Annotated in this window: 49 protein-coding genes and 1 pseudogene (1 of these 50 only partly in view); 18 read left to right on the plus strand and 32 right to left on the minus strand. The window is 59.3% G+C overall.

All coding sequences use genetic code 11. The features are described 5' to 3' along the window. Window positions 1-869 carry the 5' portion of a LysR family transcriptional regulator gene (locus tag BR41_RS13495; protein WP_035057524.1) on the minus strand. 55 nt of this gene lie to the left of the window's left edge, so the window shows 869 of its 924 coding nt (coding positions 1-869); its start codon is at window positions 867-869; its stop codon lies beyond the left edge, outside the window. A 121-nt stretch (window positions 870-990) separates the two neighbouring features. On the opposite strand from BR41_RS13495, the gene BR41_RS13500 reads away from it, so the two are divergent. Further along, the gene (locus BR41_RS13500) at window positions 991-1,767 is read left to right on the plus strand and encodes a sulfite exporter TauE/SafE family protein (RefSeq protein ID WP_035057527.1); all 777 of its coding nucleotides are present in this window, start codon (window positions 991-993) and stop codon (window positions 1,765-1,767) included. A 79-nt stretch (window positions 1,768-1,846) separates the two neighbouring features. On the opposite strand, the gene BR41_RS13505 is transcribed toward BR41_RS13500, so the two are convergent. From BR41_RS13505 to BR41_RS13560, 12 genes are all read right to left on the minus strand, one after another. Then, a complete protein-coding gene (locus BR41_RS13505) occupies window positions 1,847-2,140 on the minus strand; it encodes a hypothetical protein (RefSeq protein ID WP_051710924.1) in 294 nt (97 codons plus the stop codon). A gap of 2 nt (window positions 2,141-2,142) precedes the next feature. Next, complete coding sequence (locus BR41_RS13510) at window positions 2,143-2,469, minus strand: YbjQ family protein (RefSeq protein WP_035057530.1); 327 nt, start codon at window positions 2,467-2,469, stop codon at window positions 2,143-2,145. A 272-nt stretch (window positions 2,470-2,741) separates the two neighbouring features. Beyond that, window positions 2,742-4,052: a hemolysin family protein gene (locus BR41_RS13515; protein WP_035057532.1), complete on the minus strand. Its 1,311-nt coding sequence runs from the start codon at window positions 4,050-4,052 to the stop codon at window positions 2,742-2,744. A gap of 90 nt (window positions 4,053-4,142) precedes the next feature. Beyond that, window positions 4,143-4,439: a chorismate mutase gene (locus BR41_RS13520; protein ID WP_035057535.1), complete on the minus strand. Its 297-nt coding sequence runs from the start codon at window positions 4,437-4,439 to the stop codon at window positions 4,143-4,145. 69 nt (window positions 4,440-4,508) lie between these two features. Then, window positions 4,509-5,684, minus strand: coding sequence for an acyl-CoA dehydrogenase family protein (locus tag BR41_RS13525; RefSeq protein WP_035057536.1), 1,176 nt, complete (start codon window positions 5,682-5,684; stop codon window positions 4,509-4,511). Between the two features lie 67 nt (window positions 5,685-5,751). Next, the gene (gene tauC / locus BR41_RS13530; protein ID WP_035057538.1) at window positions 5,752-6,606 is read right to left on the minus strand and encodes a taurine ABC transporter permease TauC; all 855 of its coding nucleotides are present in this window, start codon (window positions 6,604-6,606) and stop codon (window positions 5,752-5,754) included. Between the two features lie 203 nt (window positions 6,607-6,809). Then, window positions 6,810-7,610, minus strand: coding sequence for a taurine ABC transporter ATP-binding subunit (gene tauB / locus BR41_RS13535; protein WP_035057541.1), 801 nt, complete (start codon window positions 7,608-7,610; stop codon window positions 6,810-6,812). Between the two features lie 226 nt (window positions 7,611-7,836). Further along, window positions 7,837-8,826, minus strand: a complete 990-nt coding sequence (gene tauA, locus BR41_RS13540; protein ID WP_035057543.1) for a taurine ABC transporter substrate-binding protein — start codon at window positions 8,824-8,826, stop codon at window positions 7,837-7,839. A gap of 141 nt (window positions 8,827-8,967) precedes the next feature. Next, window positions 8,968-9,939: a gluconeogenesis factor YvcK family protein gene (locus tag BR41_RS13545; RefSeq protein ID WP_035057717.1), complete on the minus strand. Its 972-nt coding sequence runs from the start codon at window positions 9,937-9,939 to the stop codon at window positions 8,968-8,970. An 89-nt stretch (window positions 9,940-10,028) separates the two neighbouring features. Next, on the minus strand, window positions 10,029-11,156 hold the full coding sequence (locus BR41_RS13550; RefSeq protein ID WP_035057546.1) for a VIT1/CCC1 transporter family protein: 1,128 nt from the start codon (window positions 11,154-11,156) through the stop codon (window positions 10,029-10,031). A 124-nt stretch (window positions 11,157-11,280) separates the two neighbouring features. Next, on the minus strand, window positions 11,281-12,429 hold the full coding sequence (locus BR41_RS13555; protein ID WP_035057548.1) for a methionine aminotransferase: 1,149 nt from the start codon (window positions 12,427-12,429) through the stop codon (window positions 11,281-11,283). A 113-nt stretch (window positions 12,430-12,542) separates the two neighbouring features. After that, window positions 12,543-12,866 carry a DUF2325 domain-containing protein gene (locus BR41_RS13560; RefSeq protein ID WP_035057551.1) on the minus strand — a complete coding sequence of 108 codons (324 nt, stop codon included), beginning with the start codon at window positions 12,864-12,866 and terminating at the stop codon, window positions 12,543-12,545. Window positions 12,867-13,156: 290 nt separating this feature from the next. Here BR41_RS13560 and BR41_RS13565 point away from each other — a divergent pair, with 290 nt between their 5' ends. After that, complete coding sequence (locus BR41_RS13565; RefSeq protein WP_156970693.1) at window positions 13,157-14,887, plus strand: MORN repeat-containing protein; 1,731 nt, start codon at window positions 13,157-13,159, stop codon at window positions 14,885-14,887. A 141-nt stretch (window positions 14,888-15,028) separates the two neighbouring features. Here BR41_RS13565 and BR41_RS13570 read toward each other — a convergent pair whose 3' ends face one another. Continuing rightward, window positions 15,029-16,270 (minus strand): MFS transporter, encoded by a 1,242-nt coding sequence (locus BR41_RS13570; protein WP_035057556.1) that lies wholly within the window; start codon window positions 16,268-16,270, stop codon window positions 15,029-15,031. Between the two features lie 285 nt (window positions 16,271-16,555). Between BR41_RS13570 and BR41_RS13575 the strand changes: the two genes are divergently transcribed. Further along, entirely contained in the window at window positions 16,556-18,424 is a 1,869-nt protein-coding gene (locus BR41_RS13575; protein ID WP_035057559.1) for a HAMP domain-containing methyl-accepting chemotaxis protein, read from the plus strand. Between the two features lie 19 nt (window positions 18,425-18,443). Here the strand turns inward: BR41_RS13575 and BR41_RS13580 are convergent, their stop codons facing one another. The 6 genes from BR41_RS13580 to BR41_RS13600 all read right to left on the minus strand — a co-directional run bounded on the left by BR41_RS13580 (window position 18,444) and on the right by BR41_RS13600 (window position 23,239). After that, window positions 18,444-19,508: a glycosyltransferase family 9 protein gene (locus tag BR41_RS13580; RefSeq protein WP_156970694.1), complete on the minus strand. Its 1,065-nt coding sequence runs from the start codon at window positions 19,506-19,508 to the stop codon at window positions 18,444-18,446. Next, window positions 19,508-20,212, minus strand: a complete 705-nt coding sequence (locus BR41_RS13585) for a TIGR02117 family protein (protein WP_211251748.1) — start codon at window positions 20,210-20,212, stop codon at window positions 19,508-19,510. Before BR41_RS13585 ends, BR41_RS13580 begins: the two co-directional genes overlap by 1 nt. 164 nt (window positions 20,213-20,376) lie before the next feature. Further along, the gene (locus tag BR41_RS13590; RefSeq protein WP_308417274.1) at window positions 20,377-20,589 is read right to left on the minus strand and encodes a CopG family antitoxin; all 213 of its coding nucleotides are present in this window, start codon (window positions 20,587-20,589) and stop codon (window positions 20,377-20,379) included. A 9-nt stretch (window positions 20,590-20,598) separates the two neighbouring features. After that, on the minus strand, window positions 20,599-20,835 hold the full coding sequence (locus BR41_RS25230) for a BrnT family toxin (protein WP_308417275.1): 237 nt from the start codon (window positions 20,833-20,835) through the stop codon (window positions 20,599-20,601). A 133-nt stretch (window positions 20,836-20,968) separates the two neighbouring features. Then, entirely contained in the window at window positions 20,969-22,018 is a 1,050-nt protein-coding gene (locus BR41_RS13595) for an NADP(H)-dependent aldo-keto reductase (RefSeq protein ID WP_035057566.1), read from the minus strand. Between the two features lie 99 nt (window positions 22,019-22,117). Continuing rightward, window positions 22,118-23,239 carry a sigma-54 interaction domain-containing protein gene (locus BR41_RS13600; protein WP_051710926.1) on the minus strand — a complete coding sequence of 374 codons (1,122 nt, stop codon included), beginning with the start codon at window positions 23,237-23,239 and terminating at the stop codon, window positions 22,118-22,120. A 303-nt stretch (window positions 23,240-23,542) separates the two neighbouring features. Between BR41_RS13600 and BR41_RS13605 the strand changes: the two genes are divergently transcribed. The 14 genes from BR41_RS13605 to BR41_RS13670 all read left to right on the plus strand — a co-directional run bounded on the left by BR41_RS13605 (window position 23,543) and on the right by BR41_RS13670 (window position 37,756). Next, window positions 23,543-23,887 (plus strand): PadR family transcriptional regulator, encoded by a 345-nt coding sequence (locus BR41_RS13605; RefSeq protein WP_035057567.1) that lies wholly within the window; start codon window positions 23,543-23,545, stop codon window positions 23,885-23,887. Then, a complete protein-coding gene (locus BR41_RS23010; protein WP_051710929.1) occupies window positions 23,887-24,732 on the plus strand; it encodes a DUF1700 domain-containing protein in 846 nt (281 codons plus the stop codon). Before BR41_RS13605 ends, BR41_RS23010 begins: the two co-directional genes overlap by 1 nt. A gap of 174 nt (window positions 24,733-24,906) precedes the next feature. Beyond that, the gene (locus tag BR41_RS13615; protein WP_035057568.1) at window positions 24,907-26,751 is read left to right on the plus strand and encodes a sensor domain-containing diguanylate cyclase; all 1,845 of its coding nucleotides are present in this window, start codon (window positions 24,907-24,909) and stop codon (window positions 26,749-26,751) included. Between the two features lie 20 nt (window positions 26,752-26,771). Further along, window positions 26,772-27,311, plus strand: a complete 540-nt coding sequence (locus tag BR41_RS13620) for a phage holin family protein (protein ID WP_156970695.1) — start codon at window positions 26,772-26,774, stop codon at window positions 27,309-27,311. Between the two features lie 113 nt (window positions 27,312-27,424). Then, entirely contained in the window at window positions 27,425-28,162 is a 738-nt protein-coding gene (locus BR41_RS13625) for a dienelactone hydrolase family protein (RefSeq protein WP_035057571.1), read from the plus strand. 147 nt (window positions 28,163-28,309) lie between these two features. Then, window positions 28,310-28,720, plus strand: a complete 411-nt coding sequence (locus BR41_RS13630) for a DUF3995 domain-containing protein (protein WP_035057574.1) — start codon at window positions 28,310-28,312, stop codon at window positions 28,718-28,720. A gap of 51 nt (window positions 28,721-28,771) precedes the next feature. Further along, window positions 28,772-29,215: a cytochrome c oxidase assembly factor Coa1 family protein gene (locus BR41_RS13635; RefSeq protein ID WP_051710931.1), complete on the plus strand. Its 444-nt coding sequence runs from the start codon at window positions 28,772-28,774 to the stop codon at window positions 29,213-29,215. 44 nt (window positions 29,216-29,259) lie between these two features. Next, window positions 29,260-29,697, plus strand: coding sequence for a hypothetical protein (locus BR41_RS13640; RefSeq protein ID WP_035057576.1), 438 nt, complete (start codon window positions 29,260-29,262; stop codon window positions 29,695-29,697). Window positions 29,698-29,916: 219 nt separating this feature from the next. After that, window positions 29,917-31,272 (plus strand): LLM class flavin-dependent oxidoreductase, encoded by a 1,356-nt coding sequence (locus tag BR41_RS13645; protein WP_035057579.1) that lies wholly within the window; start codon window positions 29,917-29,919, stop codon window positions 31,270-31,272. Window positions 31,273-31,529: 257 nt separating this feature from the next. Then, window positions 31,530-32,573 carry an aliphatic sulfonate ABC transporter substrate-binding protein gene (locus tag BR41_RS13650; RefSeq protein WP_051710933.1) on the plus strand — a complete coding sequence of 348 codons (1,044 nt, stop codon included), beginning with the start codon at window positions 31,530-31,532 and terminating at the stop codon, window positions 32,571-32,573. Window positions 32,574-32,973: 400 nt separating this feature from the next. Continuing rightward, window positions 32,974-34,827 (plus strand): ABC transporter ATP-binding protein, encoded by a 1,854-nt coding sequence (locus BR41_RS13655; protein WP_035057584.1) that lies wholly within the window; start codon window positions 32,974-32,976, stop codon window positions 34,825-34,827. Between the two features lie 78 nt (window positions 34,828-34,905). Then, a complete protein-coding gene (locus BR41_RS13660) occupies window positions 34,906-35,289 on the plus strand; it encodes a VOC family protein (protein ID WP_035057587.1) in 384 nt (127 codons plus the stop codon). Between the two features lie 490 nt (window positions 35,290-35,779). Next, a complete protein-coding gene (locus tag BR41_RS13665; protein ID WP_035057590.1) occupies window positions 35,780-36,841 on the plus strand; it encodes a hypothetical protein in 1,062 nt (353 codons plus the stop codon). A gap of 48 nt (window positions 36,842-36,889) precedes the next feature. Continuing rightward, complete coding sequence (locus tag BR41_RS13670; protein WP_035057593.1) at window positions 36,890-37,756, plus strand: hypothetical protein; 867 nt, start codon at window positions 36,890-36,892, stop codon at window positions 37,754-37,756. Between the two features lie 70 nt (window positions 37,757-37,826). Here the strand turns inward: BR41_RS13670 and BR41_RS13675 are convergent, their stop codons facing one another. The 11 genes from BR41_RS13675 to BR41_RS13730 form a co-directional block, all read right to left on the minus strand. Next, complete coding sequence (locus BR41_RS13675) at window positions 37,827-38,294, minus strand: NUDIX domain-containing protein (RefSeq protein WP_051710935.1); 468 nt, start codon at window positions 38,292-38,294, stop codon at window positions 37,827-37,829. Between the two features lie 159 nt (window positions 38,295-38,453). Further along, window positions 38,454-40,052 carry a carbohydrate-binding protein gene (locus BR41_RS24920; protein WP_156970697.1) on the minus strand — a complete coding sequence of 533 codons (1,599 nt, stop codon included), beginning with the start codon at window positions 40,050-40,052 and terminating at the stop codon, window positions 38,454-38,456. 804 nt (window positions 40,053-40,856) lie between these two features. Continuing rightward, the gene (locus BR41_RS13685) at window positions 40,857-42,935 is read right to left on the minus strand and encodes a glycosyl hydrolase family 18 protein (RefSeq protein WP_035057596.1); all 2,079 of its coding nucleotides are present in this window, start codon (window positions 42,933-42,935) and stop codon (window positions 40,857-40,859) included. 1,011 nt (window positions 42,936-43,946) lie between these two features. After that, complete coding sequence (locus tag BR41_RS13690; protein WP_035057598.1) at window positions 43,947-44,768, minus strand: ABC transporter ATP-binding protein; 822 nt, start codon at window positions 44,766-44,768, stop codon at window positions 43,947-43,949. A 188-nt stretch (window positions 44,769-44,956) separates the two neighbouring features. Further along, entirely contained in the window at window positions 44,957-45,808 is an 852-nt protein-coding gene (locus BR41_RS13695) for an ABC transporter permease (RefSeq protein WP_084187165.1), read from the minus strand. Window positions 45,809-46,083: 275 nt separating this feature from the next. Continuing rightward, window positions 46,084-46,935, minus strand: a complete 852-nt coding sequence (locus BR41_RS13705) for an ABC transporter permease (protein ID WP_035057602.1) — start codon at window positions 46,933-46,935, stop codon at window positions 46,084-46,086. A 13-nt stretch (window positions 46,936-46,948) separates the two neighbouring features. Then, a complete protein-coding gene (locus BR41_RS13710) occupies window positions 46,949-48,040 on the minus strand; it encodes an ABC transporter substrate-binding protein (protein ID WP_035057604.1) in 1,092 nt (363 codons plus the stop codon). Window positions 48,041-48,141: 101 nt separating this feature from the next. Beyond that, window positions 48,142-48,924, minus strand: coding sequence for an ABC transporter permease (locus BR41_RS13715; RefSeq protein ID WP_035057607.1), 783 nt, complete (start codon window positions 48,922-48,924; stop codon window positions 48,142-48,144). Between the two features lie 174 nt (window positions 48,925-49,098). After that, window positions 49,099-49,971 carry an ABC transporter permease gene (locus BR41_RS13720; protein ID WP_084187167.1) on the minus strand — a complete coding sequence of 291 codons (873 nt, stop codon included), beginning with the start codon at window positions 49,969-49,971 and terminating at the stop codon, window positions 49,099-49,101. A gap of 3 nt (window positions 49,972-49,974) precedes the next feature. Then, window positions 49,975-51,051 (minus strand): ABC transporter substrate-binding protein, encoded by a 1,077-nt coding sequence (locus tag BR41_RS13725; protein ID WP_035057610.1) that lies wholly within the window; start codon window positions 51,049-51,051, stop codon window positions 49,975-49,977. Window positions 51,052-51,187: 136 nt separating this feature from the next. Beyond that, window positions 51,188-52,606 (minus strand): porin family protein, encoded by a 1,419-nt coding sequence (locus tag BR41_RS13730; protein ID WP_035057613.1) that lies wholly within the window; start codon window positions 52,604-52,606, stop codon window positions 51,188-51,190. Window positions 52,607-52,913: 307 nt separating this feature from the next. Between BR41_RS13730 and BR41_RS13735 the strand changes: the two genes are divergently transcribed. Then, a complete protein-coding gene (locus BR41_RS13735; RefSeq protein ID WP_035057616.1) occupies window positions 52,914-53,156 on the plus strand; it encodes a hypothetical protein in 243 nt (80 codons plus the stop codon). A gap of 2 nt (window positions 53,157-53,158) precedes the next feature. Here the strand turns inward: BR41_RS13735 and BR41_RS23655 are convergent. After that, window positions 53,159-53,299 (minus strand): annotated as a pseudogene (locus BR41_RS23655) (integrase core domain-containing protein); the annotation flags it as partial. Window positions 53,300-53,392: the final 93 nt, after the last annotated feature.

Here is a 53,392-nt window from a genome sequence, read left to right on the forward strand (position 1 = left end):
GCCAGAAAATCCAGAAACACCCGCACCTTGGCCGACAGATGATGGCGCTGCGGATAAATGGCATGGATATCAGCCGATATCCCCGCCCACGGTTCCAGCAAGCGGCATAGCTGGCCCGAACGCAAATACGGCGCGATATCCCACTCCGAGCGCAGCAGGATGCCGTGCCCGGCCAGCGCCCAATCAACGGCCACCTCGCCATGATTGGTCGTGAGCGGGCCGCGCACTTTCACCGTCACCTGCTGCTTGCCATCCGATAGCTGCCAATTGTTGAAGGCGCGTTCGTTTTCGCGGATGACGATGCAATGGTGCGCCGGCAAGTCGCTCAATTCGGCTGGCGTGCCGTGCTCCGCCAGATAGGCCGGCGCCGCGCAGAGAAAGCGGCGATTGGTGGCGATCTTGCGGGCCAGCACGCGGGCATCGGGCGGGGCGCCGAACTGGATGCCGACATCCATCGAATGCGCGGTCAGGTCCAGCGGCCGATCGGTCAGTTGCAGCAGCACTTCCACCTCTGGATACAGCCGGATGAAGTCCGACACGATGGGCGAGAGATGACGCCGGCCAAAGCCAAAGGTGGCATTGATGCGCAGCAGACCGCGTGGCGTTTCCCGGCTGGCGGCCAGTGATCGCTCCAGCTGATCGATATCGCGCAGGATGCGCTCGCCCTCTTCCAGATAGCGCTCGCCTTCCGGGGTGAGGCTCAGGCGGCGCGTCGTGCGATTGAGCAGCCGCACGCCTAGCCGTTGTTCCAGCCCCGCCAGACGACGGCTGACGGCCGGTGGCGTTATACCCAGCTCCTGTGCAGCGGCGGCCATACTGGGGTGCCGTGCCAGCAAGGCGAAAAAACTCAGATCCGGTGCTTCGGTCATGTGCCCTTCAATTCATGCGCCAATTCATGCGCTCAAGTAACGAATCAATTGAATTTCAAGCCATTGTAGCCAATCGATAGATGGATATGATGATCGAATCGCAATTGCCTGTGCCGTCCCCATGCCCGCCTCCACCGATCTGCTCATCACCTTGCCGCTGGGCGCGGCCCTTGGCTTCTTTGGCGGGGTGTTCGGCATTGGTGGCGGCATCATCGCCATTCCGCTGTTGGTACTCGCCTTCGGCATGCCACAACCGCTGGCCCAAGGCACAGCGCTGGTGTTGATGGTGCCGAATCTGCTGGTGGGCTGGTGGCGCTACAACCAGCGACACCCTGCCCCATTGCGGCCGGCCATTGCGCTGGGCGTACTGGCGACGCTCACGACCTGGGTCGCCTCTCACTTCGCCACCCGGCTCACACCGACCACCTTGCGCATCGTGTTCAGCGTGTTCCTGCTCTTGCTGGCGGTGCATCTGCTGACCCGGCATCGGCGCAATGCGGCGCAGGTAGACGCAGCGCGGGTCAACGCGCGGCTGATTCCGTTGGTGGGCATTGTCGGAGGCAGCAGCATGGGGCTGCTCGGAATTGGCGGCGGGCTGCTGGCGACCCCCATCCTGACCAGCTGGTTTGGCCTGCGCCAGACCACGGCGCAAAGCCTGGCGCTGGCCTTGGTGGCCCCCAGCTCGGTGATCGCCTTGATCACCTATGCCAGCGCACAACGGGTGGATTGGGGGATGGGTCTGCCGATGGCGGTGAGCGGGCTATTCACCGTCTCGGCCGGGGTCGCCCTGGCGCATCGCCTGCCGGAACGACGCATGCAGGCCGCATTTGCGTGGATGTTGCTGGTAACAGCGCTGTGGTTGTTGCTGGAGCCGTATTTGCTCCGTAGGTTGGGCTGAGCCTGCGAAGCCCAACAAACAGCCCTGACAAGGACACAGCCAATGTTGGGCATCATTTCATTCAACCCAACCTACGCACTTAGCGGTCGTGTGACTTCACCGGCACATAACGCCGCTCGCCCGTCTTGGGATTGAACAGCACCTGCATCAACTGGCCGGATTCCGGGTCTTCAAAGCGCTCTGCCGTTTCCTGCCATTCGCCCGGCCCCGGCTGATGCTTTTGCCGGTAGCGCCAGCGCTCGAACAACACGGCGGCGGAGAGGATCGCGCCCCAGATCAGCATCGGCAAGGCGTGACGGGATTCGACCACGCAGAGATAGGCACCGGCCACCGTCAGCAACAAGGCAAAGCAGAGTAACGCGATCCGCAGCATGATCAGCCCGGCAGCTTTTCAAGAATCACCGCGGTGCCATAGGCGACGATCTCACTCATCGTCTGGCCCATTTCCGCCGAATCGAACCGCATCATCACCACCGCATTCGCACCCATCTGGTGGGCGTTTTTTACCATGCGATCAACGGCATGGCGGCGGGCTTCTTCCAGCAATTGCGTGTATTCGGTGATCTCGCCGCCGACGATGGAGCGCAGGCCCGCCATGATGTTGCCGGCCAAGCCCCGGCTGCGCACGACCACGCCAAAGACCTGCCCTTTTACTTCGGTAACGCGATGACCCATGACGTGTTCGGTGGTGACGACGAGCATTGCTTTTCTCTCCGGGTGATTGGCCGTTGTCTGGCCGTTATGAAGATAGCATGAGCCGCGTACAAAACATTGTAGGAGCGAGCTTGCTCGCGATGGCTCAGATTCAAACATTGCCATCGCGAGCAAGCTCGCTCCTACATCACTGAGACCTCGGAATGGTCAGCGACGCTAGAAAACCCAGCGAAGCGGTGCTGGCAAGGCGTGCGAGCGCAGACAGTACGAAAGTACGGCAAGCGAAGCACAACGCCGCCAGCAGGGTTTTATGGCGTCGCTTAGAGGCGAACGCCACCCAGCTTCGGATAGATCCGCACCAGCACAATCCGCGGCCCGGTCATTTTCTTCACCACCGCATCGAACTGGGTGAACTCGATCCGTTGCCCTTCGCGCGGCAGATCGCCCAGCTTCCACAGGATCAGGCCGCCGACGCTGTCAGCGACATCCTGTTCGATATCGATACCCAACGCCCGCTCCAGTGTGAACACGGCCAGGCTGCCTTTGCCCATCAACGAGCCATCGTCGAGGCGAATCCAGTCGTTTTGTGTCTGGCGGTATTCGTCGCGGATTTCGCCGACTAGCGCGGCCAGCAGGTTATCCAGTGTGACGAAACCGACCGGCTGACCATCCGCATGCGTCACCACTGCGAAATGCGGCGCGCCGCCACGGAAGCGACGGAACAACGCCATTGCCGACAGCTCAGGCGAAATCGTCACCACCGGCCGGGCCAGCGCAGCGAGTGACTCCGGCAAGCCAGCGCGCTGCATGGCAAAGAACACATCCTTGAGGTGGATCACGCCGACCACCGCGCCCTCGGCATTCAGCAAGGGATAACGGCTGTAACGCTGCTGCACCATGCGCTCGATATTCGCCTCCAGCGTGTCGGCCAGTGACAGCGCCACCACTTCGCCGAACGGGCGCATCAGATCGGCCACATCCAGCTCACGGAAATCCAGCGCATGCGCCAGTACCCGCCATTCGTCGCTACTGAAATCGTCACTGGAGCGTGATGTGCGCAGGATCAGCTTGAGCTCGTCGGACGAATATTCGCTGTCGTGCGCGTGGCCGCCATCCAGCCTGAGCAAGCGCAGCACCTGATTGGCGCTGTGGTTCAGCAACCAGATGCCCGGATACATCAGCCAGTAAAAGCCATACAGCGGCGCGGCAGTCCACAGGCCGATCTGCTCGGGCTTGCGAATCGCCATCGACTTGGGCGCCAGCTCGCCGACAACGATATGCAGATAGGAAATGGTGAAGAAAGCGAAGATGAACGAGATGCCGTGCACCAGCTCGGCCTTGTGGATGCCGGCCAGATTCAGCAGCGGTTCCAGCAGGCTGGCAAAGGCCGGCTCGCCAATCCAGCCCAGGCCGAGCGATGCCAGGGTGATGCCTAGCTGGCAGGCGGATAGATATGCATCCAGATTGCCGTGCACCTTGGCCAGTAGCCGCCCGCGCCAGCCGTAGCGCTTGACGATGGCCTTGACGCGCGTGGCGCGGAGCTTGACGAGGCCGAACTCGGCCGCCACGAAAAATCCATTCAGCAGCACCAGCAACAGTGCCGCGACGATCAACAAAATATTACTACCCATGATGTGCGCCGGACGGCGCTAGACCCTTGGTAACGAGAAGGCCTCTCATTGTGCCGGAGGATCGGTGCGTCGTCGCGCTGGCGAATCCAGTCAAATTGCCACGTTGGCGATCTGGCGGTGCTCCGCCACTACCTCGTCGACGATCACGCGCAGCACGCGCTCGGCCACTTGCGGCGGTACGGCATTCAGCTCGGCCAGTGCGGTAATGCGCTGGGTTTGCGCCGCTTCCCGGGCGGGATCGCTGGGCGGCAACTGATGGGTTTTCTTGAGCTGGCCCACTTCACGCGTCAGCGCAAAACGGCGGGCCAACAGCGCAACCAACTCCGCATCGAGCGCATCGATACGCTCGCGCAGTTGGGTCAATTGGTCGGTGGCGGATTGAGTCATGACAAGCCTTGATTGCAGCGAAAATCAAATTGTAGCCCGGACAATAGACTCAGCACGCTCTGAACATCGTCATGAATAGAACGACGGCTTCGGCACTTCACCCGTCACCAGCCAGCGCCCCAGATCGCGTTTCTTGTAATCGACCGGATCGTGCAGCGTATGCGTACGCAGGTTGCGCCAGTAGCGATCAAAGCCAAACCGCGCCGCCGTGGCCCGTGCACCGGTCTGTTCGAAGATGTCGTTCACGATGGCGAGCCCGGCGCGGCTGGCGATGATTTTTGCCTCTGCCACCGCCACGGCAATCTCACCGCGCTGTTCGGGCGTCAGTGCCTCGCCCTGCCGCCAGCCACGCTCGAAGGCATCCGCGGCATCATCGGCCAAACGCAGCGCCGCTTTCAGATCGACCCACAATTCGGCGTAGCGCTGCTGCAGGAACGGATCATCGGCCGCATGCGCCAGCCCGCTATTGATCCACGGCCGGGCGTCGGTGCGGGTATGCGCCAGCGCTGCCTCCAACGCGCCTCGCGCAATGCCGACATAGAGATTGACCAGGATCAGCTGCGCCAGCAGCGGTCGCAAGGTGGAGCGCGGCGTAGACAGCGGCCCCGGTGGGCCGAGCACTTCGGCATCGGCGATAAACAGCCGCTCGAACGCCACCGTGCCGCTATCGGTCTGGCGCTGGCCCATGTTGTCCCAATCCTGCCGGATATCGATGCCGGCCCGCGTGCTTTCCACGCCAGCCACGATCAGCCCGCCGCCATCCGCACGCGCTGCAGACAGCATCAGCCGATCCGAATCAGTCGCGCCGGAGCAGAAGGTCTTCACGCCCTCGACCAGATAACCGCCCTCCACCTTGGTAGCAATCGCCTGATTCGCCACCGCGTTCATCGCATTGCCCCAAAACCAGTTCTGCCGCGCCGTGCCGGCCAAGAGATCGCGCTGTTGCTGCGGATTGGCAAACAGCAACACGGTGGCGACTTGCAGGTGCTGGAACGCGAACAGATGCGCAAGCGAGCTATCGACTTCCGCAATGCGCCGCACGATGGCGAGCACATCCGGCCAGCTCGCTTCATCGCCGCCGAAGTCACGCGGCACGGCGATTTTCAGCAAGCCGGAATCACGCAACAGATCACGCTCGCGTTTGGCGGTGCCACCGGCCCGGTCGCGCGCGATGGCGGTTTGGGCGAAGTCGGCGGTGAGGGATTCGACGATGGCGGCGTAATCGGAGTGGATGGATTGGGGCATGAGTGTTTCCTGAAATCTGTTTCAACATGGATTGAGCGACCCGTAGCCCGAAGGGCTGTGCCCGATATCAATGCATCTGCCCCTGCCACGGCACCAGCCGTCGCTGCAACGCCCGCAAGCCCAACTCCAGCGTGAACGCAATCAGCGCAATGACGACGATGCCCAGCACCACCACATCCGTCACCAAAAACTGCGCCGCCGACTGCACCATGAAGCCCAGCCCGCGCGTGGCGGCAACCAGCTCGGCTGCCACCAGCGTGGACCAGCCGGCACCGAGGCCGATGCGAATGCCAGTGAGAATGTCCGGCAAGGCACTCGGCAGCACCACCTGTGCAATCAGCTGCCAACGGCTTGCGCCCAGCGATTGGGCGGCACGCACGCGGGAGGGATCGACATTGCGCACGCCGGTGGCGGTGGAAATCGCAATCGGCGCGAAGATCGCCAGATAGATCAGCAGGATTTTCGATAGCTCGCCGATGCCGAACCAGATCACGATCAGCGGCAGATAAGCCAGCGGCGGGATCGGCCGGTAGAACTCGATCAGCGGATCAAGCACGCCACGCGCCTTGCGCGACAAACCGATTGCCAGCCCGACCGGCACGGCGAACAGCACGGCTGCGAGCAGCGCGGTCACGATGCGGAACAGGCTCGCGCCCAAGTGCTGCCACAACGTGGCATCCATATAGCCCTTGGTGGCCGTGAGCCAGAGCTTGGCGAGCACGGCTTGCGGTGAGGGCAGGAACAAGGGCTGGATCAGGCCGGCGGTGGTGATGGCCCACCACAGTGCGAGCAAGACGCCGAGGGTGGCGAGGCTGATGCGGAGTGTGGTGGTTGGTTTGGCGGTCGGCGTGACAACCTGATGGGGCGCCGGCTCGGGCGGCGTAAATATGGCCTCGTCGAGGGACAGTTCGGATGTGGTCATAACGTTTTCCTCAAATCTTGCGGCGGCGGCTTGCCGTTCTCCCCTCGCCCTCGCGTGCAAGGCTTTAGCCTTGCCCAGCTATTAGTGGGAGAGGAGCCGGGGGAGAGGGTACCGGTCAAGAGCAATGTCCTTAACAAGCCCCCTCACCCTCTCCCACAAGTGGGAGAGGGGACTAGTAAGCGCAGCGGAGAGCTGCATTGTTATTAGCTACCTGCACTGACAGACCGATTCGCAAACACCCGCCGCAACACATGCTCCCGCGTCTCGATGAATTGCGGATCAGACTTGATGCTGCGGGCCGGCTCGCCAGCGGCGTAACGCCGGCCGAAATGAAGGCTCAGCCGTTCGACGATGCGACCGGGCCGAGGCGACATCAGCACCAGATCGGTGGCAAGGAACACGGCCTCTTCGATGTCATGCGTGATCAGCAGCACCCGCTTGCCGGTCTGCTGCCACAGCCGCAGCAACAACTCCTGCATTTGTTCGCGGGTAAATGCATCGAGCGCGCCAAAGGGTTCGTCCATCAACAACACTTGCGGATCAGCTGCCAAAGCGCGCGCCAACCCGACCCGCTGGCGCATGCCGCCGGATAACTCCCACACGCGATGCTGCTCGAAACCAGCCAGATCGACTTGCGCCAGCACGGCCCTCGCCCGCGCCTCTCGCTCGTGCTTTGGCGCACCGCGCAACTTGAGGCCAAAGGCAACGTTGTCGAGCACGTTCAGCCAGGGCAACAAGGCGTCGTCCTGAAACACCACCCCGCGTTCCGCGCCGGGGCCATCGATATCGCGATCGCCGAGCGTGATGCGGCCGAAGGTGGGCGTGACAAAGCCGGCGATCGCGTTCAGCAAGCTGGTCTTGCCACAACCGGACGGGCCAAGCGCGACGACGAGGTTGTCGGCATCGATGCGTAGCGAGACATCATGCAGCGCGGCTTCATTGCTGCCGCTGCCGGGGTAGCGGATGGAGAGGTGATCAACGATCAGGCTGGGGGAGTTGGGCATGGGGGATTCCGTGGGAACCACTTGGTAACTCTTGAGAGACGATTCACTTCATTCTCCGCGCACAGTTCCCCCCTTTTTGAAGGGGGGCTAGGGGGGATTTCTGCGGCACCTCAATTTGGGATGACGTCGAAATCCCCCTCAATCCCCCTTCACAAAGGGGGAAGTAACACCTGAAGCGCTTCGAATACACGGTTTTGCAAGATCGTAAGCAGGCTCTTGGGTGGCCCTACTTCGCCGCTACCTTCGCGTACTTCCCATCCACATACGGCGCGTAATCCGGCTGCACGGCTTCCACCTTGCCCTGCTCCTTCAAGAAGCCGGAGGTATCGGCAATCGCCTTGGCAATCGACGGGCCGAGAATCTTCGCTTGCTCGCTGGCAACCGGATAACCGTTGCCTTCCAGCAGCGCGGCGATTTCCTCCGGCTTGGCACCGGTGATGCGGGCGATCTTCTCGATGTTGCCGGCGCTGCCGCTGAATGCCTTCGGATTGGCGCGGTAATCGGCGTAGGCCTTGAGGGTGATCCTGGCGAATTGCTGCACGAATTGGGGGTTCTTCTCGGCGAAGTCCTTGCGCACGATCCACGCATCAAAGGTTGGTGCGCCCCACTTGGCGACGTCGGTCGACGTCACCAGCAGCTTTCCGTTTTCCTTGGCCTTGCCCAGCGCCGGGTCCCACACGTAGGCGGCATCGATATCACCACGCTGCCAGGCTGCCGTGATCTCGGACGGGCGCAGGTTGACGATCTGGACCTTGGTCGGATCGATTTTCCAGTGCTTGAGCGCAGCCAGCAGGCTGTAGTGGGTGGTGGAAACAAAGGGCACGGCGATCTTCTTGCCGATGAGATCGGCCGGCTTGGCAATGCCAGCGCCGTTACGCACCACCAGCGCCTCGGCCGAGCCGATCTGCGCAGCGATCAGGAAGGTCTGCACCGGCAAGCCCTTGCTGGCAGCAGCAGCGAGCGGGCTGGAGCCCACATAGCCGATCTGCACATCGCCCGAAGCAACGGCGGCGATCACTTCCGAGCCGCTTTCAAACTTGCGCCAGTTGATCTTGCTGCCGGTGGCTTTTTCATACGCACCGTCGGCCTGGGCAACCTTGGCCGGCTCGACGGTGGTCTGGTAGGCGATGGTCACCTCGTCGGCGGCGTGTGCGGTGGCGAAACCAGCCAGTGCCAAGACGGGTAGCAATGCTTTAAGGCGGGAGAGTTTGAACATGGGTCGTCCTTTGCAATGGTGTTGGATGCAGCCCTGTGCCAACGCAGGCGGGCCGTTCTGGTCACCAATCTAACAACGGCAAATGATGACAAAAAGGAATATTAAATTTAATTTATATTCTATATATTTATATAAAACCGATTACAAGCGATCCAACGCAATCGCATACACACTTGCCGCCGTCTTGATCGGGTCGTGCCGCACGATGCCATCGGTAAAGCTGGCAATGCGTGAGCGGATCACCTGCACGCCCAGCGCCTCCAGCCGCTCGAAGTCGTTGCGCACCACGGTGGCATTTTCGGCGCGATAACGCGCCAGCACGTGTTCGGGGATGGCTTCATCGTTGACGATGATCTTGCACACCGGGCTCAGCCCGTGTTCGGCCAGCGCCTGCAAGTGGTCCGCCGCGCTATAGCCGTCGGTTTCGCCGGCCTCGGTCATGATGTTGCAGACGTAGACCTTGTCCGCATGGATATTGCCTTCAATGGCAGCGGCAATTTCGGGCAGCAAGATGTTGGGGAGCACGCTGGTGTAAAGGCTGCCGGGGCCGAAGACGATCACGTCCGCATCGCGGATTGCCTGCACGGCGGCGGGCACGGCGGTAACCGGGGCATCGTAGAACACGCGGCGGATAGGGCTGCCTTGAGTGGCGAGTTGCGATTCGCCGGTGACGATGCGGCCATCCAGCAACTCGGCTTTGAGCACGGTGGCCACCGGGGAAACCGGGTAGACGCGGCCCTTGATATTCAACACCGTACCCATGTTCTCGATGGCCTGCACGAAGTCGCCGTGAGTGAGCGAATACATGGCGTAGATCAGCAGATTGCCGAGCGAGTGGCCATCCAGGTAGTGCTCTTCTTCGGTAGCGAAACGGAACTGCAGCAGATCGCTGATCACCGATTCGGCTTCAGAAAGAGATACCAAAACATTGCGGATATCGCCTGGTGGCGGCATGCGGAACTCGCGCTGCAGCTTGCCGGAACTCCCCCCGTCGTCCGCCACCGTGACGATGGCGGTGATTTCCACCGGAAAATGCTTGAGTCCGCGCAACACTGCCGACAAACCCGTCCCGCCGCCAATCGCCACCACGCGCGGATGATGCTCTCTAACCACCACGATCCCCTTGGGTTCTCCCCTGTGCGGGCGTCATTCTATGTCGGTTGGGTATGTGACGGATGCGTGATCCGTCACACGGCGCTACATCACGACAGCGACGCGCCAAACAAGTGGCCCAAGCCAAAGGTCAGCGCGGCAGCGGCGGTGCCGGTCAGCATTTGCCGACCCGCCGAATACCAGACGGGGCGGCCGTTGAACAGCGAAGTCACCGCGCCGATGCCCACGAGCGCCAGGGCGCTGAGCAGCAGACTGACGACCATGGCCGTGGTGCCGGTCGCAAAGACGAACGGTAGCACCGGCACGGCCGCGCCAAACGCGAACAACAGAAACGACGTCGTCGCCACGCGCCACGGATTGCCGCCCAGCTCGTTCGGGTCGATGCCGAGTTCTTCACGCGCCAGGGCATCGAGGGCGGTTTCGGGGTTTTGCATCATCTGGGCGGCGAGGTGTTCGGCGTCTTCCTTGGCCATGCCCTTGGCGCGGTAGATCAGCGCCAGCTCGTGCTGCTCGGCCAGCGGGGTTTGCTCCAGTTCCTCGGCTTCTTTCGCCAGCTGCGACGTTGCCAGCTCGCGGGCATTCGTCACCGACAGCCACTCACCCAGCGCCATCGAACACGCCCCGGCCAGCAATCCAGCGATGCCCGTCAGCAGGATGACCTTGGCGGCGACACCCGCACCGGCAATGCCCATCACCAGACAGAAATTCGACACCAGACCATCGTTGGCCCCCAGCACCGCCGCACGCAGATCGTTGCCAGACGACGCGCCGTGATGCCAAGGCTCGGCATTGGCGATGGTCGAACCGTCCGCCCCATGCCGCCCTCCCCGGCCCGCCACCGCCTGCACAATGGCCGCATGGCCGCGCTCTTCGGTCGACAGCAGGGCGGCATCAGGCTGGCCGGCGTACTTATTGCGGTCGGCATATTCAGCGGCGGCGACGGTAGACATCACGAAACCGGGGCCGAACCAGCGCACCAGACGGCGCAGCAGGCGGGTACGGAAATCGGGCTTGAACGCCGGCACCGTCACGCCGGCCCGTTGCAAACGCTGCTGCCACACCCGCGCATGCCCGCGTTCGGATTCGGCGAGCTGGCGGAAGATGTCCTGCCGGTTGGGGTCGCGATCAACATCGGCCAGCACGTCATACAGCGCCGCGCCATTCATTTCGTCATGCCAGTTACGCAGGAAACGGCGGGTGTTGGCGGGGTCGGTCATGGGGGGAATCCTTTCGGAACGGGCTTTAAGCTTGTCTGCAGAATAACTGCGCCATTAATTCAGCGCGAAAAGGCGATGCTGCCATCCCCCTTCCGCGAAGGGGGGATGGTGACATTGGCAACGCTCAGCCAAGCCCCTGCAAGCGCTCCAGCGCCGCATCCAGCGTGCGCACTTCCTTGGCGAAGCAGAACCGTACCAGTCTGGCCTCTGGCGGCGCGGCGTAAAAGGCGGAAACCGGGATGGTCGCCACGCCATGCGTTACCGTCAACCAGCGGGCGAATTCGGTGTCGGTCAGATCGGAGCGGATCGCCGAATAGTCCGCCAGCTGAAAATACGTGCCCCGGCTGGGCAACAACCTGAAACCGGTACTGACAAGGCCGGCCGCCAGGCGATCCCGCTTGGCCTGATAGAACGACGGCAACTGCTGCCAATGCGCCGGCTGTTGCAAGTAGGCCGCCAGCGCGTGCTGCGCCGGGGTATTCACCGAGAACACCAGAAACTGATGCAGCTTGCGGAACTCGGCTGTCAGCGCGGGCGGCGCAACGCAATAGCCGATTTTCCAACCGGTGGCGTGGAAGGTCTTGCCGAAGGAGTAGACCGCAAAGCTGCGTTGCCGCAATGCCGGATGCGCCAGCACGCTGCGGTGGCTTGCTCCATCAAAGACCAGATGCTCGTAAACCTCGTCCGCCAGCACCAGCAAATCGTGCCGCTCGGCGATGGCGGCGAGCGCATCCAGATCGGCCGCCCTGAACACGCTGGTGGCCGGGTTGTTCGGATTGTTGACGATGACCAGCCGCGTGTGCGGTGTCACCACTGCCTCGACGGCAGCCCAATCGACAGCAAAATCTGGCGCGGACAGGTTCACCCGCACCGCTTTCGCCCCCTGCGCCACGATGGCCGGCGCGTAGCTGTCGTACGACGGATCGAGCACGATGGCTTCATCACCGGCATGCAACACAGTGGCAATGGCGGTGTAGAGCGCCTGAGTTGCGCCGGCGGTCACAGTGATTTCGGTGGCCGGATCGACCGCTACGCCGTGCTGAACTTCGAATTTGGCAGCAATCGCCTCGCGCAACGCCGGCAAGCCCGGCATCGGTGCGTACTGGTTGTGACCGGCGGCCATGGCGGCAGTGACGGCCTCACGCAACGCGCCATCCACCGGAAAATCCGGGAAGCCTTGCGAGAGATTGATCGCGCCATACTCGGCAGCGAGCTGGCTCATTACGGTGAAGATCGTCGTACCAACATCAGGCAGTTTGGAAATGAGGGGCATGGTCGGGAGCGGGTTGGGGATGGGTTGGGGGCCAGGGTCAGAGCGCGATTCTCGACCAGAAACGAAACAGCCCGCAAATATTGCGGGCTGCCATGAAAGCGAAAGCGCGGCGATCAATGCGTCCGCAAGCGCTCCGGGCAGTCGGCACACTTTTCAGCGCCGATCTTGTCCAGCGATTGTGTCAAGGCGCAGGTGGAGCGGCGGCAGGCCACGAAGCGCACTTTCTCGGCCTGGGCGGCCTGGCGGTAATTGCGCATCACGTTATGGCCAAGGAAATCGGTGAACAGGATCACGATATCCATGCCCTTGATGCCGGACGGTTTGCGTTGATGCGACGGATTGCGCCCGGTGATGTGATGACCGATCTGGATCCCGTAATCAGCCAATACATCCGGGATGTTGCCGAGTTGGTCTGCGCCGACGATGTAAGCCTGCATGGTTCCCTCTGCGAATGTGACCTTGATCGAAGGCCGACACCGACAGACTAGCAGCGCCAACTTATTCCCATAAATAATATATTTTCAGATTTATATTCCAAATAGATTTTACGTAGATTGGGTTGAGCGCAGCGAAGCCCAACATCTGCGCAATCGTCGGCAACCGATGTTGGGCTTCGCTGCGCTCAACCACAACCTACACGCTACGCGCCCCCTCCCCCATTTGGCTGACTTACGAACAAACGCAACCTTCTGCGATACTTGGCCCACCCATTCTGACCCAATCCAACATGAAACCTACCTTGCGACCCGGCCCCAAACCTTCCCTGTTCGTTGCTGCCATCGTGTTTGCCTTGAGCGCCCTGCCCGGCTTTGCCGAGACATCAACGGCGGATGCAGAGCGAGCCATGCTGGAAACGCTGGCCAATGCCGGCTTCGGCAGCGGCTTAACGCCGGAAGCCGCCAAGGAACAAGCCGACGGCATGAAAAGGCGCTTTGATGCGCTCGATCTGGTGCAGCAACAGGCCAACATCCCGCCGCTGCCCGAGCTGCCCAAAGCAACGCCCGTTGCAGAGGCCGCCCCAGCCGGGTCCAGCTATTACAAGCAGGCGTTCGTCATGGCCGATGGCTGCAAATTCTTCTCGATCAATGCCGATGGCGACTTAGCCATTGGTGCGCTGTGGAAAGGCGCGCCCTGTAATGGCGGGCTGATTGCCGGGCACGGCACGCTGGCGGTGGTGGTGCGCAACCGCGCCGCAGATGGCAAAACCACCTTCGTCCACAAGACTTATGAAGGCAATTTCGTGGACGGTTTTCTGCACGGTGCCGGCCTGAAGCAAAACTATCCCTACGACACTGCGCGCCAACCCGTCGGCGAGTACTACCGGCAGGAAGGCCAATTCAAATACGGTCTGCTTGACGGTGAGGGCCATAAATTCGAGGTCTTCCCCAAGGGGAAGCAACCGTCAGCAACATCGCTGGAGGGCAAGTTCGTAGCCGGCACGCCGGTCGGCCACCTGTTCCGGGTGCGCAACACCCCGGAGGCCAATGTCATCGCGGATCAGTACGAGCTGATTTACAACGACAAGGGCCAGACGCTGCGCTTTCCAACCTTCGCCAACAACAAGCAGCCGCTGCCCGGCCGCATCCGCTTTGCCGGCAAGGGCGGCGAATGGAGCGTGGACCTGGTGGCCTTCGATCAGGACACGGTTGAATCCGGCACCCTGCGCAAGGTCACCATCGGCAAACGCGGCAGCACCGATATGTTTGCCGCCAGCTGCAATGACTGGATTCACGCGGAGAACGGCGACTGGCAATGCAACAAGGGGACCTTCTTTGAAGGGCATAGCTTCGACGTGACGTACAGCCTGCCCAGCGGCCCGTTTGCCTTCAATCCGCAAGCGCCGCAACGCTGGCAATACGACACCAGCCAGCAAATCGTGGTCGGCATCGGCTCGCACATCGATGAGAAAACCTCGCTCATGCTGTGCAATGCCGATCGCACCCAGTGCAAAGGCAAAACGAAGATTCCGGTGTCGCTCTGCACTGACTATCGCGGCCCTGCCGAAATCCGCCAGGGTGCACTGGTGCCGGTCGGCGGGCCGGGGGAGTTCTATCGCACCTGCAAGAAAGACAAGAAAGACAAAAAGGAAATCTGGCTGGAGGGCGTCAACGAGCTGGCGGCGCGCTGCGACAGCTTTGATTCGCCGTTGCGCTGCGGGCGCGGCAAGATTTTTGGCAGCGATGGCTCGGAATATGCCGGCGCATTCGTGCTCGACAATCTGCGCATCGGCACGGATGAGAATGCCCCGCAAAGCATGGCGACGTACCAATTCATCAAAGAGTTCGTGCCGATGGCGTTCAAGCGCGACGGCTGGGGCGTCATCACCTTTGCCAACCACAGATGGGCCAAGGCCCGCTACGTCAGCGGCGAGATCGTTGAAGTCGGTGACTGCGGCGCGCCGGATCTCGATGTGAAGTACTGCGAGCTCCGCGACAAGACTGTGACGTTTGTGTACTGAGAGGCTGTTTACGATCTTTTTTTGTTATGCGCCTATGGCGCGACTAAAAGCTTTACAGCACGTAGCCCGGACGGCTTGCCGGCCGGGGTTCTCCGTCAAAGCGGCAATCCCGGCCGGCAAAGCCGTCCGGGCTACAGTTCACTACGCCGCTGCAGCCTGCTCCACCGGCGCACGCTGAATCCCGTCCCGTCCGGCCAGCGACGGGAACCACCTCATCCACAATGCCACCACCGCCAGCGTGCCCACGCCGCCCAGCACCACGGCAGCCACCGGGCCGAACCATGCGGCGGTCGCGCCGGATTCAAACTCGCCCAGCTGATTCGATGCGCCAATAAAGAGGCCATTCACCGCCGACACCCGGCCGCGCATGTCGTCCGGCGTTTCCAGTTGCACGAATGCGCCACGGATCACCATGCTGACCATGTCCGACGCGCCCAGCACCGCCAGTGCCGCCATCGACACGGCAAAGTTGCGAGACAGCCCGAACACGATGGTCGCTACGCCAAAGACCGCCACTGCCGCGAACATGGTCTTGCCCACGCGCCGCTTGATTGGCCGGTGCGCCAGCCAGAACGACATCAGGATCGCCCCGACTGCCGGCGCGGAGCGCAGCAAGCCCAGCCCCCATGCGCCGGCATGCAGGATGTCCTTGGTGAACACCGGCAATAGCGCCGTCGCCCCGCCCAGCAGCACCGCGAACAGATCGAGCGAAATCGCGCCGAGGATGTCCGGCCGGCTGCGGATGAAATGAATGCCGGCCAACAGCGAATCCAGCGCCGAGCCTTGTTGCTTATAGGCTGGCGGTTGCGACGGCACCAGCAGCATCAGGCCGGTGGCGACTAGGTAAACCAGCGCCGAAAGCGCGTAGGTTTCAACCGGGCCGATGGCAAACAGGAAGCCGCCCAACGCCGGCGCGACGATGGTCGCCGCCTGCATGGCCGAGGCCGATGCAGCAATGGCAGTCGGCAACAACGTTGCGGGGACGATGCTCGGCAGCATGGCCTGCGTCGCCGGCATCTCGAACGCGCGCGCGGTGCCGAACAGGAAGGCGACGATGAAAAACAGCTCGCGGCTGACACTGCCGCGCGCAGTCGCTACCAGCAGCACCAAGGCGGCGATCAGCTGCAGCACTTTGGTCAGCGTACTGATGGTGCGGCGGTCGAATTTATCCGCCACGTGGCCGATCTGCAGCATGAACAGGATGCGCGGCGCGAATTCGGCCAAGCCCACCAGACCCAGGTCCATTGCGCTGCCGGTCAATGAATACATCTGCCAGGCAATGGCCACGCTCATCACCTGAAAGCCCCCTGCCGTAAAGACGCGGGCAAACCAGAAAGCGAGGAAGGGACGGTGATGGCGTAACTGGACTGATTCGGCAGACATGGAGCACTCGGGGGAGTTGATTTTGAATTTGACTATACGGAGACACTTAATTGCAAACGCAATCAAATGCCGATCGTTGACGCGCTATTGCAAAGAGAGCACCTGTCATGTTGCAGCGCAAAGTCTATTCTGTATTTGTGCCAACAATGACGTATGCATTGTGTAGGGATGGTGCAACATGGCTAGAAAAACAGCCAAGAACTTCAGCAAAGATGTGTAAGCACAATCTGGCATATGCGCCCCGCCACCCCATGAACAGCACCGCATTTTCCGCAGGGAGCAGGCATGAAGCGGTTTCTGGATTTGAATACGCGCCTCAAGCTGCTATTGGGCTTTGGCGTGGCGCTGCTGGGTCTGCTGATCGTCATCGCCCTCGCCTATTCGCGCCTCACGGATATCGAAGCCTCGCAGAAGACCTTGTTCGAACACGACTTCAGCATGGCCACCGAACTCATCGAGTTCCGCGCCGACGAGAACCGCTTGCGCTCATTGATGCTGGAAGTGCAGCTGGAAAACCGGCGTGCCGAGCAAGACAAACTGGTGCGGGAAATCCATGACCATGTGCTGCAGGTCGATACCCGCCTCAAGCAACTGAATGAACTGGGGCAAGGCAATCCGGCGGCTTTGGCCAAGCTCGGCCAGATCAGGCAGGTGCTGAACGAATACCGGCACACCCGGCAAGAACAGCTCATGCTGATTTATGCCGGCAAGATCGAACAGGCGCAGGAGCTGGGACGCGGCATTCAGCGTGATCGCTTCGAGCACTTGCGGAGCATCGCGCTGGAACTCGACGAACTCGCGCAGAAAAATGCCCAGCATGCCATCGTCTCGACCGAGCACCGCGTTGCCAGCACACTCACCCTGCTCTCAATGATCGGGGTGATGGTCTGCGCCGCCTGCATCATGCAGGCGTTTTATCTCAGCGACGTGGTGGCCGGCCCGCTGACCATCCTGACCGCCCGCGCCCGCCGGATCGTGGCGGGCGATATCCCGGTCATCCCGCCGACCACACCGCGCCGGGACGAGATCGGCATACTGGAAGACGCCTTCAATCAGATGGCCCAGGCCCTGCAGGAAAAAACCGCCATCGCCACCAAGATTGCCGTCGGCGATATCTCGCAAGACATCACGCCCCAATCCAGCCAGGACGTGCTCGGCCATGCGTTTGTCGCCATGATCGATACCCTGCGCGAACGGGCACAGCTGGCCGAAGAGATCGCCGCCGGACAACTCGCGGTTACGGTCATGCCTCGCTCATCGGATGACACGCTCGGCCACGCCTTTGCGCTGATGGTGCAAAACCTGCGCGACATCAACCGCGAGATCCAGGCCGGCATGGACGTCCTCTCGGCGGCATCCAGCGAGATTCTGAGCGGAACGACGCAGATGGCCTCCGGCGCGCAGGAAACCGCAACGTCCATCGTTGAAACCACCACCACCGTCGAAGAAGTGCGCCAGACGGCGCAAGTCTCGGCCGACAAGGCCAGGCACGTCTCGGACTCCGCCCAGCGAAGCGCCGAGATATCGCAAAACGGCAAGCAAGCGGTGGAGGAAACGGTCGATGGCATGCAGCACATTCAGGTGCAGATGGAATCCATCGCCCGCAGCATCATCCGGCTATCCGAGCAAACGCACGCCATCAGCGAGATCATCGCCACGGTGAACGAGCTGGCCGAGCAATCCAACCTGCTGGCCATCAACGCCGCCATCGAAGCCGCCAAGGCCGGCGACCACGGCAAGGGCTTTACGGTGGTCGCGCAGGAAGTACGCCACCTCGCCGCGCAATCCAAACAGGCGACCGCGCAAGTACGCAACATGCTGGTGGAAATCCAGAAAGCCACCAGCGAAGCCGTATTGGCGACCGAGCAAGGCAGCAAGGCGGTCACGGTCGGCGTGAAGCTATCGAATCAGGCCGGCGAAGCCATCCGCCAACTGGCCGCCAGCCTCACCGAAAGCGCCCATGCCGGCACGCAAATCCTCATCTCCGCCCAGCAGCAACTCACTGGCATGGATCAACTGGCGATCACGATGGAAAGCATCCGCGTCGCTAGCACACAAAGCATGGCCAGCCTGAAACAGGCCGAGACCACGGCACAAGACCTGCATCATCTGGGGCAGCGGTTGCGGGATATGTTGGGGCGGTTTCGGTTGTGATGCCGAGGCTAGACACCGTTTAACGCCCATCACCGTGCGGCAAGACAGCACAAACATCTTCAGAGCCTGTCGCGCTGTGGATTGGATAGGCCGCGATTCTGGCAACTGCCGCTTCCCATTCGGCATCGGTCCCTCCAGCTACATGGGCGATTTGAAAAGCCGGCTCTTTCAAATAGTAGTGGCACCAACTCGACCAGAAATCTGTCGCTACGAATGCTGTTGTAGGCACGCCCAACCCGGCAGCAATATGCATGGCCGCTGTGTCTACCGTGTATACATACGTAGCATTCGCGATAATTTGTATGAAATCCCGAGCGCTAGTCGAGACGGATGAAACATTCAGAAAGGCCGTATCGGCAATTCGAGAGCTAAATCCATAAACTGGCAGTGAATGCCGCTGATTTATTGTGCGAACAGCTTGAGCCACCACCGAATCAGGCACGGATTTGAAGCTTTCCTTGGAATCACTGATTATCAACGAATATGGCTGATCGACCGGAGCTACCTTAAGCCCTCTTAACCAAGTAGGCCGTTTGTACTCAAGAGGAATTTTGGCAGCATCAAGTCCCAACGCACTTGCATACATATCGACAACGGCCCCTTCACGAAAGCGGTGGCCAAAGAGATCAGTCAAATCAACAACTGTAGCGCCATCGGCAGCGATGCGGTCGGTTTGAGCGGGCAGCAATTCGACAGAGTCCAGAATACGTTCTTGTGCTGCGAGTGAATAAATCTCGTAAACGAAAGTTGGCATGGTGCAGGCAAGGAATAGCCGAATCCTGCAACCAAAATGCGCTTTGATATATTGCAACAGCCCGACGCCCATGATCGCATCGCCCATGCCTTGGCTAAAGCCGCCCAACACATGCAGGGCTTTAACCTTGCCAAAGTCAATCAACGACGAGCTAAAGTCCAAGTGATAGCAATCAGGAATTGCGGCCAGAATTGACTCGAACTTGCCGTGGGGCGTTTGTTCCTTGTGGATATCATAGGGAGCAAAAACAAGTCCATCGCGTATCAATGCGGTTCCAACGTTCGCGACAAGACTTGCACGGCTTTGTAATTCACTTTCAGCAGCAAACATCAGTTTCGCTCTCTGATCTCTAATACGTTGGGTCCGCCGGGCTGCAGATGCCACAGCACATTCACATCCAGCGGTGTCCAGCGACTGACTTTCACCCCTGCCTGCAACAAGCCGTGGCCGATCCACGCATTGCAGGTATTGAACAGGTTGTACGATCCATTCGCTTCATAGAACGCATCGTATCGACCGTAATGCGCGCCGGGCACATTCACGCCTTGCAACCCAGCTCGTTGCGTCGTCTCCAGCACGTAATTCACCAGCGATGCATATTGCGCGACGGACAACGGCAAGCGATAAGTGCCCGCCTTCAACTCCGCCGCCCGCAGATATTCAACATGCACCAACGAGCGATCCTGCCCGGATAAAGCACTCAGTGCCCGGCCCACCGTGAGATCGCCCCAGTTCTGCGTATTCAGATAAAACTCGCGATCACCCCAGCCGATGGCCATGAATGCCGCATCTGGCGGCACGGCCTTTAAATGCGCCAAGGGGAAGATGGTTCGCCAATCGATTTGCGGCGATTCGATGGGAAAGACGAAATCGGTGTGGACGCCGTTGGAAACGATATAGGCGTTGATGGTGGGATTGGATGGCTCGGCGTTGGCAGGAAAGAGCACAAGGCCGAATGCGATGAGCAGGTAGCAAAGAATAAAGCCGATGGGGGCTAGCAGGAGCAAGCCGAGCCATTTCAAATAACGTCGCAAAATGTGTTCTCTATTTAATATTGGTGCTGGCGCAGGCAAATGATCAATGGTGATTGAATCATCTCAAAACCCCGATAATTCGTAGGTTGGCGTTGAGCGCAGCGAAGCCCAACATTCACCCACGCTTGTTGGGCTTCGCTGCGCTCAACGCCAACCTACACGCATCACTTCCAACTGAGATCCAGCTTGCGGTGCTTGGCTGCACAATCGCGTAGATATAGATTGATCAAGCTTTGGTAGGGAATCCCAACCTCTTCAGAAATAGACTTGAAGTAGTTGATCGAGCCCTCATCAAGCCGAATGGTAATTTGCTTCTTCAATTGGGAAACATATGGGTTCTTCTTTGATTGAGAAAAATCGTATTCGTCTCGCATCATAGGTCTCTTTTATGGGTAAAACGTCGATTCGCGATTACTTGCTCTTCGCGCAGAGATGATTCGAATAACGTTATTCTCTGCACGGTAACAATGGCATACCACCAACAATTTCAGATTGGCACTTAATCCGAGAAGAATGAATCTGTCTTCGTTTTCAGAGTGTTCTGGATCGGCGATCAAACGCGCACGTTCGTCGTAAAAAACCGACTTAGCCTCGTCAAAGCTGACGCCATGCTTCTTAAAGATTGCTTACAGACTTGGCTTCATCCCAGTCAAAGTGGAATGTAGTCATGCAGCAAATGTAACTACAACGTAGTTATAGGTCAAAGCAAAAAAGCCGGCAAACGCCGGCTTTTTTGTCTGACCAACTCAACCCCCATCAAGGCGCCGGATTCTGAATCCGCAGATGAATCGCATCGATCTCCGCCAGAATGTCCTCTCCCAATGTCACGTTCACGCTGGCAATGTTTTCCTTCAATTGCTCCAGCGTGGTCGCCCCGATCAAGGTGCTGGTGGTGAACGGCCGGCTGTTGACGAAGGCAAGCGCGAATTGCGCCGGGCTGAGGCCGTTGCGCTTGGCGAGGTTCACGTACTCGGTGATCGCTTGCGTGGCTTCCGGTTTGCTGTAGCGGCTGAAGCGGTCGAACAAGGCGAAGCGGGAACCGGCCGGGAGCGCGCCGTTGAGGTATTTGCCGGTCAGCGCACCGAAGCCAAGTGGCGAATACGCCAGCAGACCGATTTTTTCACGGTGGCTGAATTCGGACAGCCCCACTTCATACGTGCGATTGAGCAGGCTGTATGGGTTCTGGATCGAGACGATGCGCGGCAGGCCGAGCTTTTCGCTGGCCTTGATGAACTGCGCAACACCCCATGGGGTTTCGTTGGAGACGCCAATGTAGCGCACCTTGCCGGCCTTGATCAGATCGGCCAGCGCGGACAGCGTTTCTTCGATGGCAACGGTGCTGTCATCGTCGATCCAAGGGTAGCCGAGGCGGCCGAAGGTGTTGGTACTGCGGTCCGGCCAATGCAGTTGGTAGAGGTCGATGTAGTCGGTCTGCAGACGCTTGAGGCTGCCGTTGACCGCTTCGTTGATGTTCTTGGCATCGAGGCTGGTATCGCCATTGCGCAGGTGGCGCGGCTGATGCGGTTGGCGTGCCGGGCCGGCCACTTTGGTGGCGAGCACAATGTCTTTGCGGCGGCCGGTCCTGGCAAGCCACGTGCCGATGTATTGCTCGGTGCGGCCTTGCGTTTCCGGCTTGGGCGGCACCGGGTACATCTCGGCGGCGTCCAGCAGGTTCACACCCTGACTGAGCGCGTAGTCGATCTGGGCGTGGGCATCGGCTTCAGTGTTCTGCTCGCCCCAGGTCATTGTGCCAAGGCCGATCAGGCTGACGTCTAGTTCGGTATGGCCGAGTTTGCGGTATTCCATGTTTGGGTTCTCTGGTGGAAGTTGCGGGGAATCAGTCACGAACCAGCCCCCGATCTTGCTGCGCAGCCCTGATCGGGGATCATGCGCTGCTCAGAATCCTCATTTACCTGCGTAAATTGCGGTTCCTGCGCTGCTCTTCACCCCGCTGAGGGCCGCTCGCGACAGATCGGGAGCAGGTTCTAGCAGGCCGTGACGTTTCAGCAGCGTGCGCAACACATTGCGCGTGATGCCGAGCAGCTCGGCGGCGCGCACCTGGTTGTAGCGGCTGTGTTTATAGGCCCGTTCGACGATCAGTTGTTCCAGCTCGTCGAACAGGGTTTCGCCCGGCGCGGCGAACAGGCGGTCGAGCTGGCGGGCGATGGCGGCCAGCGGCACTTCGTCGCTAACCGGTGCCGCTTGCGAGGCCACCGATAAGCCGCCGGAAAACTTGAGGTGCTCCGGCTGAATGGTCTCGCCGCTGGAGACCAGCAGCGCGAAATGGATGACGTTTTCCAGCTCGCGGATATTGCCCGGCCACGGGTAGCGGATCAGCGCCTGGCACGTGGCATCGGATAATGCCGGCACGGCCGCGCCCAGACGTTGCGCATACACGCCCAGAAAATATTCCGCCAGCGGCAGGATGTCGCCAATGCGCTCGCGTAATGGTGGCAGGCGCACTTGGGCGATGTTGAGCCGGTACAGGAGATCGAGCCGGAAATGCCCGGCCGACACCGCCTGATCCAGATCGACGTTGGTGGCCGCTACCAGCCGCACATCCACCGGAATGGCCTTGCGCGAGCCGATGCGCACTACTTCGCGCTCTTGCAGCACGCGCAGCAGTTTCACTTGCAGCGGTAGTGGCAAATCGCCGATTTCATCCAGAAACAGCGTGCCTCCATGTGCCGCTTCGAACCAGCCTTCGCGCCGGCCAACCGCGCCGGTGAACGCACCCTGCTCGTGACCGAAGAGTTCGCTTTCGGCCAGATGCTCGCTGATCGCGCCGCAGTTCACCGCCACGAACGGCCCCTTGCGAGCGGAAAGATGATGCACGTGCCTTGCCACCAGCTCTTTGCCGGTGCCGGTTTCGCCAATGATCAGCACCGGCGCTTCGGATGGGGCGAGCCGTTCCAGGTAATGCAGCAATTGGCGCGAAGCCGGATCAGCGAACACCAGCGCCTTGGCCCGGATCGACAACGGTTGCACATCGCCCTGCAGGGCCAGCAAGGTAGGTCGTTCTGCCACGCTTTCCTCCCGTGCCTGTATTCCGCAGGCATCCGAACACGATGGAAAGCAATGTAAACGGCGCCTTATAGATCAACAAATAATTTTGAATGCAGTTTATATAACAAATATACGAGAAAACCCTAACGCGAGCGGCCCCAACGCAGCATTCAAGCCATCCAGCCGGCGAAGAGCTTTGTATAGCCACATACCTTGCATTACAAAGTACATGGTTATAAAGTATAGCGACTACCCAAGAATCACCCTCCGCCACGGCCTTGCCGGCGTCCCCGCGACGGCAGCCAGGGCAACTGGAACCCGAACGTGAAAACACAACTGAAGAAAGGTGCGCTGGAACTGTGCGTGCTGGCGGTGCTGGCGCGTGGCGATAGCTACGCCTACGACATCGTCAACCAGCTCTCGCGCTCGATGGAAATCAGCGAGGGCACGGTATACCCGCTGATGCGGCGGCTGCAGGACGAGGCGTGGGTCAATACCTACCTCGTCGAATCCAGCACCGGGCCATCGCGCAAGTACTACCGGCTTACCCCGGCCGGCGAAACCGCCCTCGCCGCCATGCAAACGGAGTGGCGTGAGTTCGTGAGTGAAATCGATAGCGTGCTCGCGGCCCCCTCCCCTACAGAAACACGCTTGCCCAAGGAGTCATGATGAATCAGCAAACCTATCTACAGCAGCTGGAGCACGCATTGGCCGGCCTGCCGCGCCAGGATGTGGAAGAGCTGCTGGCCGACTGCCGCGAATACTTCCGCGAAGCACTGGCCGATGGCCGCAATGAAGAAGACGTCGCTCAAGGCTTGGGCGACCCGGCCCAACTGGCACGTGAGCTGCGCGCCAAGCACCGCTTGAAGGCGTGGGAGCAGCGTAAATCGTTCGGCTCGCTGTGGGGCGTGATCGCCGCCACCGCCGGGTTGGGCGTGCTCAATTTCGTGCTGGCGATCCCGCTCCTGTTTTACCTGGGCATGCTCACCACCGGCTTCGTGGTGTCGACGGGCATTCTGGTGGCGGGGCTGACGCTATCGGTGGCTTGGCTGACCCATTCGCTATTCGGCTGGCCCGCGGATGAAAACCTGTTCCTGTCGCGCTGGCATGACAGCGCGGTGGTCCGCCAGCTCGATAACGGTGGCGTGTCGATCAATATCAGTGGCGACGAGGGCGAGAAAGTCGTCATCGGCCAGACGGCCAGCGGCGCTGCGATCCACATCGAATCACCCGAAGGCAGCGTCCATATCGAGCAGGACGCAGGCGGTGGGTCGCTCACGCTGAACGACGGCAATCAAAGCGTGAAGCTCAAGGCCCTGATCGGTGAGTACGGCAAAAAGGCGATGCTGATCGTCGGACTGATTCTGCTGGCTGTGGGCGCACTCGGGTTCGCACTGTGCCTGTGGCTGGCTCGCCTCACGGTTCGTTTGGTGGCGCGTTTCCTGCGCTATCAGCTGGATCTGATCCGGCAGGAACGCGCTGGGGCAACGGGCGAAAAGCTGGCGCAGGTTTAGTCACCCCGGTCCCTTCTTCAACATGGCCCCTTGCTCTGCCAAGGGGCCATTGACGCCCTATCCAGCCATCAATCCCGCCGTTTGTAAGTTGAGGCGGGCCACAACGCCGCTCACATCGCCACTGTCGCGCGATCCCTCGTATAGTGAAGTAAGCCTCTCCTTACGGAGCACGCCGTGCTCACCCCAAGACATCCTGAAAACGAAGCGCAGCGGATCGCCTTACTGCACCAGCTGACGATTCTCGATACGCCGCCTGAGCCGGTGTTCGATCGAATCACCCGTGTGGCAGCGCGCGTGCTTGGCGTGCCCACCGCCGTGATCTCGCTGGTCGATGAAAACCGCCAGTGGTTCAAATCCCGCTATGGGCTGGATACGACCGAGACGCCACGCGATATCTCGTTCTGCGGTCATGCGATCCTCGGCGAGGACACGCTGGTCGTCGCCGACGCCCAAGCCGACGAGCGCTTTCACGACAACCCGCTGGTCACCGGAGCGCCGCATATCCGCTTTTACGCCGGCCACCCCTTGGCATCGAAAGAAGGGCTGAAACTGGGCACGCTCTGCGTGATCGACAACCAGCCGCGCCAGCTGGATGAGGCGGGACGACAGGCGCTGGTCGATCTGGCCAGCTTCGTCGAACGCGAGCTGCAAAGCCGCGAATTGCTGCAACTGACCCGGCAAACCCACGCGGCAGACGAACGGGCGCTGGAAGAACAGGAAGCGATTTTCCGCGAGACCTTCGAGCAAGCGCCCGTCGGCATCGCCCATGTCGATATCGCCGGGCACTGGCTGGCGGCCAATAGCTGCCTGCTGAAGATGCTGGGCTACCGGCGCGACGAGCTGTTCCGGCTCACGCTCAAAGACCTGGTCAATCCCGAGGATCACCTCCGCCTGCGCGGCCAGATCAACCGCTTGATGTCCGGCTCGATCACCGATTGCCAGCATGAGATGCGCCTGCAAACCAAAGACAAGGACGGGGTCTGGACCAAGCTGACGATGGCGTTGCACCGCAATCAACGTGGCGAGCCGCAACACTTCATCGTGATCACCGAGAACATCGAACAGCGCAAGGCGGCCGATGCGGCCATCGAGACCATGCAGCAAGGTCTGGAAGCCCGCGTGGCCGAACGCACAGCCGAGCTGGCTGCAGCCCGGCAGGAGCTGCTGACCATCACCGACCACCTGCCGGTGCTGATCGCCCATATCGACAGCCAGCAACGCTATCGCTTCGTCAACGCGCTCTATGGCGAGTGGTTCGGTATCGACCACACCGAACTCATTGGCCAGCCCGCCCGGGTGATGCTCGACGAGGCGGCCCGCACCGCGCTCGCCCCCTATATCGACAAAGTGATGCAAGGCCTGACGGTCAAGTTCAACACCCGCCAGCGCTTCGGCGACAGCATTCGCGATGCACGCTTCACCATCGTGCCGGAGGAAGACGAACACCATCAGGTGCGCGGCTATTACCAGATGGTGCAAGACATCAGCCAAGTCACCCAGCTGATGGAACAACTGCGCGGGCAAGCCTTTGCCGACGCACTCACCGGCCTGCCAAACCGCCGCGCGCTGGTCGAATACCTGAAAGAAGCCTTCGCCCGGCAGAAACGCAGCCGTAATACGCTGGCGTTACTGTTCCTCGATCTGGACGGCTTCAAGGGTGTGAACGACACGCTGGGGCATGATGCCGGCGACGAACTGCTGCGGCTGTTTGCCGAGCGCCTGAAAGACAACGTGCGCGAGACCGACATCGTGGCCCGGCTGGCCGGCGATGAATTCACCATCCTGCTGGAGAACCTGCAGGCCGCCGAAAGCGATGCAACCCAAGTCGCCGCAAAAATCGTCGCTGCGATGAAAACCCCCTTCGTCCTCGACGGCCACCCGACCACCGTTTCGACCAGCATCGGCATCGCGCTGCGGCCGGTGGACTACCGGGAAGACGGCGACGCCCTGCTCAACCGCGCCGACGAAGCGATGTATCACGCCAAGCATGCGGGCAAGAGCCGGTATCACCTCGGTTAAACACGCGACAGGGCAGCACCTTGAATTTGAAAATCACCCATCAAACCGAATACGAGCTGGTGGTTTTCTCTTCGGCAACCTATTCCCGCTTGTTTGGCGCAGTGGCGTTGGCCGTCAGCGGATTCATCCTGCTGCTCGCCATTGGCCTGAGCCTTGCCGCACTGGGCATCCCGGTCATGACCAAGCCCACGGGCTCACCGACCGACCAGATGGGTGGCATCGCCTTCCTGATCGTCACCGGATTGTTCTTTGGGCTGGCCGGCGTAGCCATCCTGCGCCGGGCACAGGACACCACCTTTCACTTCCAGGGCTGGCAACACGTGCTGGTGGTCAAAAAGCCGAAGGGTTCGCGAACCATTCCCTTCGAGCACATCGAGCGGGCGCAACTGCAGACGGAATCGGATGAAGGCACCTATGTCTATGGGCTATGCCTGCTACTGAACAATCCGCCGGAACGCCTGCAAATGACCGACTTCCTCACGCAAGAACTGCAGGCAAAAGAACGGCTGGCGGAGGAAATCAATCAATATCTGCTACGGGTGCGGGGGCAAGCGCACTAGACCGTTTATGCCAGCCAGCGAGAAACGCTAACCATCACCCCGAGCCCGCCCTTGCGGCATATCCCCCCGGCATCAGCTAGACTTGCCAACGTTCAACCCGTAGCGAGTCCCCCATGCTGATCCAGAGCCACCACGTCGATTTGTCCACCCCCACCGGCACCATGCGTACCTATGTGCATCGGCCGGCTGGCGAGGGCAGTTATCCGGCCATCCTGTTCTATTCGGAAATCTTCCAGCAGACCGGGCCAATCGAGCGGACAGCGCGGCTGTTGGCGGGGTATGGCTATGCCGTGCTGGTGCCAGAGGTATTCCACGAACTCAACCCGATCGGCACCGTGCTGGCCTATGACAACGCCGGCCGCGACAAGGGCAATGCCGACAAATCGGCCAAGTCGGTCGAAGCCTACGACAGCGACAACCAGGCGATGATCGACTGGCTGGGCACGCAGCGCTGGTACAACGGCCATTTGGGCGCGATGGGCGTTTGCCTCGGCGGCCACCTCGCCTTCCGCGCCGCGCTGCGTCCGGAAGTACAAGGCACCGCCTGCTTCTATGCCACGGATCTGCACAGCCACGTGATTCCTAACCAGCCGGGCCAGCACAGCATGGAACGCCTGCACGAGATCAAGGGCGAGTTGCTGATGATCTGGGGCAAGCAAGACCCGCATATTCCGTCCGCTGGCCGTGCCGACGTGTATCGCAAGCTCCACGATGCCGAGCTCAATTTCACCTGGCACGAATTCAACGGCCAACACGCCTTCATGCGCGATGAAGGCGAGCGTTACGACCCGCAGCTGGCGATGATCGGCTATCAGCTGGCGCTGGATTTGTTCAGCCGCACCCTGCGCTGATCACCCGTAGCCCGGACGGCGTTGCCGGCCGGGGTTGCCTACGTATCAACACCCGCTGACGTGAAATTTGTCACGGCGTCACCCCGGCCGGCAACGCCGTCCAGGCTACAACCACCTGAACTCACCACCGCAAACAGAGGCACACAAATGGTCGCAGGCTTATTGACCGGCTTCTTTGTCCTGGCCGCGCTCGTACACATTTACTGGGCTGCCGGTGGTCGCCGGGGCATGACGGCGGCGATTCCGTCAGTGGATGGCAAACCGTTATTCACGCCCTCGCCACTGGCGACAGCAATGGTCGCTGTGGCCATGCTGATCATGGCCTTGCTGGTGCAGTGGCAGATTCAGATGGTGCAGCTGCCGATCCCGCAAAGCTGGGCGCGGCTTGTACTGCTGGCGCTTGCGGCGATCTTCGCGCTGCGTGCCGTTGGCGATTTCAAATACACCGGATTTTTCAAACGTGTGCGCAATTCAGCCTTTGCGAAACTGGATACCCGCTTTTATTCACCGCTTTGTTTGGCAATTGCCGGTGGGCTTTGGCTGATTTCACGCACTTGATATAGCCAGCCCTGCACTATCCTGAATGCCAGACATTCATCGGAGCAGCATATGGCGCAGAACTGGTGGGACCGGAATTGGAAATGGTTTTTGCCATTGCTATGCGTTGCCTGCGTAGTCCTGTTTGCAGGGTTCATCGCGGCGATCATGTTCGCGGTGTTCGGCATGATGAAATCCTCCGATGCCTACGTTCAGGCGCTGGCAAAGGCCAGAGCCACTCCGGCCGTGGTGCAGGCATTGGGCGAGCCGATCAAGGAAGGCTATTTCGTGTCGGGGAGCATCAATGAAAGCGGCCCTTCCGGCAGAGCGGAGCTGGAAATCCCCGTCACCGGGCCGCGTGGCGATGGCCGGGTGTTTGTGGTGGCGCAAAAATCCGTGGGCCAATGGTCTATCTTGCAACTGGTCGTCGAGATCGATAGCAACCATCAGCGCATCACGCTCGTTGACGATAAGCCTGCGGAAGCAGGCCAGCCAGGTGCGCCTGCCAGCTATTGAGCAATCCCGCAACGCATTGCCCTACCTCGTCAGGAGCGTATTTCGTGAGCCAACCCGCCCAAGCCCAAAGCAACACCCAACATAATTCGATTGCCCTCAAGATCTTCGATCACGAATTCAAACAGGTTTACGCCGCCACGCTGAGCGAGCTCGCGCCACAAGGCGAGACACTCACGGGTAAATTCAATATCACGCTCGATGGCACCGCCTATGAAATGGACGTCAGCGGCAAGACGATCCAGGTGCCGGCGGGAGGCATGAGTTTGCTCAATGGCGCGGCTGGGCGATTCAGCGTATCGATCAACCTGATCCTCGGGCCGTATATCCCGGCCTATACCGGCGGCATCCTGTTCGGCAATACCGCGATGGCGACGCAGTTTTTCCTGATCGGGATTCCGGATGGGATGCAGCCGAGCCAGTTCGGCTCGGAAGCATCGCTCGATACGTTCGTGCAGCAACTCAAACAACTCGGCCCTGCCTAGCGCCCCCTTTCGTTCGTTTCTCCCGGTCAGCAGCTCAGGCCGGCCTTGTTGCAAAGACAACAAGGCCGGCCTTTTCATTGCTGGCTTTTCAACAGCACCGCCCTTTCCCCCACCGTTTCCAGCCACTTCCCGGCGTGGCATGCGTCTTGCTGTGTAGTGCCCCGAAGCCATTCCAACACCACGGCACCAGCGCCGTGGTTCGACCCCGTCGGAGCACACATGACCAGCACAGCCAAAAAACAACTCAAACTCGGCGCCTTCATCCCCGGCGCCGGTCACCATGTCGCCGCGTGGAGACACCCGGATGCGCAAGCGGACGGCAGCATCAATCTGCAGCACTACATCAAGGTGGCGCAGACGGCCGAGCGTGGGTTGTTCGATACCTTGTTCCTGGCGGATGGCTTGGCGGCCGGCTTTGGCACCGGGCAGAGCGGCAAGCATGCCTGGGGTGGCAGTTTCGAACCGCTCACACTGTTTTCCGCGCTATCGGTCGTCACCAAGCATGTCGGCTTTGTCGCCACCGCATCGACCACATATGAAGACCCGTACATCCTGGCGCGCAAGTTCGCCTCGCTCGATCACCTCTCCAACGGCCGCGCCGGCTGGAACGTCGTCACCACCGGCAACCCGAACACGGCCGCCAACTTCGGCCTCGAATCGCACCCGGATCACTCGCTGCGTTACGAGCGCGGTCGCGAATTCGTCGACGCGGTAAAGGGCCTGTGGGATAGCTGGGAAGACGATGCCTTTACCCGCGACAAGGTCACCGGCCAGTTCTTCGATCCAGACAAAGAGCACGAGCTGAATCACCGTGGCCGTTTCTTCTCGATCAAGGGCCCGCTCAACGTGCCGCGCCCGCCGCAGGGCTACCCGGTGATCGTGCAGGCCGGCTCATCCGAAGCGGGCAAGGAGTTGGCTGCGGAAACCGCCGAAGTCATCTTCACCGCCCAGCAGACGCTGGAAGAAGCACAAGCGTTTTACCGCGATGTGAAAGGCCGGCTTGCCAAATACGGCCGTCGTGACGACGAACTCAAAATCATGCCGGGCGTGTTCCCGGTGGTCGGCCGCACCGAGGCCGAAGCGCAGGCCAAGTATCAGTCACTGCAAGACCTGATCCTGCCGGAAGTCGGTCTGGCCTTGCTGTCGGGCCTGTCTGGCGGGGTCGATCTATCGCAATACCCGCTCGACGGCCCGGTGCCCGATCTGCCCGAAACCAACGGCATGAAGAGCCGGCAAGCACTAATGCTGGATATCGCCAGAAAGCGCAACTTCACCATCCGCGAGTTGTATCTGTGGGTGGCCGGCGCACGCGGCCACTGGACCCTCGTCGGCACGGCCGAGCAGATCGCCGATCAGTTGCAAAGCTGGTTCGAAAACGGCGCGGCGGATGGCTTCAACGTGATGCCGCCGTGGCTGCCGGGCGGGCTGGATGATTTTGTCGATCTGGTGATTCCGGAACTGCAAAAGCGTGGCTTGTTCCGTACGGAATATGAAGGCAGCACGCTGCGCGAGAACCTGGGGCTGGCCCGGCCGGAGAACCGGTTTGTGCTGGCTGCTCGGCAGCAGGCGGCTTGATGATGAATTTGTTTTTGGTGAAGCGTGTGGTTGCGGCGTTGCTCAAGCGTATCAAAGTACTGGTTCCCCCCTTCCGCGAAGGGGGGTTAGGGGGGATTTCTACGACGGCTCCAGTCTCAATGCAGACGCCGTTGAACAAGAAAATCATAGGGCTGCAGCGGTTATTTCATCGGGTAACGGCAAAGAGTATCGGTGTCGAAATCCCCCCTAGCCCCCCTTCAAGGAAGGGGGGAACCACAGCGGTGATTCAAGCGTTGATGCTCTTTGTTGCACTTGCTGCAGCCCCGCAAACCCAAGCCACCCCCACGCCCCCCATCATCCGCATCGGCGTCTCCACCGCTGGCGTCGGCAACCCGCCGCGCACGCCCGGTGGCTGGTCGGCCGTTGCCCAGGAGCATCGCTACGTCGAAGACGAATTTGCCAAGGAAGGCGTCAAGGTCGAGTGGATTTTCTTCAAGGCTCAAGGGCCGGCGGTGAATGAGGCGCTGTCGAACAACCAGCTCGACTTCACCACGCTGGGCGACTTGCCGTCGATCATCGGCCGCTCGGTCGGGCTGGATACGCGCATCGTGCTGGTCGCGGGTCGGCGTGGTAATGCCTATATCGCCGTTCGGCCCGATTCCGGCATCAAGACCGTGGCTGATCTGCGCGGCAAGCGGCTGGCTTTGAACAAAGGCACCGCCTCGCAACTGGCAGCCAACCGGATTTTCGCCACTTTCGGTCTCGCCGAAAAAGACGTGCGCATCATCAATATGGACCCGGCCACCGCCAAGGCTGCGCTGCTCTCCGGCGATGTGGATGCCTTCATCAACAGCTTCGACCTGCTGCGTTTGCAGGAGGAAGGCAAGGTGCGGGTGATCTACAACACCAAGGATTTCCCAATCGCCACTTATCAGGCCCACCTGCTGGTGAACCAGAAATTCGCGCAGGCCTATCCGGAGGCAACGACACGGGTGGTCAAGGCGATGGTCAGGGCGGCGCATTGGTCGTCCGAGCCGCAGAACCGCGATGCGGTGTTCAAGATGTGGGGCGACGCGGGCGGCATTCGTGAGGTGGATTACCGCAAGGAATACGAAGGCATTCCGTTTGCCGAACGGCTCTCACCACAGATCGACCCCTTCATCATCGCCATCGACAAGCAATCGGTCGCCGATGCCTACAAGTTCAAACTGATCCGCAAGCCGTTCGACGTAGATGCCTGGATCGACCGCCGCTATCTCGACGCCGCGCTCAAGGAGCTGAAGCTGGAGAACTACTGGCCCCGGTTTGATGCACAGGGCAAGTTGTTAGCGAAGTCCTAATGCCCAACGACCAAGAATCATTCCTCCTGTAGGAGCAAGCTTGTGCCCCGCAAGCGTGCGATGGCTTGCCATCGCTCAGCGTGGAAATACTCTTGGGGTGCTCGCGATAGCGGTGTTGAATAAGTCACCGTCGTCATCGCGAGCAAGCTCGCTCCTACAAAAACCTCGCGGCCCTGACCTGTAGCCCGGACGGTTTTGCCGGCCGGGGCCGCATAACTGGTGAGGCTCCGGCCGGGTTGCGCCATTGAATGGAACCACCCCGGCCGGATCTGATCACAAGCGCCCCCGGCCGACAAAGCCCTCCGGCTACATGTCTTTCTCAACGCCTCCGATCCAAGACACCTCACGAAACAGGTATCGTTGCAGATATCCCCCGCCGACTTCCCGAGCACCGCATCGCATGTCCAATCTCCCCCTTCGCCGGCTGTTCAGCCGCTTCGAGCAGTTGATCGATCCTTTCAGGCCCGCACCGGATGCCAAGCCGCCGGGCAATGTGCTGCGGTTTTACGCACACTATCTGCGGCAAGTCTGGCCGACCTTCGCGGTGCTGTTGGTCGTCGGGCTGGCGGTGGCCTTGGTGGAGGTATCGCTGTTCGGCTTTCTGGGGCGGATCGTCGATCTGACGCAGAACACGTCGCGGGAGGCATTCTTTGCCCGTCACGGCACCGAGCTGATCGGCATGGCCTTGGTGGCACTGGTTTTGCGCCCACTCCTCACGGCTGCGCATGATTTACTGGTGCAGCAGTGCATCACCCCGAGCCTGACCACGCTGATCCGCTGGCAGAACCATCGCTACGTACTCAAGCAGAGCCTCGGTTTCTTCACCAACGACTTCGCCGGCCGCATCGCCAACCGCATCATGCAGACCGGCAATTCGCTGCGCGATTCGGCGATCCAGACGGTGGATGCGCTGTGGTTCATCATCATTTACGCCGGCAGCGCGCTGCTGCTGTTCGCCAAGGCGGACTGGCGGCTGGCGGTGCCGCTCACGCTCTGGATCGTCTGCTATATCTCGGCCTTGTGTTACTTCGTGCCGCGGGTGAAGCAGCGCTCGGTGGCGGCGTCCGAAGCGCGCTCCAAACTCATGGGGCGGGTGGTCGATGGCTACACCAATATCAGCACGCTCAAGCTGTTTGCCCACACGCAGCATGAAGAAGGCTACGCCCGCGATGCGATGCAGGAGCTGACCGAGAAATCCCGCCTGGCCGGTCGCATCGTGACCACGATGAACATCACCGTCACCTCGCTCAATGGCGTGTTGATCGTGGCCACCAGCGCGCTGTCGCTGTGGTTGTGGCACGGCTCGCTGATCACGCTTGGCGCGATTACATTGGCAACCGGCTTAGTGATCCGCATCAACAATATGTCCGGCTGGATCATGTGGGTGGTCAACGGCATTTTCGAGAACGTCGGCACGGTGGAAGACGGCATGGAGACCATCGCCCAGCCCCGCGACGTACTCGACCGCCCGGATGCGCCGCCGCTGCAAGTTAGCCAAGGCAGCGTGCGCTTCCAGAACATCCACTTTCATTACGGCAAGCCGGGTGGCGTGATTGCCGGGCTCGATCTGGCGGTGAAACCGGGCGAAAAGATCGGTCTGGTCGGCCCGTCCGGCGCGGGCAAATCCACCTTGGTCAACGTGCTGCTGCGCCTCTATGACCTGGAAAGCGGCCGCATCCTGATTGATGGGCAGGACATCGCCGACGTCCAGCAAGACAGCCTGCGCAGCCAGATCGGCGTGGTCACGCAAGACACCTCGCTCTTGCACCGCTCGATCCGCGACAACCTGCTCTATGGCCGGCCCGACGCCACGGAAGCCGAACTGCTGGCCGCCGTGCGTCGCGCCCGCGCCGACCAGTTCGTGCCGCAACTGGTCGATGGTCAAGGTCGCCAGGGCTTTGATGCCTTCGTGGGTGAACGGGGCGTGAAGCTCTCAGGTGGTCAACGCCAGCGCATCGCCATTGCCCGTGTGCTGCTGAAAGACGCGCCGATCCTGATTCTGGACGAAGCCACTTCCGCGCTCGATTCAGAAGTCGAAGCCGCCATTCAGGACAATCTGGAAACGCTGATGCAAGGCAAAACCGTCATCGCCATTGCCCACCGCCTCTCCACCATCGCCCGCATGGATCGGCTGGTGGTGATGGACCAGGGCCATATCGTGGAAACCGGTACGCATGCCGAACTGATCGGGCGCCATGGCTTGTATGCGCGGCTGTGGCAGCACCAGACCGGCGGGTTTGTCGGGGTGGATTGAGCGCCGACGCCTCCGCAGCCCGGACGGCTCGATCATGAACGCGCATCCACATCGCCCTCCAGCCACCAAGGAAACCGCATGCAAGTCCAACCCTTGATCGCCGTGACCAACGTGGAAACCAGTAGCCGCTGGTATCAAAAACTGCTCGGGGCAATCAGCGGCCACGGCGGGGCGGAATACGAGCAACTGCTGGATGAGCACGGCAAGCTGGTGCTGCAACTGCACCACTGGGATGCGCACGATCACCCGCACCTGGGCAAACCCAGCATCCGCCCCTACGGCAATGGCGTGCTGCTGTGGTTTCACTTCGACAACTTCACCGCCGCCCTCAAGCGCGCCCAGGCGCTGGATGCCGAAGTGCTGCAAGGGCCGCTGTTCAATCCGAATGCCGGCCACCATGAACTCTGGCTGCGCGATCCGGATGGGTATGTGGTAGTGCTGGCGGGTCAGGATCAGTTGTAATTCCGGCGGGCCGAATTCTCGTGCCCGCACACACCTTCTTTATCCCTCCTCATCAGTCAGAGACTGCCCTCTCTACGAGCTGACAGGGCTAACGCCTGAAATTGCCCGTGCCAAATAAGGCGATACGCGCACGCTTCTCCCCTCTAGCACCCCAACGCAATGAGTCACTTCAATTTCGGCATATACACGCCCCTACCGCAATCTATTTAATCTATTTCTGACAGTTCCCCACCTCCCATCCAGAAATAAAAACACACATAGTCAGCCCAATGAAATTGGATGCACTTTAGAAGCGCTAAAACACCCACTAGTCGGCACCCATTTGATTACACACCCCTAAAACCTAGATTTAGATTGCAGGAAATATGAATAAACAACATATGAAGTAATCATTACTCACCACAATCAGAAATTTCTTAGATCATGGATAAAAATTCATTCCATTTTTCCATTAAATTTGACCTTACCCAATACATACAAAGGAAGAAAAATGCCAAACATCGCTGAAAGTCTCGGCCCATTAGCAGCCCTACGCGGGGTATGGATGGGGGAAGGATTTAGCCAAATATTATTGCCCATTTCCAAAGCTGATGGAAACCTGGTCCAAACCAGAAATGAGTTACTCCAGGCAAGAGGAGCTGGCAACCAGATCCCGCCACCGTTTAGGCTTAAGCTCAACGCCACAGAAGAAATCCTCGAATTCGAACTTCCCGACAAAACAACTCAAAGCGCTACTACCTATTTAGGGAACAACGGCAACAGCGTCAACATCCAGCTCTTTGGCCTGAAATACGTACAGAACATTGAAGACCCCATACTAAAAAAATCCTTGCATCATGAACCAGGGCTATGGCTATACGCCCCTTCCGAAAGCGACGACATAGCCTACCGGCAAGGATTGATTCCACATGGGAATACCTTGTTAGTACGCGGTAAGATCAGTCACTTTTCTGGAGAAGAACTATCAATTCCAGACGCAAATTCTTTTGCTACGCCAGCACTCGGCAGTATAGAAGAAGTAATGGCTGTATTAAGCGATGCGGCTGTCAATGCATGGTTACCGGGTGGCGTGGCGTTCCCCACTAACGATCCGGCTTTGCTGGAGAAAGAAAAAGAGCACGTCTATTTACCACTTGACAAGGAAAATACGTTTCCCACATCGGATTCATTCCCGAAAAAAATAAAGGATGACTGGGAGAATCAAGAGAGAAACACATTACTATCCATCATCAAAAACCCCAACCTCCTCCTAAAATACCACCAAGAAAAATTAAAAGAGGAAGGAAAAACAATCACCAAATTCACCAGAGTAGATTTCAACTCGGCCAAGATATCCAATATTCCATTCTTAAGAAAAAATGCCGCAGCTGCTGACATGACGCCACCATTCTTCAGCGCCACATTCTGGCTGGAAACTGTACACGACACGACCTCAAATACGGATCATCTCTATCTGCAATACGCTCAATCCAGCCCGCTTACTTTCAGTGGTTTTACGTGGCCACATCTTACGGTCGCCACGCTGAGGCATAGCGGGCCTGGAACTCGGTAATTTTCGTGCGGCTCAACCAATGGATCAATCTATACAGGAATCAACATCATGGCCAATGAAGCAAGCTCAACACTGGGCGCACTCACTGATCTTGCCGGCGAATGGCATGGAGCCGGGCTATGCGTTTCTTATCTTCCCACTCATGCGAAGGTAAGCATAACGAGTGACATATTTCTCATCAAGGAAATTGCCGAAACCATTCCAAACAGGGGAAACGCCTTCGGCAGTAGCGACACGGACATTGAATTCAAAGGATTGGATTACACCCATACAATCCATGACAATGCGGGCACACATGATTTATTGCACTATGAAACAGGGCAATTATTAAACATCATCTCCCCCACCCCTATTCCCGACACAAACATTAATGACAAAGTCAAACCTTACCTGGTTCAACTTGCACTAAATCCAAATGGCTATGCATTGAATACATGGATTCCGGTTCCTGTGGAGAGCATCAACAAAATTGATATCCCGCCCGTAAGGAAAAAGCTTATCGATTTGCCATTGACACCTGGTGATTTCAAGGCCATTTTCGGAACGTTGCCAGCAGGCATTACAGAAGAAGACCTCAACAACCCGAACCAATGGCTTGCCAAAAAAACAGAAGAAATTCATACCAATTCAGAGGATTACCATTCAACCTCAATTCAGTTTGCAAGTGACAGCTCGCACGAACAAAACCCAGACCATGACTTCAAGACAACGGGCAACACTGGTCAGATATCGACTTTGAAAGCCGAAAAAGAAAATCCCGCTTCAATCAAGAATATTGATACATCATTCTGGATAGAAAAATACAAGGAAGGCACAAGCAATACCACGCAATTGCAATACTCCCAGCAAGTCGTCTACACCATTGATGGCAAAGACTACACACAGATTTCCGTAGCCACACTGAAGAAGATGTAAACACTTTCTGAATCCGGGTATTGGAAGCAACTATTTCCCAGCCAATACCCGGCATATAAAACCAAGTCCGTTAATTAAACCCCACCCCTGCATACCCAACCTCAAACACCTCCCGCGACAAATCCCGTGTCACCTGCTCCGGCAATACATCCAGCGCCATCCAGTGCAGCGATTCCGTTTCGTCATCCTGCCCACCCAATTCCCCACCGATCACGTCGCAGGCAAACAGCACCACCAGGTATTCGACGACGTCGCCACTTGGGTGAACGCGGCGGAAGTTCGGGCCGCCGAAGACGCCGAGCACGCGGGTTGGCCGCACGTGCAGGCCGGTTTCTTCCCATACTTCGCGAACCATCGCCTGGGCGGGGGTTTCGTTGGGGTCGATGCCGCCGCCGGGCAAGCTCCAGTCGCCCATCGTGCGGCGCTGGATCAACACTTCACCCGCCGCGTTGTGGATCACAGCGGCAACGCCGGGCAATAGCAGTAAATCGTTGCCAACGTGAATGCGGAGGTTTTTAACGTAATCGGAGATCGCCATTTCGGGCCTTGTCTGTGGTTGGCAAACGGGTTGACGAATGACACACGGCGATTGTGCCGGTTACCCGTCAATCCAGTGTTGCGTCAAAACCGTTGGCGTAAAAGCGAGGCATAAAAAAACCGGCCCCGAAGGGCCGGTTTCTAGTGAAGCGCACTGAGATCAGAGGCCAAGACCCGTCACGAAGCGGTTCGTGAAGGTGGCACCGGTCTGGTCACGGTCATACGACCAGAAGTGCACGCCTGCTACCCCGTTGGCCTTCACCCAGGCCGATACGGTATCCGCATCGGTCAGCGAGAAGTTTTCGCCGGAGGTGTCGTTGGCCAGGATCATCGGCGTGATCTCGATCTGGCTGTACGGCAGGCTGTAGTAGTTATGCAGATTCATGGCGGCCTGGATGGCGGACTGGCCCATCTGGCACTGGCTACCGCTCACCACGCAGACGCCGTTGCCGGCCGGGTTGCCGTAGTCCATGGCCATCAGGTTGACGGTGTAGTTCTTCAGCCCGTACGACTTGATGGCGTTCATGACCATGATGCCCATGCTGCCCAGCGGGTTCGGCGAGCTGGCGCCTTGGTCAACCGCAACCGCAGAACCGCTCGGGCTTTGTGCCAGTGTGGCCAGGGTGAAGCTGTAGCGCAGGTTCGGCCACGTCTTCTGGGCCGTGATCACGCGCTGTACCAGATCGTTGATCTGCGCCTGGGTCTGGCCTGCCTCGATATCAAAGTCCACGCCGACCAGGTTGGCCGAGTAGTAGTTATTGATGAAGGTGGTGAAGCCGGCATCGGTCGCGCAAGTGAACGCACCCGCAGCGCCACCGGTAGAGACGATGTATTTCTTGCCGGCGCTGGTGAACATCGGCACGTTGGTGGTCGCAAAAGTCGATGGCGTCATGCCGCCGAGGTTTTCACCAACTGGCGACGCCGCAGTGGAGCCGCACTCACCCGTGACGAAGGCCCAGGTCAGCGTCGTGGCCTTGGCGGGCATATCGGCGGTGATCGTTTGCGCCTTGCCGGTTGCAACGGTGCTTTGCATACCGTCGTTGTTCCAGTTGGTGCTGACGGTCACGTCTTTGTACGGGCTGTAGATGAAGCTCAGCGGTACGCCGCTTGGGGTCGGAGTCGGAACTGGCGTTGCGGTCGGGACAGGTGTCGCGGTCGGTGCCGGCGTCGGTGTTGCCACCGGGGCCGGTGTTGCGGTCGGAACCGGGGTCGGCGTTGGCGTAGCGGCAGTACCGCCACAGGTGCCGTTCGATGTCCAGGGCTGGCCGCTGCCGGCAGCACCGTTATTGGTCGACGGGTTGGTTTGCGTCCAGAAGTTGGCGGTGTAGTTCACGCCGTTGTAGCTGACCGTATTGCCTTGCGTATAAGTCCCGGTGGAACTCCAGGCTGCATAACAGCCCGAGGAAGACGGCGACGGGGTTGGAGTAGCAGTCGGCTTCGGCGTAGCGACGGGGGTCGGTGTTGGCGTTGCTACCGGCGTCGGGGCTGGCGTGGGGGCCGGGGTTGGCGTGGCGGTCGGCGTGCTGCCGGTATCCGCACCCAGTTTCGTCCACAGGCTGGCGGTGGTCGGGTTCCAGCCGGAGCTGCTGTAGTCGGTCTGGCTGACCAGGGCTTTGTAATCGTAGCCTTGGTAGGAAACGATCGTGCCGGCAGCGTAATACGTATCGGCCGCCCATGCCGGATAGGTGGCGGCATAAGCATGCACCGCCAGCAGCACGGCTGGAATTGCGGCGAGCGCAAAACGGGTTGAACGCAACATAAAGCTGATCTCCATCTTGTCTGAAATGAGTGGCGCTATCACACGCTCAACGATTGGTATCTGCCGGCCCCTGAAAAATCGTCAATTTCAGGAAAGTATTTATTGTTTTTCCGGCAGCCAATTCATTCGTGAACGTGCAGACATTCACGATGGGGATCATTACTGCGCCCAGCACAATGTTACGTCAATATGAATTCATCTACCGTTCGTCTGCCATTTGAAAAACACCCAAACGAGCGAGAGAAAAACTACGAACACGAACGAATTGACCAATCCTGCAGCGCAGCAAAACATTGTCAATCCCAATAAAAACGCGCGATTCAGCGCGAAAATCAATTCGCCGCATTGCAATATCATCTAATGCTGTTGTATTAAATTCAGCGAAATTTGATGTAATTTCCAGCAGAAAACTACATAAGTAGTTTCACCAATCACCTTGTTTCACCCCAACAACAAAGACTGCAAGCGATTGATCTGCCTAGAAAAACTTACAAAAATCCCGCATTCAGGCCATCGTTGTACGTAAAAGGTTTCTCTGATCCACGGCCAGACGAAGTTCATATTTATCGAGAAAACTGACGAATATTTCGCACTGACTGGTATCAAATCATGGCAATTGACTGCAACGCGGTATCCCGCCCGCCGGATTGCCAAAACCGACCTGCGTGCCAGCTCCCTATCCAAGGTCGGCCATAGCATTGGCACTCCCCAATCACACCCCAATAAAAAAGCCCTCCTGTTTCCAGGAGGGCTCATCTTTTATTGCTTGATGGTTTTTTTGTTTGGGTTTCTGTTGAACCAGGATTACTGGTTAACTGTGCCCATTGCCTTGGTCAGCGTACCGCTGGTGTCATCGCCATCGAGCGACCAGCTGAAGATCCCGTTCAGGCCCTTGTTCTTCAGGTAGCTCACCTTGGCCTGGATCACAGCCGGGGTGTCGAAGCTCCACCAGTTGCTGCCGTCGTAGGTCCAGCTTTGTTGCGTCACGCTACTGAAGAAGGCCGGGGCATTCTTACCTGCCAGGACGTAATACTCTTCAATGCCGTTCTGCGTGGTGGTGTTGCCCGTGGTCGGTCCAGGTGCCGGCATGTACAGGCCGTGGTTGCTACCTGCTGCCACACCAGTCCAGCCACGACCGTAGAACGGTACGCCCAGGTTGATCTTGGATGCCGGGAAGCCAGCAGCAGTCAGACCAGTGATTGCGTCGTCGATGTTGTAGCTTGCCATCACACCACCTGCCGACACGTTCGGGCTAGCCGGGTCCTTGTACAGGTTGGACTGGAAGTCCGTGACCTTGCCCGCGCCTACCGTGGTGCCGGTTTCCCAGCCGCCGTGGAAGTCGTAGCTCATCAGGTCGATCCAATCCATGTACTGGGCATACTGAGCCGGTTCGGTCTGGACAAACTTGTCGCTACCCGAGCCCACTGCTGCGGACAGGATGTAGTGGCTCACACCATTCGCCTTGGCTGCCGCATCCAGTTGGGTGCGGAACTCTTGCATCAGCAAGGTGAAGTTGTGTTTGTCGTTGGTGGTATCGATGGTGTTGTAACCCACACCTTGCACGCCCGGGTATTCCCAGTCGATGGTGATACCGTCGAACAGACCCTTCAGTACGCCGGTGCCGCCAGTGGAAGAACTGGAGTCAACCGGGTAGTTGCCGTTCAGGTACATATCCACGCACGAAGACACCAGGGTCTTGCGCAGCGCATCGGTCGAGGCCGCAGCGGAGAACCACTTGGACCATGTCCAGCCGCCCAGCGCCATGATGACCTTCAGTTTCGGGTACTTCTTCTTCAGCTTGATCAGCTGGCCGAAGTTGCCCTTGACCGGTGCATTCCAGGTATCGGCCACGCCATCCACCGAGGAGGCCGCGTCGAAGCCCTTCTGGATATCGGCGAATGCATCGCCGCCCAGGCCATCGGATGCCTGCCACACGCCGCCGGAACCAGTATCGGTCGCGCCGGTTTCAGTCGCAGTCACCTGGCCCTGGCACTTGTAGGTGCCGTCGGCTTGCTTGTAGATGTTGTTGAAGGCGTAGTTGATGTAGGTGAGGCTGCCGGCCTGAGCTTGTGTGTCGATGTTCTTGACCAGGTAGCCGCGGCTATAGATACCCCACTGCGCGAAGTAGGAACCCACTTGCTTGCCGGAAGTCGGCGACGGTGTCGGGGTAGCAGTCGGAACCGGGGTCGCGGTCGGGATCGGCGTAGCGGTCGGAACCGGTGTAGCGGTCGGAACCGGTGTTGCTGTCGGCTTCGGCGTAGCGGTCGGCGCTGGCGTGGCAGTCGGAACCGGGGTCGCGGTCGGAGCCGGAGTCGCAGTCGGGGTGCCGCCAGCACAGTTACCCAGAACAGTCCAATCCTTGCCAGAGCCAGCCGGGCCGCTGTTGGTGGACGGGTTGGAGCTGGTCCACCAGTTGGCGACGTAATTGACGCCATTCAGGGTGACCTTGTCGCCTTGGTTGTAGTTAGCTTTGGTCGAATCCCAAGCGGCATAGCAGGACGACGGAGCCGGTGTTGCGGTCGGCGTGGCCGTCGGAACAGGAGTGGCAGTCGGTGCAGTGGTCGGGGCCGGGGTAGCGGTCGGTTTTGGTGTGGCAACCGGAGTCGGCACCGGCGTGGCAGTCGGAGCCGGGGTCGGAGTCGGCGTAGCACCGCCAGCGCTCACGCCCAGATCGGTCCACAAGCTGGTGTTGGTCGGGTTCCAGCCGGTGCTGGTGTAGTCGGTCTGGTTGACCAGCGCCTTATAGTCGTGGCCCTGATAGGACACGATGGTGCCGGCGGTGTAGTACACATCAGCTTGCCATGCCGGATAAGCGGCATATGCGTGGACTGCGATCAACGCAGCCGGAATTGCAGCAAGTACAAAACGATTCGAACGCAGCATAAAGCGGATCTCCATCCTTATCTTCGACTTAATTGGCGTTATTCACGCGCATCAAATTGGTATCTACCGGCTCCACACAAACGTCAGAATGTGGAAAGTTTTTACTGTTTTTTCCGGCTACCGGACCAATCACAATCACGTTTGTGTTTGCGATGAGGGTCATTACTGCGCGTACTCAATTATTGCGTCAAGACAAATGAAGCTACCGTTCGTCTGCAAAAAATGTAGCCATTGCAACCAAAACGAAAAACTACAAACCAGAACTAAAGTTCCAATGTTGCAACGCAGTAATAATAACGAAAAACAAGCAAAATCCTGATAAACATTGATCAACATTCAATATTGCAACGCAACATTATCTAATGCTGTTGTATGTCAGCGAGCAGCACCGATGTAATTTTCGTAAAAAAACTACATAAATATTTTCATTATTTTGTAACTCCGACATCACTCACCACGCAGGCTGCGGCTTTTTAACAAAACATCCCTTACAAAAAACCCACACAAAAACCCATGCCGAACGCAAGACAGCTTTGCATACGGCCCGGTATCCACTGGCACAGCAACAGCTTGCAAGCTGACAGATCGATTGATTCAACTGGTATCAATACTGCGCGGCTAGATATCCCCATGGCATCTTGGCAAGCCCTGCCTGGCCGCGTGTTGCAGCCATCCAAAGAAAAACGGCGACCAAAGCCGCCGTGTTGCGTTGCGCGAAGCAGCTCATGCTGTCGCAGGCGTTTTCACGCTTTGTGCCAACAACCACTGCTGCAAGGCCGGATCGCCCAGTGTTTTGAGATGCGGTTGCTTGGTCAATCACTTTCACCCTGCTCACTGCAACAATTCCCCCCTTCCGTGAAGGGGAGTTAGGGGGGATTTCGGCACGGCTTTAAATCGTTGCATCTGAAATCCCGACGACGCAGAAATCCCCCCTCGCCCCCCCTTCAAAAAAGGGGGGAATGAGCGTTCTGAAATACATAGCGACCTTCTTCTAGCAAACCGTGGTCGCCCCTACCAGGCAAACTGCCAATTCGCCCCCAGCGTTTCCTGCGGCTGCACCAGCGCAATATCGCCACGCGGCGTATCGGAGAACTCGGACAGCACGTCGTCCTTGATCTGCGAGAACGCAAAACTGCCGCGATCACGCGGGCGAGCCAGCGGCACATCGACGATGCGCTTGATGCGCCCCGGCCGCGGCTGCATCACCACCACGCGGTCGCTGAGGTAAACGGCCTCTTCCACGTCGTGGGTGACGAGAATCGCGGTAATGCCTTCCGCCTCCCAGATGCGTTGCAGCTCTTGCTGCAGGTGGGTGCGGGTGAGCGCATCGAGTGCGCCGAACGGCTCATCCAGCAGCAAGACTTCCGGCCGGTTGACCAGCGCCCGGGCAATCGCCACCCGCTGGCTCATGCCACCGGAGAGCTGATATGGGTAGGCAGTCTCGAAGCCCTTCAGCCCGACCAGCTCGATATGCTCCTGCACCGACTTGTTCTTTTGCGCCGTGGACAAGCCCGCGTTCAACAGGCCAATGCCCACGTTCTGTTCCACCGTCAGCCACGGGAACAGGCGGTGCTCCTGGAACACGATGCCGCGATCCAGGCTGGTGCCGACGATCTTCTTGCCATCGAGCAGGATCTCGCCCTTGTAGTCATGCTCCAGGCCGATCACCAGCCGCAGCAGCGTCGATTTGCCGCAACCGGAACTACCGACGATGCTGACGAATTCACCCGGCTTGATCGATAGCGAAATGTTCTCCAACACCGGCAGAGCCTCGCCCTTTACCTGGTATTGCTTGCTGAGATTGTTGATCTCCAGCGTGCCCGCGTGTGCCATGGGGTTCTCCAATCAAAAAATGTGTAATTAAGGACAAAGGCAAAATCTGTAGACACAGAGAACACTGAGAAACACCTGTAGGAGCGAGCTTGCTCGCGATTGCTTCGTTCTCAGCCCGGCGCTGGTCTGAGCCATCGCGAGCAAGCTCGCTCCTACAATAATTTCTGTGCCTTGCCTTTAACCAAATCTCAAAACTGCGCCACAGACCGGCCACGCCAGCGCAGCAAACGCGCCTCGACCCGGCTGGCGATCCAGTTGAGCAGGAAGCCGACGATGCCGACCACGATCACGCCGAGGATCACGTAGTCCATCCAGAAATGTTCGCGCCCATCGGTGAGCAAGTTGCCGATGCCCAGGCCGGACGTGAGCAGGTATTCCGCGCCCAAAGTGGCGAGCCACGCGTAGATCAGCGCCAGATACACACCGGTGAAAATCGACGGCAACGCCGCCGGCAGCACCACGCGCGTCAGCAGTTGCGTGCGCGAATAAGCAAACACGCGCGCCACCTCGATGTACTCGCGCGGCACGCTGCGGATGCCTTCGAAGCTGTTGAGCACCACCGGAAAGAACGCCGCCAGCGCCAGAAACGCCACCTTGGCCGCATCCCCCAGGCCGAACCACAGCGAGATCAGCGGAATCCACGCGAACAGCGAGATTTGCTTGAGCGTGTGGAACGTCGGCCCGATCAGGTCTTCCAGCAGCCGCGACAACCCGAGCGCCCCGCCAACCAGCAATCCAATCAGTGAGCCAATCACAAAGCCCACCAGATCCCGCGCCAGACTGGCCGCCAGCGATTGCCACAGTTCGCCGGTACTGGAGAGCCTCACGGCGGTTTCCCACACCTTGCTGATCGGCACGAACAGTTGCGATTGCGTCCAGCCAAAGCGGTAGGTGGCCCACCAGAGGATTAGCAGTAGCGCGGGAATTACCCAGCCACGCAGGGGTTTGGGGATGGTGGCTGGGTGGAGGTAGCGCAGGGGGGATTTCCGATTGGACTCGTTCACCGATGCGAGATTTGTATTGATGGTGGAAGCGGTCATTGCGAGTCCCTTGCGGCCAAGGCAGTCCGCGGCAGGTCATCAGTACCTTCCCCAAATGCCAACCGACCTTGCTCCCCCCTTCCCCGAAGGGGGGCTGGGGGGGATTTCTGCGCCCCCTCAAAGTGCAGCGACGTAAGTAATGGCGTCGAAATCCCACTCAATCCCCCTTTGCCGTGCGAATTTATCAATTCGTTCAGGCATGAAAGGGGGAGGTAAACACCAACCGCGCCAGCTTGAAGCGCCAGATGCATTTGATCATTCATTCCTTCACCCCCTCAAAACGCCTCACGCCGCCAGCGCAGCAATCTGGCCTCGATTAACGCCAGCACCTTGTCCAGCACATATCCCACTGCGCCGACCACCACCACCGCCGCCATCACCACATCCATCTGATACAGCTGGCGGCCATACACGATCAAAAAGCCCAATCCCTCGGACGAGGCCAGCAGCTCAACCGCCACCAGCGCCAGCCACGAATGCGTGAGGCCATAGCGCACGCCGTTCCAGATCATCGGGAACGCGGACGGGAACACCACCTTGGCCAGCAACTGCCACTTGCTGAAGCCATACACCTTGGCGACATCGATATAGCGCGTCGGCACGGTCTCGATGCCTTTGAAGGTATTGAGCGCCACGGGCACCAGCGCGGCCTTGGCGACGAGGATGATCTTCAGCGCCTCGTCGATGCCAACCAGCATCATCAACAGCGGCAGCCAACCCAACGACGGCACCTGCGCGAAGGCCTTGAAGAGCGGGTAGACGTAATCCTTGAAGGTGGGCGACAAGCCCATGCCGACGCCCAGCGCCAGCCCGATGCCCGCGCCAATGCCGAAACCGGCGATCACGCGATAGAAACTGATCACACCATTGCTGCGCAGATCGCCGTTCCGCAACAGATCGCCAAAGGTGGTCAGCACGGTTTCCGGGGTGGGCAGCACTTGCGGCGCAACCCACTGGTAATGTGAGGCCAGCGACCACAGCACGAAGATCGCCATCGGAAACGGCCACGCCAGCAGGAGGCGCCGCAGCGCCGGCCACCAGTTGGCCAAACGGATCACCCGGTGCAAGCCCAGGCTCGCCGGCTGGCGTGCCGACAGCGGTAAATCGACAGTGGCTTGAGCAGACATGATCAATGCCGCCTTATTTGCCCGAAGCCACGGTCGTCACCGGCTTACCCGCGGCATCGACCGGCGACCAGAACCCGTCTAGCTGCAGTTGCTTGAGCGCCTCAGTGAGGTAGCGGCGATCCACCCAGCTATCGACCTCGACCTTGTTGCGCGCCAGCTTCAGCTGGTACGACGCGGCGGCGACATCCTTGTAACGGCTGACAAAAAACGCATCCAGCAGCGGGCTTTGCACCGCTTTCAATGGCTCGGCGGACAGGTCTTCACGCAACAGCGATTCGGCAAAGCCCATCTTGCTCCACAGCAGGAAGGTCTCCGGCTGGTTGGCCTCTTGCGATACCCAATGCGCGCCGCGTGCCAGCGCCTTGACGACACGCGTAGTGGCCGCGGGGTATTGGCTGGCGAATTCATCCGTCACCAGCAACGCATTCTGGCGCGTGAAAGTCGGATCGCTACCCCGGTTGGTGTAAACGATCTTCGCCAGCCCCTTGTCGCGCAAGCTCAAGAGATCGATGAAGCTGAACGCGGCATCCACGCTCTTGGTGGCGATGGCGGCATCCAGGCTGCCGGTATCCAGATTCACCACCCGCAGATCGCGTTCGCTCAAGCCGTTGGCGGCGAGGATGCGATCGACCACCAGTTGCATATTGGTGCCCAGAAAGATGGCAACGCGCTTGCCCTTCAAATCCTTGATGCTCTTGATGCTCGAATCCGGTGGTGTAGCCAGATAGATATTCGTGCGCACCGTCGCAGCGGCGATGAGCCGGGTCTTGAGGCCGGACGAGCGCCCGATCACCGAGGGCAGATCGCCTTGCAGCGCAAAGTCGAGCTGATGGTTGGTCAGCGCTTCATTCACCGCCGGGCCCGCGCCCTTGAAGTACGTCCACTCCAGCTTCACGCCGTCTTTCTTGAACTCCTCCTCGAACCAGCCCTTGGTATAGGCAATGCCAAAACTGCCCAGCGTGAACAACGGCGGGTTGCCAACCGTGGGCGCAGCCACGCCGATGCGGATCACTTTGGGCTGGGCTTCGGCCTGTGTCGGCATGGCAGTCAGCGCCAGACCTGCGAGGACGAGCGTGCCGATTTGCTTGAAGAGGGTGTTTTTCATGCCCGTGTTCTCATTTGCCATTTAAACAAAAAGATATATCAATGATTTTTTATATTCCAAATACCAATTTTTCGCTTCTATAGAACCAGGACAGCGCAGGCCTAGCTCGCACGCCCACGCCAGCGCAGCACGCGTGCCTCCGCCCGCAAGGCGATCCGGTTCAGCGCATAGCCGATCAGCCCGACCAGCAACATGCCGAACACCACCAGGCCGACGTTGAACGCCGTCTTGCCCTGAATCACCGCATCCCCCAGACCGGGGCCGGATTTAGCCAGCAGGTATTCCGAACCGATGGTCGCCAGCCACGCATAGATCAGCGCCAGATGCAGGCCGGCGATGATCTGCGGCGAGGCGGCCGGCAGCACCAGCTTGAACAGCAACTGGCGGGCGTTGAAGGCATACACCCGCGCCACTTCCACCTGCGCCCGCGCCACGCCCTGCACGCCTTCGATGGTGCCGAGCGCCACCGGATAAAACGCCGACAGCGCCACGAAGAAAATCTTGGCGCCATCGCCCTGCCCCAGCCACGTGGAAATCAGCGGCAGCCAGGCAAACAAGGAGATGTGCTTGAGCGTGTGGAAGGTCGGCCCGGCCAGCCGGTTGGCCCAGCGCGACAAACCGACCAGCGATCCAAAGGCGACCCCGACCAGACTGCCGAGCACGAAGCCGGCCAGGTCGCGCCCCAGGCTGGCCCCCAGCCCGCTGAAGAATGTGCCGCTGGTGAAATACTTGTACGCCGCAGCAATCACGTCTGATGGCGGCACGATCAGCTTGGTGTTGACCCAGCCGGCAGCGGTGACGGCAGTCCAGATGACCAGAAAACCGACCGGCAATACGAAGCCGCGCCAATCGCGATGGGTGATGTGTTTTTGGATGAAGCTCATATGGGACTCCCTCATTGCGTTCCACACTGCGTTCCCCCCTTTTTGAAGGGGGGCTAGGGGGATTTCTGCGTCACGGGGAATTCCAGATGCGGCTGGGCGATTTGAAACGTGGCCGAAATCCCCCTCGATCCCCCTTCAAGGAAGGGGGAGGAAAACCTGCAACGCAACTCGCGCTCAAAACGCCACCTTCCGCCATCGCTGCAACCGCGCCTCAACCAACCGCAGCGACACATCCAACAGCACCCCGATCGCGCCAACGGCGATCATCCCCACCACCACCAGATCGAGCTGCAATAGCTGCCGGCCCCAGACCATCAGGTAGCCAATGCCCTCGCTGGCGGCGAGCAGCTCGACGAACACCAGCGACAGCCACGCCTGCATCACGCCTTGGCGCAAGCCGTTGAACAGGCTGGGCAAGGCGGCCGGCACCACCACGCGGGCGATCACCTGCGGCAGGTCGAAGCGATAAACGCGCGCCACATCCAGCAACGCATTCGGAATGTTGGCGATGCCCTTGTAGGTGTTGATGACGATCGGCACGACGATGGCGATCGAGATGGCGGAAATCTTCAGTGCCTCGCCAATACCGAAAAAGATGATCAACAGCGGAATCCAGCCCACCACCGGAAACTGCGCTACCACTTCGAACGTCGGGAACAGATACGCCTTCAGTTGCCGCGACAAACCCATCGCAAACCCCAGCGCCAGCCCGACCGAACCACCGATCAAAAAGCTCCAACCGATGCGCGACAGGCTTACCGCGATATGGCTGCGCAAATCGCCGCTCCCCCACAGCTCGACCAGCGACTGCCAGACCAAGGCCGGTGGCGGCAGCAGTTGCTCGGCAATCCAGTGCTGGCTGGCGGCGTGCTGCCACAGTGCAAGCAGCAGCAAGGGCAGGATCAGCCCGGTGGCGGCCAGACCGAACCGTTTGACGAAATCGCCAGCCAACGCCGTGATGCGCAGGGTGCTCAAGCGCAGGCCTGGCGCTGGTAACGACGTTGGCAACGGCGGCGGGGCTTTTTCAATGCTTGAAGCGGCAGTCATTCTTTATTTCTTCTTGATATTGCCGTTGGCATCGTATTCATCCCAATAGTTTTCGAGATGTTGTTCTTTCAATGCGGTTTGCAAGTATTTCGGCTCGATCCAGCCATCCAGACTCACGTCACGGCGAATCAGCTTGAAGCGCCTGGATTCATCAACGGCTTTTTGCAAGGTGAAGCGATAGTAATCATCCAATAGCGGGGTATTGCGCTCTTTCATCGTGTAGCCATTCCAGGTTTTCTGGAAATCGATGTAGGAGATGTTTCCGGATTGCGCCCACAATTTGAAATTGGTATCGCGATTCTTCTCGTCACTGGTCCATGCTGCAGCTCGTACAAAGGCATTCACCACCTTTTGCACGGATGATGGATATTTCTTCTCGAACTCTTCAGAGACCCAGACCGAACCGACGCTGGTCACTTTTGGATCACGCGGAATCTCGAACAGGATTTTCGCTACGCCACGCGATTGCAAATCGAATGGGCTGATAATGGCGCCATCGATATCCTTGGTGGCAAGTGATGCCTTCGTGGTATCGGTATCCAGATTGACGACTTTGAAGTCTTTCTCGGTAAAGCCGTATTTTTCGAATACACGCCCCAGCTGCAATTGGCCGGCCGTGCCCTTGAAGGTGGCAATGCGTTTTCCCTTGAGATCAGCGAGGGTTTTGGCCGTGGAATCGGCCGGCACCACAAAATACAGATTGCCGAAACGGGAAGCGCCAAAAATGATCTTGTGCTTGAGGCCCGTGGAGCGACCGACAATCAAGGGCAAATCGCCGTGGAATGCGAAATCGACCAAACCATTGGCAAAGGATTCATTCACCGACGGGCCGGCACCGGGGAAGAAGGTCCACTGCACCTTGATGCCATCGTTCTTGAATTCCTGCTCCAGCGCGCCTTGCAGGTGCGCCGTGGCAATGAAGCTGCTATCGGCTTGCGGCCGGCCACCCGTGCCGGCACCCGGATAGGCAAAGCGAATGAGGGTGGGCTTGTCTTCGGCTTGCGCGGCCAGCGGAGCGAATGCTGTTACGGCGAGTGCTAACACACCCAACATCACGGACTTGAGATTCAGTGTTTCCATTGGAAATCTACCTATTGATTGCAAATTCTCGTAATCGATTCTGTAGGAGCGAGCTTGCTCGCGATGACTGCGGTGAATTAAGGTGCAATCGCGAGCAAGCTCGCTCCTACAATGTTTTCATGCCTTTCATGACCCATCAGAACCCGAACTGGAATTGCGCCAGCAATTCATTGGCTGATTTGATGGTCGGGTTTTCATAGGCGTAATGATTCAAATTGAGCTGGAACTTGGTCGTCTCAGCAAAGAACACATTGAAGCCGAGCGTGGAAATCGTGATCTTGTCATTCGCCGCATCCTTGTTCGGGTCCCATTGATCCCAACGGGTAAACAATTGATACGACTTGGGCCACCAATCATCGAACTTGGCCTGCGATTTGGAACTGGCCAGCCATTGTTCGCCCCAGGTATAGAACAAGGTGGCGGTATGGCTGCGGCTGGTAATGGTGTCGATTTTCTTGGTGACGGCGTTATAGGTATCGTCGCGACCTTGTACATATTCATACGTCGCGCCGAATGGCGAATGGTTGTAATACAGATCGATGCCGTAGCGATCACCCTTGCCGCCGCTATCGACAATCGTGGTGCCATTCAGCACATTCTTGGCGCCTTTGTAATAGGTGCCGCCAATCTTCAATTCGCGGAACAGGCTGTAATAATCGACCGGCAAGGTGAAGGCCACGCGGGCGATCCAGTCTTTTGCATTGTTGTCGTCCGATTTATTCGGCCCGCTGCCGTTCACCACGCCAAAAGCGTATTGGAACAGTGGTGCGCGGTAATTGAAGCCGTAATCCACATACGGCTCCAGATCACCTTGCACAATCGCCCCGATCTGGCGGTTGACCAATCCGGTGGTGGTCAGGAATTGCGCGCTCTTGATCGTCGGGCGCAGGTCTTCACCGGTTTGCACTTCCAGCCCGAATGGCAGCAATTGCTGGCCAAAGGTGATGGTCAGCTTCGGGTCTTCCAGACCAGTCTTGGTCGGCAAGGGGCTGTAACGCAGGTAGGCATCCTGCAGGTTGAAGTTGCTGTTGTTGGCGGCCGGGCTTTGCGGCGCGTAGCCCAGCTGTATGCGGTAATCGAGGTTGCGGCCTTCGGCGTAGTCGCGATACAGGCTGCCGGAGAAAAAGATCGAGGCCAACGGGATATCGAAGCTGCTGCTGCGGCCGTTGGCCGGCGTCGAGGAGCCGGTGGTGACGGACGGGCTTTGCGCTGTGGCACGCGTCTGGATCGTGCCGCCGATGGTCGTGCCACGCGTAGCCAGCGCCGTCTTGGTTTCGCGGTTGCGTTGCTGGTCGTACTTGTAGTTTTCCAGGTCGGTGCGCAGCCCCTCGACATCCGACTTGGTGGCGATCTCGGCCGGCGGGATGGCGATGGTTTCGGTCGAGGCCGAGCTGAGCGTGGGCGAGCGTTCCTGCAGTTGTTGCTTCAAGGCATCGACGGCTTTTTGCAGCGCCTGGATCTGCTGCTGCAGTTCTTCATTGCTGGGCTGTGCCGCGTGTGCGGCGCCGGCGAGGGCCAAAAGGCCCGCACCCAGCCATTGCTTGCTGGATTGCATGGTGATGAGCTCCCTGGTTTTTTATCGGTGCGGCTCTGGTCGATCCAACCTCATGACGAGGCGAGGATCGGCCGGTCGCATGCCGTTCAAACCATATAAGCAGGAGTCATGCCAAAATGAATCAATAGGCAAAAATGGAATAAAAAGATGTTTCGAGAGGCGTGCGTGCTGAATGCCCAACATGCAGGACAACAGGCTGCTGGGTTTTCAACATCAGCTGACGACGTGGATGTAAGCGTTTGATGGCAACGGAAGAACACGACCGACGGCCACACCATTCATCTATGCCCGCGCAACGGATGGCCGCTTGAATGCCGGAACCGGCAATCAGTATCAGCAAGCGGTCGCCGCCTATACTCCGGATCGGGTTGACCCGGCTGTCTCGACCAAGCCAAGCATTCTGCTCACGAGCGAGAAGACCCGCATCTATACCAATGCCTCGGTGGCGCAAGGCACCCTGCAAAGCAACAAGAAACTTGGGGCGCTGCTATTCACGGTCGACCCAGCTAAATCGACGGCCCGACGTCCCCCCACCTTGAGTAGCATTTAGGTTTAGAGTCCTACTCCCGATATGGCTGGTTGCACTGCGGCCAACTGCCGCGCATAAGCGAGCGGGGTTAGCCCGCCCAATGCCTTCTTCGGCCTTTCCTCGTTGTACTCCCGCCGCCACGCGTCGATCATCACTCGGGCATGCGGTCACCACTTTTTTTGCAGTGCTTCGCGGGTGATTTCATTCTCGAGCATGGATTCGGCCAGCATGCGTTTGAGCCGGGCATTCTCGGCTTC

It is taken from the genome of Andreprevotia chitinilytica DSM 18519, from assembly GCF_000711875.1.
GTDB lineage: Bacteria > Pseudomonadota > Gammaproteobacteria > Burkholderiales > Chitinibacteraceae > Andreprevotia > Andreprevotia chitinilytica.

Excerpts from the sequence above, each read along its gene's own strand:
- BR41_RS13500 (WP_035057527.1), top strand. The coding sequence starts at position 991 with ATGCCCGCCTCCACCGATCTGCTCATCACCTTGCCGCTGGGCGCGGCC.
- BR41_RS13505 (WP_051710924.1), bottom strand. The coding sequence starts at position 2,140 with ATGCTGCGGATCGCGTTACTCTGCTTTGCCTTGTTGCTGACGGTGGCC.
- BR41_RS13510 (WP_035057530.1), bottom strand. The coding sequence starts at position 2,469 with ATGCTCGTCGTCACCACCGAACACGTCATGGGTCATCGCGTTACCGAA.
- BR41_RS13515 (WP_035057532.1), bottom strand. The coding sequence starts at position 4,052 with ATGGGTAGTAATATTTTGTTGATCGTCGCGGCACTGTTGCTGGTGCTG.
- BR41_RS13520 (WP_035057535.1), bottom strand. The coding sequence starts at position 4,439 with ATGACTCAATCCGCCACCGACCAATTGACCCAACTGCGCGAGCGTATC.
- BR41_RS13525 (WP_035057536.1), bottom strand. The coding sequence starts at position 5,684 with ATGCCCCAATCCATCCACTCCGATTACGCCGCCATCGTCGAATCCCTC.
- tauC (WP_035057538.1), bottom strand. The coding sequence starts at position 6,606 with ATGACCACATCCGAACTGTCCCTCGACGAGGCCATATTTACGCCGCCC.
- tauB (WP_035057541.1), bottom strand. The coding sequence starts at position 7,610 with ATGCCCAACTCCCCCAGCCTGATCGTTGATCACCTCTCCATCCGCTAC.
- tauA (WP_035057543.1), bottom strand. The coding sequence starts at position 8,826 with ATGTTCAAACTCTCCCGCCTTAAAGCATTGCTACCCGTCTTGGCACTG.
- BR41_RS13550 (WP_035057546.1), bottom strand. The coding sequence starts at position 11,156 with ATGACCGACCCCGCCAACACCCGCCGTTTCCTGCGTAACTGGCATGAC.
- BR41_RS13555 (WP_035057548.1), bottom strand. The coding sequence starts at position 12,429 with ATGCCCCTCATTTCCAAACTGCCTGATGTTGGTACGACGATCTTCACC.
- BR41_RS13560 (WP_035057551.1), bottom strand. The coding sequence starts at position 12,866 with ATGCAGGCTTACATCGTCGGCGCAGACCAACTCGGCAACATCCCGGAT.
- BR41_RS13565 (WP_156970693.1), top strand. The coding sequence starts at position 13,157 with ATGAAACCTACCTTGCGACCCGGCCCCAAACCTTCCCTGTTCGTTGCT.
- BR41_RS13570 (WP_035057556.1), bottom strand. The coding sequence starts at position 16,270 with ATGTCTGCCGAATCAGTCCAGTTACGCCATCACCGTCCCTTCCTCGCT.
- BR41_RS13575 (WP_035057559.1), top strand. The coding sequence starts at position 16,556 with ATGAAGCGGTTTCTGGATTTGAATACGCGCCTCAAGCTGCTATTGGGC.
- BR41_RS13580 (WP_156970694.1), bottom strand. The coding sequence starts at position 19,508 with ATGTTTGCTGCTGAAAGTGAATTACAAAGCCGTGCAAGTCTTGTCGCG.
- BR41_RS13590 (WP_308417274.1), bottom strand. The coding sequence starts at position 20,589 with ATGATGCGAGACGAATACGATTTTTCTCAATCAAAGAAGAACCCATAT.
- BR41_RS13595 (WP_035057566.1), bottom strand. The coding sequence starts at position 22,018 with ATGGAATACCGCAAACTCGGCCATACCGAACTAGACGTCAGCCTGATC.
- BR41_RS23010 (WP_051710929.1), top strand. The coding sequence starts at position 23,887 with ATGAATCAGCAAACCTATCTACAGCAGCTGGAGCACGCATTGGCCGGC.
- BR41_RS13625 (WP_035057571.1), top strand. The coding sequence starts at position 27,425 with ATGCTGATCCAGAGCCACCACGTCGATTTGTCCACCCCCACCGGCACC.
- BR41_RS13630 (WP_035057574.1), top strand. The coding sequence starts at position 28,310 with ATGGTCGCAGGCTTATTGACCGGCTTCTTTGTCCTGGCCGCGCTCGTA.
- BR41_RS13635 (WP_051710931.1), top strand. The coding sequence starts at position 28,772 with ATGGCGCAGAACTGGTGGGACCGGAATTGGAAATGGTTTTTGCCATTG.
- BR41_RS13645 (WP_035057579.1), top strand. The coding sequence starts at position 29,917 with ATGACCAGCACAGCCAAAAAACAACTCAAACTCGGCGCCTTCATCCCC.
- BR41_RS13650 (WP_051710933.1), top strand. The coding sequence starts at position 31,530 with ATGCTCTTTGTTGCACTTGCTGCAGCCCCGCAAACCCAAGCCACCCCC.
- BR41_RS13655 (WP_035057584.1), top strand. The coding sequence starts at position 32,974 with ATGTCCAATCTCCCCCTTCGCCGGCTGTTCAGCCGCTTCGAGCAGTTG.
- BR41_RS13660 (WP_035057587.1), top strand. The coding sequence starts at position 34,906 with ATGCAAGTCCAACCCTTGATCGCCGTGACCAACGTGGAAACCAGTAGC.
- BR41_RS13665 (WP_035057590.1), top strand. The coding sequence starts at position 35,780 with ATGCCAAACATCGCTGAAAGTCTCGGCCCATTAGCAGCCCTACGCGGG.
- BR41_RS13670 (WP_035057593.1), top strand. The coding sequence starts at position 36,890 with ATGGCCAATGAAGCAAGCTCAACACTGGGCGCACTCACTGATCTTGCC.
- BR41_RS13675 (WP_051710935.1), bottom strand. The coding sequence starts at position 38,294 with ATGGCGATCTCCGATTACGTTAAAAACCTCCGCATTCACGTTGGCAAC.
- BR41_RS24920 (WP_156970697.1), bottom strand. The coding sequence starts at position 40,052 with ATGTTGCGTTCAACCCGTTTTGCGCTCGCCGCAATTCCAGCCGTGCTG.
- BR41_RS13685 (WP_035057596.1), bottom strand. The coding sequence starts at position 42,935 with ATGCTGCGTTCGAATCGTTTTGTACTTGCTGCAATTCCGGCTGCGTTG.
- BR41_RS13690 (WP_035057598.1), bottom strand. The coding sequence starts at position 44,768 with ATGGCACACGCGGGCACGCTGGAGATCAACAATCTCAGCAAGCAATAC.
- BR41_RS13695 (WP_084187165.1), bottom strand. The coding sequence starts at position 45,808 with ATGACCGCTTCCACCATCAATACAAATCTCGCATCGGTGAACGAGTCC.
- BR41_RS13705 (WP_035057602.1), bottom strand. The coding sequence starts at position 46,935 with ATGTCTGCTCAAGCCACTGTCGATTTACCGCTGTCGGCACGCCAGCCG.
- BR41_RS13710 (WP_035057604.1), bottom strand. The coding sequence starts at position 48,040 with ATGAAAAACACCCTCTTCAAGCAAATCGGCACGCTCGTCCTCGCAGGT.
- BR41_RS13715 (WP_035057607.1), bottom strand. The coding sequence starts at position 48,924 with ATGAGCTTCATCCAAAAACACATCACCCATCGCGATTGGCGCGGCTTC.
- BR41_RS13720 (WP_084187167.1), bottom strand. The coding sequence starts at position 49,971 with ATGACTGCCGCTTCAAGCATTGAAAAAGCCCCGCCGCCGTTGCCAACG.
- BR41_RS13725 (WP_035057610.1), bottom strand. The coding sequence starts at position 51,051 with ATGGAAACACTGAATCTCAAGTCCGTGATGTTGGGTGTGTTAGCACTC.
- BR41_RS13730 (WP_035057613.1), bottom strand. The coding sequence starts at position 52,606 with ATGCAATCCAGCAAGCAATGGCTGGGTGCGGGCCTTTTGGCCCTCGCC.